Source organism: Chryseobacterium daecheongense, from assembly GCF_003729955.1.
Taxonomy (GTDB): domain Bacteria; phylum Bacteroidota; class Bacteroidia; order Flavobacteriales; family Weeksellaceae; genus Chryseobacterium; species Chryseobacterium daecheongense.
In genome coordinates this window covers 403,700-461,370 of sequence record NZ_RJTX01000004.1, presented here as the reverse complement: position 1 = coordinate 461,370, position 57,671 = coordinate 403,700, and the positions used below count along the sequence as shown (strand labels likewise).

The window sequence follows — 57,671 nt, the reverse complement described above, 5'->3', positions numbered from 1 at the left end:
TGAAGGTAGTGTATTTTCATTTATATTGGAATGCTTTTAAGCCTAATTCCATGATGGACCAAAGAGTAAGCAATCAAGGAAAGAACGGTGACTCAAGATTACAAAATGCAGGCGTTTCAAGATTGGCGTCCATTCCAAAAGATCAGGAAGGAGCCCAAAATATTCATTGGATCAAGCAAAATGGAAAGAATCTGAAGTATGAAATTCAGGAAACCATTATGAAGGTATATCTGAGCGAACCTATTAAACCTAATTCCAAAACAATCTTTACCCTGGAATGGGATGCGGTAATTCCTCAGCAGATCAGAAGAAGCGGAAGAAACAACAAGGAAGGCGTTGATATGACGATGACCCAATGGTATCCGAAAATTGCAGAATATGATTATGATGGTTGGGCGACTTTTGATTATGTGGGAAGAGAATTTCATGCACCCTTTTCTGATTTTGATGTAACTATTAAAATCAATAAAGATTATGTTGTGGGAGCCGGAGGAATTCTTCAAAATCCTACAGAGGTAAAAGGATATGATGCCAATGCTAAGATTAAAACCGAAAAAGACAAGAAGGCAGTTTGGAAATGGACCGCTAAAAATATACTCGATTTTGCCTGGAGCGCAGACAGAGATTATATCGTAAAAAGCTTTGATGTTCCTGAAGGCCCGAAAGTATTCTTAGTATATCAAAATAATGAAAAGACTAAAGTTTGGGAGCAGGCTCAACCTTATGTGACGAAGTATTTCCAGATCATGAATTCTCATTTCGGGAAATATGTTTATCCAACATATGCTTTTATACAAGGTGGAGATGGTGGAATGGAATACGGAATGTGTACCATGATCTTAGGAGAGGCTCAGGATATGGAAGGATTAATGGGGTTAATGGCTCATGAAGGGGCACATTCATGGTATCAGCAAATGTTGGCTACTAATGAAAGCATGCACCCATGGATGGATGAAGGCTTCACCAGTTATGCGGAAAACTATGTGATGAATCAGCTGTTCCCTCCGAAAGAACAGCTTCCGAATCCTTTTGCCAATAGCCTGAATGCTTACAGGAATTTTATTAAGAAAGGAATTGAAGAACCTGCAGTTTGGCTGGGAGATCACCATGACAACGGTTCTGCCTATACATATTCCACCTATGTGAAAGGAGAATTGTATTTGGTGCAGTTAGGATATATCATGGGTGAGCAAAATCTTGCTGAAACATTAAAACAATATTATGACCAGTGGAGTATGAAGCATCCTTCAGACAGAGATTTCCTTCATATTGCTCAACAGGTTTCCGGGATGGATCTGAAATGGTTCCATCATTACTGGATTAATACAACTAAAACGATTGATTACGGAATCAAGGATGTGAAATATGACACTAAATCTACAACGATTACTTTAGTGAATAACGGACAGGTTCCAATGCCGATCGATTTTAGTGTGATGACTGCGGATAAAAAAGTTATTACGTATCAGATCCCGTTGAATATGACGCATACCTGGAAGGAAAAAGATATCTATGGCGACTTTAAGACTGTAGAATATTGGCCATGGACGCAAAAAGAATATACTTTAACAATTCCGTACACAAAATCACAATTGGCGGTGTTAGGAATTGATTTTAGTCAGAGAATTGCCGATGTGAATTTGGAAAATAACTTTGTTGAAGTAAAGTAGATAAGATAAAAAAGGAGCTGAAAGGCTCCTTTTTTGTTTGAAAAATTCAATAGTTACCAAACTTCACCCGTGCCGCAATCCTCTGATGATCTAATACAATAAGGTACTGCTGTACATGGGTCAGGTGGACAGACAGTTCCAGGACATAAAGCCGGAGTTCCGCTTGGCATTGGGCAGGATACATATCCGCCTCTTATTGATTTTAGTCCATTTCTTGAAATTTTTTTTAAATTTTTCATAATGTTATAATTGTAAATTGGTTTGTTCTCTTGAATTTACCAAGATAGTAAAAAAGCGGATAGCAAGAATATATAGGTTTAACTCTTTTTAACAAGTGTTAAAAGAATCATCTTAAGTGATATTTGAAAATTTAGATCAGAATGATTTAAATAATCACCAATTTCTTCAAGTTTTTTGCTCCTAAAATTTTACTTTTACCATTATTTTTTTAGACACCCTTTTAGCTATTAAAAATCAATGAATTCAATCGTAATAAACGTAGGAAACAGTAATATCAGATTTGGCCTTTTTGATGATGATAATTGTGATATTTCTTGGGTAATTAATACAAAACCGTATAAAACGGCAGATGAATTATATGTTCAGATGCTGATGTTGTATCAAACCTACAAAATCGAACCAAAGCAAATCAATAAAGTGATCATAGGATCTGTGGTTCCCCAATTGACTAAAGTCATGAGCTCCGCCATTAAAAAGATCCACGGAATACTTCCTGTGATCGTAGACAGAACTACTCATTCCGGGGTGCAGGCCAAATCCAAGCAAATGGGAACGGATATTTATGCGAATCTTGTGGCTGCACATAATCTATATCCGGGCAGAAAAAAAATTATCTTAGATTTCGGAACGGCGCTTACGGCAAGCTGTGTTGCTGAAAACGGTGAAACATTAGGTGTTATCATTGCTCCCGGAATCGTTACCTCTCTGAACTCATTAATTAGCCATACAGCCCAGCTTCCGGAAATTGAATTGAAAAAACCGAAATCTGTTTTAGGACTGGATACCATAACTTGTATGCAAAGTGGAATGGTATATGGCTTTTTAGGAATGGTGGAAGGATTTATTGACAGGATCAATGAAGAAGTGAATGATGATTGCTTTGTAGTGGCAACAGGTGGTGTTTCTCATATTTACAAGCCTTTAACAGATAAAATTCATGTGATGGACAGGCTCCATACCTTGAAAGGTTTGTATTTCCTAGGAAAGAATTTATAATATATTAAATTATAAAACACCCTCTTCGATTAAATGAGAGGGTGCTTTTTATTGATGATTATACTATCTATTTTCAAAAAGATTATCGTTTTGATTTAAAAAACTCTTTCACAATGGAAGAGCATTCATTTTCCATAATTCCGGTAACGAGTTCGGTTTTAGGATGAAGGGTAAGGTGCTTGTTGATGAAACCTCGCTGCTCATCTCTAGCTCCTATAACAACTTTAGAGATCTGTGCCCACGAAAGTGCTCCGGAACACATAACGCAAGGCTCCAGTGTAACATATAGGGTACAGTTTTTTAAATATTTCCCGCCCAGAAAATTAGCGGCGGAAGTGATAGCCTGCATTTCCGCATGTGCTGTGACATCATTTAGTGTTTCCGTGAGATTATGGGCTCTTGCAATCACGCGATTATTGGAAACAACAACACACCCGATAGGAACCTCATCTTTTTCCAAGGCTATTTCGGCCTCCTGAAGGGCCATTTTCATGAAATATTCGTCGGTAAACATGTAATTATTCAATATTCATCGTTAAAGGAAGTTTAAAGCGGTATCTTACGGGATTGCCGTTTACAATAGCCGGGGAAAACTTTTCCGAAATACTATATAAAGCGATCTCCGCCTGTCTGTTAAAAGTGAAGTTGTCTCCTTGTGCATGAACATTGCTTACACTTCCGTCTTTTTCCACAATGAAGGAAACATTGGCTTTTACCGTTTTTACTTCGGTGTAAACACCTTCGGAATAAAACAGTTTGGCCACTTCTTCACGCAACGTATTCATTCCACCAGGGTAATCTGCAATCTTAACGATGCCGGAAGAGGTTTCATCAGAGCTTTCCAGTTTTTGAGATGGATTCTTTAATCTGTTGAGATCTTCAATATTCCTTACCTTTAATAAAGCTCCGATCATGGCTACATTTTCAATGCTGTCCATTTTCTTCATAAAAAATAAAAAATCACGCTTGATGGCGGCCTTGCCAAAAACATTGGTTTCGGCATCGAATTTTTTCTTAAACTCAGTGTTAAGCATAGTACGATGCTGATTATAAAAAGTCTTCACCTGTTTGAATTCTTCCTTCTGTTGTGCAAAACAGAAAGAAAATGAAAAGCAGATCAGGTAAAGAAGTAAAGATTTCAATGTAAATATATTTATGTAAATGTAATCAAAAAAATATAAATTTTGAGAATACTTATTCTTCAAGATAGTTGTTCAGGGACTCTCGCAAATGATTCCGGATATCATCAACTAAACCTTTCGGTTCTAAAACGGTGACCTCTTTCCCATAGGATAAGATTTCCTGCATAAAATCGTAGGTTGGATGAAGGAAAAATTCAAAATAGATCTCTTCCGGAGTTTCTTTAACGCTTTTTTGTGACTGATGAAGCGGAAAGCTTTTGATGTATTCTCCCTGGTGTCTGCTGCATTTTAAAATGATCTTCTGAGGATTTTGTTCTGCCAGATTCATAACTCCAAATGCGTTTTTAAAGTGCTCTCTGAAGTTATAGTTATATTTTTCCCTGAATTTATTTTTACTGACATCCAGATAATTAATCCGGTCCAAACCAAAAGATTTCAGCATTTTATCCTTGGTGTCAATGGCAATAAGATACCATCTGTCTTTAGATTCTTTTAAAGCAAGAGGATGAACCTTTCTCGAGGTCATGAGCTTGTTCTTATAATTGTAATGTTCAAAGCTCACTACTCTTTTGTTGCGGATGGCAAAGAAAAGGTCATAAAAATTTTCAATTCCCGTAGGTTTTCTGGATTCAAAAAAGATAAAATTGGAGAAATCCGGATGTAAATTCAAGGCATTGCTTACCTGGAATGATTCCAACAATTTCTGGTTGTATTCATCCACTTCCATAATAGGGCGGCTTTCAATATAATACCGGTTGTCGCCTTTTTTCTTATTATGAATGGAAAGATTAAAAAGATCCGAGATCTCACGGATATCTCTTTGTAAGGTCCGGATAGAATAGCTTTTGATTCCGGCATCCTGGAATTCAAAAGAATTTAAAAGATAGTCCTCCAGCTGGGAATAAGTAGCCGGAGAACTTTCTAATCTTTTAATGATTAAGGCATATCTTGTCAGGTAAAAATCTTTTTTCATTCGGAAATATTTATCTTGCAGCTTTGCTGCGTTTAATTTGGGCGAATGGAACGCAAGCGTTTCATGCTAAAGTTTCTAAGACAAATATATGCTCTTAATGCGACAAACTGTGTCGTGTTTTATTTTTGTGGATAAGTTTTGAGAGGAATAGAAATGAAAGATAGGACAACAGTCCTATCTTTTTTATTGAATAATTGTTTGTATTTTTGTGCCATTCTGCCAAATAGAGTGTCTGATCAGATTTCCATTTATATCCCACTCTTTGTAATATTTATCCAGTTTACCGAAATATTTATAGTATTCTTCTTTAATCTGTCCATTTTCATAGTATTCTCTTTGAACACCTCCAATATGGCCGTCAGTAAATTCTTCTTCACCAACCATAATATTTTTTGAATAATGCTGGATTATTCCAGTAAACGGTTTTCCTTCATAGTAATAGATTACTCCTCCGGCATTGTCTACGCCTTTAAATTCAAAGATATTATCTTCGTCTTCTGCATTGTATATTTTAATAATTTGAGACATATTATTATTTCATAAAAGTTACACCATAAGTTAAATAAAAACAATCTGCACAACAACCTTGTAAACCTTCTTTTCGAAGGAAACTGTTGTATCCCAATATTCTGCCAAAGGCGTTCTCTCCTAATTTTCCATCAGGATCTATCTTTTTTAGAAGATCATCTAATGCCCTGAACTCGGCATGTGCAATATCTACTTCATCCCAAGCGAATTTCATAACATCAGGATCAGCCAGGTTTAGTCCTTCGCCATTGACTCCCCTTTTTTGTAAGTGGATTTCTAATCTTTTTCTAAGAGTTGGATGTAGATCGTTTATAAAGTCTAAATGTAGACCTTTTTCGATTTCTTTATCAGTAAAATTAGAAAAAAGTTTCGAGATAGTTCCAGATTCTTTGTCTGCCATTCCAGATATTAGCACCAGTCTACCCCTTGAATTTCCTGTTGTATGAATGTTTCTTAAACGATTCCATTCATTTTCAACCGTACTGAACAGTTCTCCGCCGACTTTACCGAACTTTTTCTCAATTAAAATCTTGGCTATTTTAGGGAACAATCCAGGAGGTCTTATATACTGAGTTCTGTATACTTCCTGTAGAAGTAAATCATCCAAATATCTCCTTGCCGCAGTTTCTCCTTCCTCTTCTAATATTTTTACTATTTTCTTCGTTTCTTTTCTTAGTCCTGCTAGAGTTCCTTTATATAACAGCACGCCATTGTATTCTAAACAATATCCAAGTTTGTTTCTGATAAAATTAATTGTTGCTTCTGTAGCCCTTATAATAGCTTGGATTTTTAACATTGATGCATCAGGAATGAAACTGAACACTAGTGATTTTTTATTAATCAAGGGTTTTCTTCTCTGAGAGATGATGACCCCTTCAATTTCTTGGACATCTTGCGCCAGATCATCCAGTTTAGAGCCGTTTCGCATACCGGAAATAAGTTCGTCAAAGAATTTTGCTAATGCTTTGAAGCCAGTATTACACGCCTTAATAAACTTGGCTATAATTCTGCCCAGTAAAAGAAAAAGATCTGATAATCCTACAGTGACCACTGAAATCGTTTCTTTTAGAATCACCATCAATAAACTTTTAATCTTTTCAACATATGTTACCCCTTTAATGACGTTACCAGCTCCTTCTGTAAAAATTAAAAGAAGAATATTGATAATGATTTCAAATACTACACATCCCGCATAATAAGCCATTTTGTAAGTGGAAATACCAGTGAAAAAGTTTCCGATGGAAGCATACAGATCACTTATTCCATCTGTATCTCCTTTACTGAGGAGTGACGTAATGGCACCAAATACTTTAGCGGCATGCTCGTAAATAAAATCAAGTACATCCTCTATTTTCTCCTGAGAAGATCTTTTTTCAAGAAATTGCTTGTAAGAAAATGTTGTGATGGGGGAGCATATAAAGGCGAGAAGATACAGGATACATTGGACAAGGCTTACCAATCCACTCACTATACCGCAAACAAAAGCATTGATAATTTTAAGAGCTTCTAATCCAATATGTATAATGTTTTTAATGACTTCCTGCAAGTCAGATAAAAAAGTTTTGATCTGATTAACAATGTTTGATATTTTTTGTATTAAAGGCTTTAAAGCATCTGGTAAATGTTCTACTACAACATCCTTTACTTTACTCGCAGCGTTCTTTACCAATTCCCAAACTGTAGCGAATGCATTCTCTACACTTTGTACAAATGGGCTGTTTTCAAGGTTTTCAAAAAACTGGGCTGCCTTATTCATGTTGACGGGGACCAGAATTCCACCTATTGGTAGAGGAATAAGAGGAGAATAGTCCTCATGGGAAGGTTCGTAGTTTTTTTCATCGGGAACTAATTTTCCAACCTGATCTGCGCACCAATTAAGTGCATCCTGAGGAATACCTTCTATACTTCCAATCAACTCTTCAAACTGTGTGTTTCCACTTTTGTAGCCGTACTCTCTCATCAGAGCAAGTTGGATCTGAGTTGGGTCTAGCTTGTCTCCATTTGTTGAATAAGCTACCTGGTATAAGTATTCTGCTTCATCTTTTAAAGAAGTAAGGTTTTTATAAAGTGTTCCATTTATTTTTGCGGGTAATGGGTTGGGGTATTGGTCCACTAGTTTCACATGATAGTCTCCCATTTGAGCAATGTAAAAATCACCGAAAAAATTATTTTTATCTTTAATGCTTCTTTCATAGAATAAGTTCAATATGTGAGGCTGCTCAGCTGTACTTTTATATTTTTCATAAACCATTGAACCGCTTTCACAAGGAATAGTAGTTACCGTATATGAATATCCTTGTTCACCATTCTCATTTTTACCGGTTCCATGAAAAGCTGAAGTTTTTTCATGATCCATAAAAGATTCTCCCAAAGGAATATTCTTTTGATCAAAAAATTTACTTCTGTATTCTGGAGCTCCTTTTAGACTAATCTGATCTAGGATATTGGTTTTTCCTGCAAATCCTTTATTAACATCTTCAAATGACAGCGTTTTAAATTCTGATAAATCATCACTCCATTCATCATCAAATAATCCCATTTTCTTTGTTTTTTTCTGTTAAACATTCTAGTTCGTTAACCGGGAAAATTTCTTTGATCGTTTTATGTTGGCAAAAGTGATTGACTTTCTCTTCATCAAACACGGTAAGATCCAAATGATAATTTTTATCAACTAAAACCTGCGCATTTTTCAATTTACATCTTGCCTGTACTAAAATATCCCAGTCTTTTCCTTCTAATTCCTTCCATTGTTCTTCAGGAATTCTGCCTCTGCTACCAATAAGAATGATCTTTTCTACAGCAGTAATCTCACTAATCTTGTCTTTCAAAGTCGTGAGGATATAAGGCAGCACTTTATCGTGCTGCCAAATAGCCTCAGGTTTTACCCGACTCATGGTTAAGAGATTAAAAATTTAGACAATGGAGCTCGGTCTGTATACTCAGCTTGAGTAAGCGCCTGACCGTTTTTATCTCGAATTCTATCCGGAGTGTTATATTCTGTCGGACTATGAATTTTCACATAGGTTTCAGCATCTGTTGAAATTTTAAATAAATCGTACTCATCCATATCACCGGGCTTTCTAAAAGTAAATGTTTTTAGTTCGGAAATATTGATTCTGAAAGTAAGCCCGTTCTCTCCTGTTGGGAAAGCTTCAACCCCTTCAATAGAAGAAATTTCATCAGCAAGAGCTTTGTAGAAGGCTGTAGAAGATTGTACTCCAATCCATGATGCATCTCTGTCGACGGTTATGGTGTTTCCTAAGCATTCATAAACTCTTGGGAATAGGTGGAAACTATCCATCTCGGCAATTGTTTTATACATGTCCATACGATTAAATGAAATTTCAATCAATTTATCTGCGGACTGCCCGATCTGATTATTGTTCAACTCAAAATTGCTCATACACATTTCACCGAGATTATCATCAAACTTCACTCCTGGCTCACAATAGACAGGAAGAGCTTTTTCAACCTGAAGCCCGATAGAACCTGCCTGAAGAATGGTAAGAGAAGTAGGGATTTTCTCTCTCCAAGGTTCTCCTTCTTTGGTTCCTTTAGGATTCTTCATTTCGTCAACGATAGATAAGAACAATGGATCATCAATTACAGGAACTTCACCGCCATTCCAGATCTGACCTGTAGCAAGGAAGTGTCTTACTGCTTCTTCAAATCCAGGTCTTACGGTTACAATTACTCTTGCCATACCAGACTGCATGAAGGCTCTGAAAGTTGGATCATTGTCATCAAACTGATATAATTCATCCCAGTTAGTTCTGCTTCCCCAATAGTAAGGGTAGAAGTAGTAGCTCATGATTTCCCATTCGAAGGCTTGCTCCATGAATTTCACAAATGCTGCATATTTGTCTAAGGTTCCATCTACTTTAATTTCAGTATTAGTGAATGTTTCTGCGGCATTATCGGTCTGGTAATATTTATTTTTTCCAAAAGTAAGCTCAGCAGTAGGATTTTGATCCAGCATGTAAGAAATACAGTTTCTTCTTAAGATGGTATTTTCAATTTTTCTGTAGAATCCTGGGTTTGAACCTTTGATCTGTACTCCTAATGCTTTAGCATCATTTAACGCTTGCTGATATTTTTCCAGTTCTAGTTCATAGGCTTCAATAATTTTATTGAATGTTGTTTGCAGCCATTCATTTTTAGCTTCCGGAGTAAGCTGACATTTTACACTTGCATTCACGTCAACCGCGTGAGAGCCGATTACAGAGAATGATACAGGAACGGATTGATAAAAATTATTGATAGCAATCTCACTTCCATTCATGGCTTTTCCACCAATTCTCAGGAAGTTTCCATAAGTTCCTTCTCCTCCGGTTTGCATAACTCCGATAGCAGCAATAGTAACATAATTTTCAGGGATCTGTATTTCTGCACCACCTGCGATCGCCTCATCCCATTCAGCGTTTTCTTTTGAATCACCAACAGTGTTCGAGAAAGCCTTTCCGATATAAATGAATTCCTCTGGTCTCTTATCTGTGTCTACATTATATTTACTGATCCAGTATTTGAATTTGGTGTCATCAAGCAAGGAGGAGAAGTTTTCCAGTTTATGAACCGGGGATTCTCTTGGATCAACCGGTTTTATCAACTGATTTTCCAGATTTTTAGAAACCAGCATTCCCAAATTATGCAGCTTGGCAGGTTCAGGAATCATGAATTCGAACATCATACGTTTACCGTAATTGTAGATCTGGTTTTTCACTACTTTGTCTACCCATCTGTAAACACCAACCACATGATCGTTTCCTTTGGTATTGTCAAATCCGTGCTTATTATTTTCTTCGTACTCTTCCAGAATTTTATCAATACGCTCTTCTTTCACTTTGGTAACGATTCTGTCCAAAGCTCTTGCAGTAACATCTTTTGCACTGGTAACTGCCTGTCTGGTACTTTCTTCCTTAGAATTATGAGTGGCATAATTGGCTCCTACACTTAGACCATATTTTGCCCCTCCTTCTACTCCCCAACTAGCGTTAAAGCCAGCTTGTGCAGCAAAATCTTTAGATTCCTGAAGGATTTTGGCAACCTCGTTCTGCATCTCATATCTATCTGTAGAAGTGGTATCTGTAAGCTTTTCTTTTTCAGATTCGCTGGATTGTGTGGTTTGGGATTCACTTCTTTTTAATCTTCTGGTAGCTCTTTCTTTATATTCCCTTGCCATAATGTTCTCAATATGAGCGACATCTCCTTCTACATAAGCATACGTACTTTGTTCTACCTTACGGTAATCCGCAATTCCGATATTTTTCATACCGAATCCTGAAGGGATGAAAGTACCTTGTACAGGCTTCGGATTTCCTTCTGTAGGTTCTTCAGGCTTAACTTCTTTCAATGCAAAAGCTCCGCTTCCCTTGAAAATCCCTTGCTTGATTACACGATCAATTTGATATGGATCTCTTATCAGAGTAACATCCATTGTATACGTTTTACCATCAGACAAGACTACTTCTCCCTGAAGGATAAACCCATTTAAATTAATAGTCTGATCTCCCGGAATTCTTGGATTCACATCAAATAAAATATTGGTTCCGGTAGAAGAAAAGGTAACATTGCTTGATGAGATCTGAGTACCACCTGAAAGAGTTACTTTATAATTTCCGGAAATAATATTTTGAGTAAGATTATTGAGGGTCAGCATAATACTCCATTCCGATGCATTTCTGGAAAATGTCATTACACTGAAAGGGACCCAGGTTGAAGTATTGAATGAATTGGTAACAGGAACTACAACACCTCCTACTGAGGCTGAAACCTGTGGATTCAATACCGTATTATCTAAAACAGTTTGCTGTAAAGATTGATTGCTTTGTGCAATTATCTGATTGATCTCCTCATAAGTAGAAACCCCGTTCAATGCGGAAATAACATTTGTAGCGCCAAAGGCTCTGCTTAAAGCCTGCACACTTTCTTCGCTTAAGCTTTTAGATAAAGCATCTGCATCAATTTCTCTTCCATATTCAAAAGAGAATGCGGGATAATCAGGAACAGGAACTGTTGATTTTAATAATTCATCCTGTAATTTGGATATTTCTTCACGGATTCCTCCATCTTCAGGGGTTTTAAGGCTTAAATCGGTCAGATATTTTATCCTGTTTTCGAGGGTGGTTTTTCTATTCTCTTTGTCGGCCTGCTCATTCAAATATGCTTTCTGAATAGGTAAGACCTCAGACTGATATCTTTCAAAGGCAGATTTATATGCTTCCTGATAGCCTTTTTTATAATTGCTTTCCAGCTTTTCTAATTCTGAAAGCAATGTTTTGTTTGCCTCAAGGTGCAATTGTGCTTCCGCAAACTTCATGTTGGCTTTATTGAATATTACATTAGGAGCTTTGGAAGTTGTTGCTGTATTGGATGCACTTTGATCCACTTTGAATAATTCCTTGGGAAGAACCACTTTTGCTTTGATGACATCCTGATATACTTCTTCATTGGAACCATCATAATTTAATAAAATGTGATTTAAATGAAGGTATTGCATCAATGTTTCCTTTGCATAAAAATCTTTTTGAGTTACTACCTGATAAATCAGGTTATCCCAGATCTTTGAGTCAATTAAGATAACAGGATGTTGTAAGGCTTTATATTCATTGATTTTTTTATCAAACTCAGCTTTCGTAGCTGTCGCTTTGTTTCTGGCTACCCAAACAGCCAAATCGTAGAATGCAGGATCTTTATCTTTTAATGATTTTTCTGTTTCGATCACTAAGCCGCTGATCGTTTCACAGACTCTTTGTAAAGATTCTCCGGCTTGTACTCTTGGGTCAATGACTCCTTTTTGAGTAGCATAGTCTCTGAAAATAAATCTTCTTTCTTTGTTTTTAGGGTCGGTTAATTCAGCATTACGCATGGTAGCGAACCTGAAAAGTGTTTGTGATGTGTTGTTGTTTGTGTTCATACTATTTGTTGATTTGTAATTAATAATACCTCATCATGAAGGATTACTGATCGTATTTTATTTGGAAGCCTTATTTTTTTAGGTGGTTTCCGGCAGGGATATCCACCCTACTTTTTAATCAGAAGGTTCATTTGTCGTGATTTTATATATTGGATTTTTAAACACGGTTCTGGCCGTTCAGCATTTTGTGAATGGTGAATTCAAAGGCTTTGTAGAAGATTTAATGATTATTTTGTGTTCTTAACCGGCGTTCAAAGGTAATGGTGAGCGACGACAGAACCTGACGTGTTTAAAATTCTTTTTTATAAAATATCTTCTTCAAGAATATCATTTTCAAAATCGTCTCTGAAGAAACTTTCAATCTCATTGAGATAGTTTTCATAGTCTATCTCTGCATTTTCGATGTCGCTCCATTCAATAGTATAGAGCTCTTCATCAAAAATAATATCTGAATGGTGATGCAGTGTTTCCATGTCTTTTTTCTTTAAATTTTGATACAATTTTGGCTGTTCAGCATTAATAAATGTTGAATTCAATGGTTGTTATAAAAGTTTTTAATGATTGATTTTTGTGCTTGATTTATATTTCAAAAGTAAGAGCCGAAAGCGACAAAACTTGACGTGTTTATAAAACTTTTGAAAAAATAAAATATAAGCTAATTACATTATATTTTACATTTATAAGCAGAATAACTTATATTTTATTTTTGATGAGCTTTTGCACAATCTGGTTAAGCATTTCCCTGTTATCATCAATATAGCTAAGTCCGGCCTGTATCAGATTTTCAATATTGGATCTTCTTACATTATCCATCGCGGGAGAAGCATTTTTCAATGATGGATTAATACGGTAATAGTTCTTCTGATTTCTCTGACCTAAAGTTTGGAACATCTGGCAAAGTTGATAATCAACGGTTTCTGCATTAGCGGACATTAAAATGTCAATGATAGGATTTACCCATCCTATTTTTCCGGCTTTCTCCAGTTTCCTGAAAGAATAGCTTCTGGATTCGAATCCAGTTCCGATAGAAACAATAATCATATCATTTACACCAGGATGATTGGGTTTTTGATGGTTTTTCAACACTTCGGCAAAAGGCGTTTTCCTTGCTTCCGCATAAGCGCAAAGAGCGGGATTGTTGGCGAACATTCCACCATCGATCAAACTGAAGATCTGTCCATACATAGACTTGATCTGTACCGGGCTGAAATAGGTAGGAGCGGCCGATGTCGCTCTGCATACGTCTTTTACATAGAAGTTGTCGTTACTCAAATGGGCTTTCCATGAGTTGAAAAGCTTGGCTCTTCTGTTTTCAATATCATAGCTTGTTATTAGGCAGGGTTTTATTAATTCTTTAAGTTCTAAATTTCCAAAAAAGTCATTCAAATTTTTTTCAAGTGCTTCCTGGGAGATCTTTTCATTCAGTAAACCGAATGGATTGATCAGTTTTTCCCAAAAAGACACCTGGAATATGTCGCCACCTTTTTCAGCATATAATTCTAAGCCTTTCTGAATAGAATATTTTGCTTTCTGGTGTCCATCAGGACATAGAATAATAGATGCAATCAGTCCTCCTGTACTGCTTCCGGCTACAAGATCAAAATAATCTCCGAGTTTGGCGCCCGGCTTATCATGATATTGCAGTTGCTCTTCTATGTAGCGCAGAATAATGCAGGTAATGATTCCTCTTATTCCGCCTCCGTCCAAAGAAAGAATGGTTGTCTTTTTCATGATGCTTTTAATTGTTTAAGAAAAACAGACCAGACAGCTTTAGATAAATAAACCAACAGTTTTTTCTCAAAAACTATTGGCTTTTTTACATGTATTTGTACTGTTTTTTGGTGTTTTTCTGTAAAGCAAATGTAGGTGGAGGAAGCGACAGAACTTGACGTGTTAAAATAAATTTTCAAATACAAGAGAATTAAAGGATTACATATCCATCCTTATCTCTGGCTATTTTAGAAAGGTTTCTCCAGCTGGTTTTGATTGTTTTTTTCTTGGTGGGAATGCTCTTCCTTTCAAAGTGGGGAAGGTCTTTGAAGGTCTTCCAGTTTCCGCCCCAATCCCAACCATGTTTGGCAAAAATTTTCACGCATTCATACCAGTCTGCTACCTGGTCATTATCCCAGTCTTTTGCAGTGTCCCAATTCGCCACTTTTCCATCAATTATCATGCATATATCTACAGCAAATCCGTAGTTATGAATGCTCTGCCCTGCTTTGGCGTTGGTTACCTTTTTTCCTGTTGTGATTCTGCCGATAGCATATAATTTTTCCTGTTCCTCAAAAGACCTTAATCCTTGAGTAATTCTTACTTTAGCTCTGCCAGTAAGAGCTTCATCACATTCTTTAATAATGTTCTTTACCTCCTCTCTTACCAAAGGATGCAGCTTTTCAATTCGTTGTAAAGATATCTTGTCCATAATTTTATTTTACTCATATTTTTAGAAAACAAAAGTAGAAACGGGATGCGACAGAATATGACGTATTTCAAATAATTTCATATTTTAATTATGATAAAATAACTGCTGTTATGAAATAATAATATTTAACATAAATAAAATATTAAAATTTAATAGAATTGATAAATGGAATGAAATTTTTCTTACTTTTGTGAAATAAACTAATGAAATCATGACATGTACTTCAAATTTAGACTTCCTTAAATCAAGGCGTTACAACAACAGTAATGAAAACATTTATTCTATTTTTAGTGAATAAGTAAATATTTTCAGATTATATCTTTGGAGAATCTTTTTAGATTTCTCGATCTATTGTTAACAAATCCATATTTTATGCATAAAATCTCCTACAGGAGAATTTTCACGATGGCTCTATTATCGTGCTCTTTCTCCGCCTATTCCCAGCTGGTCGGCTCTGATGCGCAACTATGGGAAAAAGCTAATCCTACTTCGAGGGAAGCAACCCGATGTAAGGATGAAAATTTATTAAATTTTCATTGTGGTATCAAAGACAAGCTTCTCAAAAAATATATCAAATACAGTAAAAACAAAAGCCATACACTTAGTTTGGTTCATACTTCAAAAGAAGATGAGCTGATCTGGAAGAATACAGATAAAAATGTTTCCTTGAGCAATATGGCATATGATAACGGGAAAGAAAAGAAAGAGATCAGAAAAAGACCAAGTATCTTTTCTTTTGCCGGCACTGCCGATATAAAAGAAAAATCCGATAGTTTGAAGATCAAATTTGAAGATCAAAATCTTTATGAGATTATTTTCTTTCCGAGAAAAGCAAAGGCAATGGATTTAAATAAAATTCATTCGTATTTGTCAATAAAATATGGGATTTCTTTGGAGAAAGGGAAATACTATGGAAGTGATGGGAAGGTAATATGGGATCCGGAAAAACATAAAGATTACAAATATAGGCCAACAGGTTTGGGAAGGGATGACGGAAATGAGCTTTACCAGAAACAATCCTCAAATCAGGCAGATCCGTTTTTAGCAATCGGCATGAATGATATCAAAAGGACCAATGTAGAAAATCCTACGGCTATTGATAATAATAATTTTGTGATATGGTCTGATGATAATAAGGAAATGTCTCTAAAAACCGAAAAGGATTTAGATATACTTGAAAGAAACTGGGAGATCAATTTTATAGGGAACAAAATTCCTAAAAGTGATTATAGTGTAAGGATAACAAAAGAAATAGTTAATCCGCGTGCGCTTCCACTTTCTTATTGGATGATCATTAAAAAAGATAACGGAGAAGCCAAAAAGATTTCCGGAGTTGAAAATGAAAAGTATATTACATTTAGTAATGTTGAATTCTTGGACGCTTTTGATTCCGGTGATAAAAGCCACTTTACCTTTGCGGTGAGTCCTAAAGATAAAACAGGAAACGGAACCAATCCACGCTCAGATTCTAATCTGATAACTCAAAATGAAAAAGACATCTCATTGGATATAAGCAAGATAGTTCTTTATCCAAATCCTGTAAAAAAAGATCAGAATTTTACTATCGTCTTTCCTAAGATGGAGAATTTGGTGATTTCAATTTATGATGCAGGGGGAAGACTTGTGAAGCTGGAAAAAATCAGTGAAAATGCAGGATCTTATGTGAACCACCTTCCTATTCAGAGTTCTTATCTAATCAATCTTACGCAGAACGGAAAATTGATCAAGACATTTAAATTAATTGTTGACTAAGCTAAATCATGAGAATAAATATTAAACAATCTTTTACAAAAAGATCAGTACTATTCGTATGTTTTTTTGCAAGTATGTTCTTATTTGCAAGTTTTACGAAAGAAGACCGCCAGAAGGTCCGGGCTTTTAAGCTTCGAATGATGGATAAATACGTCTATAATTCAGACACTGAGGATAATACAGGTTCAGCAGAAAATACAGGAAAACAAAATCCCGGTCATACTGTTTCGAAATCCTTTAAAAATGTGAATGAAAAGGATAATGCATTAGGGAATGCTTCAATATTTTCCGCTTTCGAAAATAAAGACTCGGATCATATCTTTAATTCCGAGGAAAAGCAGGGGATGATCGGAGAATTTTCTGATGATGAATCGGACAATCCATCAGATAACTTCTTTACTATTACAATTCCTGAAATAAAACCGAATATTAAAGCATATCTGGTTTACGATTTATTCGGATTAGAGACTTATCATTCAGTTTCGCGATCCATTAATAAAAATATTGCTTTTGGAGGTAATATTATTGTTCCAAGCAGCAAATGGAGCACCCAAAAAGAAGAAATTGCGCTGAGTTCATTAGAGAAAGGAAAAAACACGATTCTTTTTACTTCTTCCATTGATGGTATAAAGTATAAAGTAAAAAATGTAAGAATTGTTTTTGAGAATGGCTTTGCACCTTCAACGGATATTTCATCTTTATTATCAGGAAATAATCTATATATAAAAGGTATTGAAAGCGGAACCTTAAATGCAATACATGTTAAGGATCAGACGATTTTAGCTGTAAAAGGGGAGTACGAAACTTTGATTAAGCTTTCAGAAGAAGATAAGGCAAAAGGCTTTGTGAGCATTACAAATTCAACAGGAACAAAAGAGTATAAAATTCCGGAAAACAAACCTTCATTTAAAACACTGAATGAAGAAAAGTTTATTCCGCTTATCATCAATATCTCCAAGGACTCTGAACAAACAAAAGCTTATGAAAACTCCACTGTTTTCATTGAGAAAAATTCTGTATCCGATAATGCTCAGATACAGGTTGTAAAGCTTAGAAAAAAAGACTATCCGGCTATTTCAAGAGAGATTAAAAATCTGACAGTAAATTCCAATGCGTATCGTTTAGAAAAACGATCCGGAGAATTAACGAAGAATATAGTTTTTTCTTTCCCATATGATGAAAAGAAACTTGGAGCAAGATCAGCGAAAGAAATAAAGGCTTTTTACTTTGATTATGCTTCCAAAAAATGGAGAGTAGACCCAACCAGTAAAGTAGATACAGAGAAAAAAGTGGTTACTGTAGAAACTAAGGGAGATACAGACTACATCAATGGAGTTATTTCGGTTCCTGAATCTTCACAATTAGAGGCGTTTGCTCCAACAAGCATCAGTGGACTGAAAGCGGCTGATCCTACAGCGGGTTTGCAGCTTATGGATATTCCTTCAGCAACACAGAAAGGAGATGCCAATGCTGATTATCCGATCCGTGTTCCAAAAGGTATTGGAGGGGTTGAACCATCACTATCAATAGGATATAACAGTGGGGGAGGAAATGGCTGGATGGGAGATGGCTGGAATATTAACGGCTTATCTTCAATCACAACTGATTCCAGATGGGGTGTCCCTGCATTTGATGGTAGTAAAGAAACAGAGCTTTATACTTTAGATGGAGAGATGCTGGTTTATCCCAATGGTTATTTGCCTCACAGACATAATGATGTAAGTGAAAACAATACGGCTATTACCACCGAAAAACAGTTGAGGTCTTCATTTACAAATAATTCCGTAAAGCAATTTTACCTGAGAAAAAACCATGACTTCAGCCTGATCGAAAGAATAGGGACCAGTCCCGGGAATTATACATGGAAAGTGACCTCTACTGATGGTACCAAAAGATATTATGGAGGTTCCTCTGATTCTGTACTCTATGGTGAGGGAGGAATTGCCCACTGGGGACTTCGTTTAGTAGAAGATGTACACGGCAATACCATGGAATTTACCTATTATAATGAATCTGCAGGAGGAGGAAAATTTTTCCAGATCAAAAAAGTGGCTTATGGGAAAAACAAAGATTATACGGTAAACTTTAATAAAGAAACAAGCATTACCAGAAAAGATATTATCAGTAATGCAAAGCAGGGTTTTAAAAGAGTAGAGCCGTTTTTGTTAAAGGATATTGAGGTTAAGTATAAAACGGAGTTAGTCAGAACCTATAAAATGGATTATATAGAAGGAGAGTTCTATAAAACTCTTTTGAAAAGAATATATATTGTTCCCAATAATCCATGTTCAACCACACTGGCGAGTAAAAACAGTGGAGAAAGCGGTACAGAAAGGAATGGAAAAACCAGTGTGGCAAACAAAGCAGAAAGGGATATAGATGACGGAACTGGAGGCGGCGGCGGGACCAATGGAGGTATTGAGCCAACCTGTAATGAAATTTCAGACAGTTATACTTTTGAGTATTATAATGATGTAAAAGACGGTCAGGGTAATGTCAGATTATTTGGTCCGGATACTTCTGTTAATCTTCAGAATGATAAAGAAGCTTATTCAGGATTCATAAGAAGTTTAATAAGGCCATCTAAAATTAATGGAAACATCAGTTCAGAAAAGGGAATAAATATAAGACCTGCAGCAGGATTGAATTTTTATTATCCGTCCAGTGATGCTTATGGGCATTTGATGTTTGGTTTTCCATTTGGAAGTTCCGATGCCAAAGCCAGAAATGCACAACAGCTTGTAGATTTCAATGGAGATGGAATACAGGATATGATCTACAGAGTTCCTGATGAAGGACTGTTTTTGCGAACCGGAAAATTAGACGAACTTGGAAATTTAAGTTTTAATGGATCTCAGCTTATTGAAAATTATGATGGTGGAGACTTTTCTTTTACAGAAACTCACACCAGCAATTGGGGATGGGATATGGGAGCTATTGTTTATAGCCGTTCTCAGATAAGCTCTAATTCCAGAGGTTCAACAAAAACGTATCTGATTGATGCCAACTCGGATGGCTTAATGGATATTGTCAATAATGGCTCAGTGTGGTTTAACCGATTTGACACCGGCTCGGGGAAATCTGAAATGACCAAACATTCTGAATATACCGAGAACATGGTTGTAAAAGCAAAAGCGATACAGACCCCAATAAAATATTGTGGTGATATAGGTGCTGAACCAGAACCATGTCCGGAGGATCTTGATGTTACACCTGATACCATTACTGATGTGGTAAAAGTATGGATAGCACCTAGGGATGGATATGTCAGATTTACAGACAATGTGGTAATAGCGCCGACATTTGGGCTTGATCCATCACAAAAGATGTATTATTCCGTTGAGATGCCTATTCCTGCTTCAATTGATGGGCCTTCAAACATCCTTTATGCCAATAATAGAATATATTTAAAGGAACTTCATGCCGGAGACTCTACACAAAATGTTATTATAAACAGGTATAATGATTATTATACTCAAATGCAGACTGTTCCTGTCGATACCAATTATGGTGCTCAGATTGGCACCAATGATTCTCGCAGATTATATGTGAAAAGTGGGGATAAAATTTATGTGAGATTACATAAAAATACAATAAAAGATGTGCCGGTTACTTCAAATCCGGGAATCACATATGTAGATCCAAATACAGGAAATGATATTCCGAATACTTTTGAACTTTCACAGGATAGGTTTCAGTTAAATAATGGCACTTATGCAAGCAACTTCTTTTTAAATAACCTTTCTGCACCTATTTTCCTTGATGCTCAGGGTACGGCGACAATTAATGTTGCGAGAGTTTACTTTCCTTATTCAACAGATAACTTTACTTTCAGAATTGTAACTGAAAATAATACTGGTGCAATTACTGATTTAATTACTCCGCAAACCTATTTGCAAAGTGATACAGGCTTTTATACAGATCCTCAATATTTAACCCTTAATGTTAATGCTTCTGAGCCTGTACATTTAAGATTTATTGTAGAATCTGATTCTCAAACCAATTTCTTCCAAGATAGCTGGAATGGTAAAATTACGGTTGATTATAGTGCTTCAACAAACTATAATCCTAATATAAATCTCAATTATATAGCCGTTCCGGAATATCCGTCTTTTGCAGTTACCCAATTAAAGCAAAAGTTAGATATTAATAATGTTTCGCATGGAAGCATTCTCAGCGGTACTCATGATTTTGGTATCCAGATTAACAAAAACGTTACTAATTTTTCCAATTTAGGAACAGGATCATTCTATTATATTATTAAGAAGGGGAATCAGGTTTTAGCCAAAAGAAGAGTGATTGTTTCTCATACAAACAACACTCTGATAGAAGAAGATATGACCTCAGGTCAGGCTATTAATGGTGTTTCTCCAATTGATTTTTATACGGGCTATGCTAATTTTATAAATACTGGTGATAACAGTTATTTGGTAACAGTTCAAGTGTATTGTAAAACAGGAGGAGATTATGCATTATTTAATAAATATTCTGAATATTTTTCAGGGAAGCCCTTCGATATTTACTATGATGATGTAAATATGTATGGCAGTACATCTGCTACAGCAGTTAATACAGCAATGTATAATACGAAATCATTTTTTTCTAGCAACTGGGGGCAATTCCTTTATAAACCAGGCGACTATTTTAATTATATTTATGGATCTCCAATCGATCCTAATGACTTTTTACCGCCGGTTGCTACACAAAATACCTATCAGGCATGTCAGAATATAACTAATGACAATGCGGCTTTGGCCGATTGTATTTTAAATGTAACCCCTAACCCTAACGCTGGAACGATTTCACAGAGAGTAGCACCAATGAAACCGAATATGGTCAGGAGAAAGCTAAACAGTTTTACAAGTAAGTGGGTGGGTGCCGGACCTGAACAATATTCGGCAACAACAAGTTTCAATACGGATGATACCGTAGACTATTTTACAGATCCGGTTCCTACTGTACCGGTTGTAGTACCAACCACCTATACTTCCGGACAGCTTTCTGTAGATACTACGATGAGGGCAATCAGTAAAGACCAGAAAAGCAGTTCCAGAAATACTACAAACGGGTTGAGTTTTGGAATGGGAAGCGGTGGAAATTCAGAAACAGTACTCACCGGAATTGGTAGTGTTGAAACACAAACCTTTTCTGATATGAATGGGGATGGATATCCGGATATGGTATATCCTCAGTCTGTCCAGTTTACCAATTCCACGGGAAGTTTAGAAGATATCCAGCTTGTTATTTATGGAGGGGATTATCCAACCAATTCTGCAAGCTATCAAAAAATGAACTCACTTGGATTTTCTTATAATGCGTTCTCTATAACCGGAAGAATCGGAGCACATGGACAAAACGGAACGACTACGCAGAATGACGGCGGATTGCCTTGGTCTGGAGGAGCATCCATAAATGCAGGGATCAATGATTATTATAATTCCTATGATTCGGGACAAGGATTTTGGATGGATATCAATGGTGATGGCCTTCCGGACAGAATAAGAAACGGAGGTACTCCATATATGACCTGTGCTTTGAATTTAGGTAAGAGTTTGAGTGGAGATGCACCTTATGAAAATATGATTACTTACCGTTCCCATCCTAAGGGCGGTGTGAGCTTTGGAATAGGTGGAGCTCTTGGAGCTTCAGCGAATTTGGGAGCATTGAGCAGTTTTGGTTTTGGGATAAGTGCCAGTGTAGGGGCTTCATCTTCTTCAGGATCAGCAGATGTAGTATATGAAGATGTAAATGGAGATGGATTGATTGACATCCTTGAAGTGGATAATTCCAATAATTCTACTACTGTTCGTTATAACTTAGGAAGCAAATTTAATTCTGCAGTTCCTTTGGTGAAGAGTGGAGGAAATATCGATTTTACAGATGAAACGAGATCATTCAATGGGTCATTTTCCTTCGGAGGAAATTATATGTTCAATATTGGGCCAATTACCCTTATTCCACCAATAGTCCTGCTGATTCTTTGGATTAAAGCCGGAGCCGGGGCTACAGCTAATATTGGTTTGAATGTATCTGAAACCAGAAAAGCATTTAAGGATATGAATGGGGACGGCTTTTCAGATTTAGTGCAGGATACAAGCAGCGGGTTTATTGTTAACTATTCATTGTTAGGTAGAACCAACAAGCTTAAGTCGATTACCAATAGTTTTTCAAAAGGAAAATATATGTTGGATTATCAGTTTGTAAGGGCCAATTATAATAATCCGCATGCTAAGTTAGTCGTGAAAAACATCAGTGTTGTAGAGCCGGATGTTTTCTCAACAAAATATACAACTGAGCTGGGAAATAAAATGCAAACCAATTACATTTTCCGTAACAGAAAGTATGACAGAAGAGAAAGAGAAGATTTTGGTTTTGATACGGTGATTAAGCAGGAAATGAACAATTCAGGTGTTGAAAGAACCTCCACCGATTTATATTTCAACAGTACCTATTTATTGAATGGATTAATCAGACAAAACACAGTACAAAATGGCAGCGGAAGTTATTTATCAGATGTGAAATATGAATATAAGCTTAGAAAGTTTATCACGAATAATTCACTGCTTCAAATAAATCTAAATTCAGATTTGCCTGTGGATTATGATAATGGTGGTAGCGAAGGACGAAAAATGGCAATCGCGCTACTGGATAAAAAAATAAAAACAACTTTTGAATCCGGAGGAAGCATTAAAACAACCGAACAATTTTCATATACCATTAATGGACTTATTTCGAGATATCAATATACAAGTCCTTCTACGTCATATAACACAAGTATTAAGTATCAATCTGCCAGTAATAATATTATCGGAATTCCTAATCTTGTTGAGGTATATGCAGGAAATACAGGCTCACAGTTGTTGAGGAGAAGAAGCGCCTATAATATTAATTCGTATAATGGCGATGTGGGAACTTATGCTGTTTTTGATGGTTCTAATGATATCGTTACAGATATAGAGTATAATGCAGCAGGAAATATTACAAAAGTAACCTATCCGCCAAATGACAACGGAGGACAAAGATATTCGCTTGAATATACTTATGATGATGCGGTAACAGGAAAGTATGTGGTAAAAGTGAAAGATATTTTCAATATTCAATCAACAGCCATATACAATCCGCTTTTTGATGTGGTAACAAGAAAAGTGGATACGGGAGGTAATGCAATGGTGTTTTACTATGACGGTTTCGGAAGAACGAAATCAATCATGGGACCGAATGAAATTGCAAGCGGTTCTACGGTTCCGACTGTTAAATACAAATATTGGCTGGATCATGCGGGAATACCTAATAATGATGCCACAGTGAAAATATATAGAGCGTCCACTTCCAATTTAGACCCTGAATATGCAGGAGCGGGTAATACCATCATGACGGATAGCTATTCCGATTTCCTTGGAAGAGTAGTGCAGGTGAAGAAGGATATTGAGATGAATGGTTCTGAAGTAAGATCGGTATCGGGGAGAACCATATACGATGTATTAGGAAGAGCAGTTCGCCAGTATCACCCAAAATATGAAATGCTTGGAAACCAAAATCTGAACTCTTATGGAGTATTTGAGCCTTTCACATCCAGTGTTTATGATAGCAAGAACAGAATTATTTCGCTTACGGATGAAGATGGTGTTGAGAAAAAGACATTCTACACTATTGAAAATGATATGTTTAAAACAACAGAAGAGATTTCAACGGAAAAAACGGAATCCTATACTAATGCTGAAGGAAAAATAGTGCAGAAGAACGATTATCTGTATACACAACCCATCACTACATTATTTGAATATAATACAATTGGTGAGTTGATAAGTTTGAAAGATCCGGAAGGAATTCCTACTCAATATTCCTATGATCTTGTGGGGAGACGTATACAACAGATCCACCCGGATAAAGGAACAACGACTTATGAATATGATCAGGCAGGAAATCTTGTGAGATTAGAAACGGATAACCTAATTAATGATCCTTCGATCAGTACTCATTTTATAGAATATAAATATGATTATAACAGACTTACGGGTATTATATTACCTGACCTGCCTTCTGGAGATCCTAACCCAAACAATGTCATGTATCAGTATGCTCCTTCTACAGCAGGAAACAATGCAGGTAAACTTCTGGTAAAAGAAGACGGATCGGGAAGTACCAAATATGCTTATGGAAGAATGGGGGAAGTGCTTTCAGAAATGAGAGTAGTACGTGGACATCATATCCCGGAAATGTATTTTAAAACCTATTTCAACTATGATAGCTGGAACCGTATCACTAAAATCAAGTATCCAGATGATGAGCTTGTTTCTTATCATTACGACAAGGGAGGAAATCTTAAATCTGTAAACAATAATCTTGGAGATACCTATATTCAGAATATTGTATATGATCAATACGAACAGCGTGTAGGAATTCAGTATGGTAACGGAACGTATCAAAATTATGGATATAACGGGCAGAACAGGAGATTGGATTATTATAGCTTGTCTAATGCAACAAACAATCTGATGCTGAACAACTCATACAAATATGATGAGTTTGCCAATATTACCGGAATTAAAAATGATGCTTATCCTTTAGGAAATGGTATGGGTGGGGCATTTGAGTTTGAACTCAGCTATGATACCCTGAACAGGCTAATCGGAACCGGAACAAGAGAAACCATTCTGGATGGGGAACAACAGCCTATACATAATTCTAATATGGCACACTCGACTTATAAGCTGGAAATGGAGTACAATAATGTAGGGGGAATTGTTCGAAAAACACAACATCATGAAAGAGACCAGATCATTGTACCAGAGAACACTTACAGCAATCAGTATGATTATGTTCCGGGTACCCATAAACTAGCATTGGCAACAGATACCCAAACAGGCAATGCGGATTCATTTGATTACGATTATAATGGAAATGCCTTAAATCATAATGATAATAACGGAACAAAAAAAATGTTCTGGGATGAGCAGGATCGTTTGAGAGCATTTTATAATGATAATACAGGAATTTATCAGTATTATACTTACGATGACAAAGGAGAAAGAGTGATTAAATATGGGCTTGACGCACCTGTACAGCTTTATCAGAATGGAGTACCTGTTATTGTTGATGAGTTGAAGCTGTTTGAGTATAAGCTTTACCCAAATCCTTATATTACTGTTAGTTCTACAGGACAATATACGAAACATTATCTTGAAGGATCGAAAAGGTTTGCCAGCAGACTTATGGATGGTGCTGTGAGATTTGAAGACCCTTCAGTACTGTACAGTAAAACCACTGATGAGAAAGCTCCTGAAAAAACAGCTGATGTAGAGGCTGATTTTAAGAAATACCTGGAAAAAACAGATCTTGGTAATAACGTTTCAGTGGAATTAAAAGAAGTATATCAACATCCGGATTTGTATTATCTGCATGGAGATCATCTGGGAACCGCAACATTTGTGACCAATTCTCAGTCTCAAGCAACACAGTTTTTCCTAAATTTACCATTCGGGGAAACGATGTTAGAACAGATGGATGGATCTTACAATAATCCGTTTAAGTTTAATGCAAAGGAACTCGATGAAGATACAGGGTTGTATTATTATGGAGCGCGATATTATAATCCGAGATTGAGTATTTGGTATGGGGTAGACCCATTAGCAATTTATAATCCTGTGATGGAGAATGAATTTTATGGAAATGGACAACACAATGGAGGAGTGTATAATTGGGGTAATTTAAATCCTTATATTTATACTTATCAGAATCCCATTGTTTATATTGATCCTGATGGAAAACAAGTTCGTTTCTCACAGGCTCCTAAATTTAAATATGATTCCGGCTTTTCTAAATTTCCAAAAGAAAAACCGACTGGAGCAGATCGAGCAAATTTTACGATATGGACAGCAAAAGCGACGCTAGCACAATCAGTACTTCCTAATGGAACATCCGCTTATTTTCACTATTTAGGCAATACGGGAAAAGATTTCACTTTCAATCTTTCGAGCTACTTAAATGAAGACAAAAGTGGGAAAATTTTGCTTACTAACATAACTAACATAGCGAAAAGTAATGCAGAAAAAGTACTTACAGGACCGGGTAAAGTAAGTTATTATAGCCAAGGGTTTTCTGCAAATGGGAATAGTGCTGAATTTCCCTATCCAGCATCTGAAGATTGGCAAAAAGCAATAGGAGCATTTAATTTTTACTATAAAGCAGATCTGTCTTCTCAATCGGTAAAAGGTGGATTGAAATATACATTGAACCTTACCATATATGGTGAAGATAAATATAACTTTAATCCTGGTCAATATGATATAGCAACAGGTACTTCTGATAATGTGAATGGCAGATTTGAAATTGTTGGATGGGCAAAAGAATATATGCAAAGAGGAGCTGCCAAGGTTAAAACTATTGAATGGACAGTGAAACAACCAAACAAACCGTAATTAAATGAAACATTTATTATTTTCAATTATATGTTTATGTCTTTTTATTTCTTGTAAAAAGAATACAGAACAGATTAGTACAGACATACATGCTTTAGAAAAATATATAACATTGCCAAAAGTGCCCAAAAAAGTAAAATATCAGCTTATAGAAACTCCTATAAGAGCTGGGGGGCAAGACTGTACCACAGGACTTTCTATCTATGCTGTTTTAGAATTTTCTCAAGAGGATTTTAATAGCATTGTTAATATGTCTACAGAAAAGTACACATTTCCACTTCAAGTAACTAGTGAGTCATTTAAAGAATGGTATCCGGATTTGGTAAAAAAAAAGTTTATTAAAAAAGATAATGATTTCGTAATGTTGTCACCACCAATATTTGACGGGGTTATTTTTTCCAAGAAAAATACTAATGCACAACCATTGTTTTTCACAACAGAGAATAATGAAATATTTATAATATATAAAATGTGTAAAAATTAAACAATGAAATTAGAAAGGGGTTCATGAAATAAGGGATGAGTCTTTTTACTAATAAATTGATAATTAGGGCTATCTTTTAAAATAGTTTTATTCCTCTCTAATAGGAAAAATGTAAAAAGCGTATTGTTTTCAATACGCTTTTTGCGTTTTATTTATCTATCAAGCAATAAATAGTGCTTCTCAGAATACGGAGAAGCACTGATGTAGATATTCTTAACTATAATTCTAATTTTTTAATCTGGATAAAAGTGAAAAAATAAAAACAATATACGACAAAACTTGACGTGTTTTTAAATATTTAAAACATTGTTTTTCAATTGATTCAATGTATTGTTAAATTTTAAACAACTTCATTATTTCTCATTCAAAAGTTATAATTTTGCTTAAAATATCCTCATCATGTACGCGTTGGTAGACTGCAATAATTTTTTTGTTTCCTGTGAAAGAACGTTGGATTCTTCACTGGAAAACAAGCCTGTTGTGGTCCTTTCCAATAATGATGGCTGTGTGGTTTCCAGAAGCAGGGAAGCCCAGGATCTTGGGATTCCTATGGGAGCTCCGGCGTTTAAGTACAGAGATCTTTTCAAAGAGCACGATGTGAAAAGCTTTTCTGCCAAATTCGAGTACTATAATTATAAAAGCCAGCAGGTTATCAAAATTGCTACTTCGTATGTGGATAGGCTTGATTATGAAGTGTACAGTATTGATGAGCTTTTCCTCGACTTAACCAGTTTCAAGTATGTAAATATTTACGATTACTGCCTCGAAATCCGGAACAGGATTAAAGCTGAAGTAGATATTCCTGTAAGTATAGGAATTGCACCCACCAAAACATTGTGCAAGGTTGCCAATAGAATTGTAAAGAAATATCCTGAAAAATTTAATGGAGTATATATTTTAGATACTCCGGATAAAATTGAAAAAGCATTGAAATGGCTTCCTATAGAAGATGTTTGGGGAATCGGATGGAAATTGGGAGTGAAAATGCGTGATAATGGAGTAAATAAAGCCTGGGATTTGCTTCAGAAACCTGAAATATGGATCCGCAAGATCATGGGAATTCATGGAGTAAGGATGATGAATGAACTCAAAGGAATCCGGCAACTGGAATTATCAGCGGTTTCTCCTAAAAAATCCATTGCCGTAACCCGCAGCTTTATGGAAATGCTTACCACCAAAGAGGAAGTAAGAGAACGGGTGGAAACTTTCGGGATGTATTGTTCCGAAAGACTGAGAAAGCAAAATACGTGTTGTAAAATGATCACGGTTTTTGTGCAAACCAATCGTTTCAGAAAAGATCTCCCTGAATATAAAAAAGCAATCACTCAAATTCTTCCCAATCCCACTAATTCTTCCATTCTTATTGGAAGGGTAGTGAACGAATTGTTTGAAGCAATATACAAAGAAGGATTTCACTATAAAAGAGCCGGCGTTATAGTGAATGATTTTGTTCCGGAAAATGAAAGACTGATCAGTCTCTTTGAAAAGGATACCCAAAATCAGCATTTGCCTGTCATGAGAGCAATGGATGCCTTGAATAAAAAATACGGAAAAGATAAAGTCCGCCTCGGAAGCATGAGCGGAAAAAATACCTTCGGCCGCGCCAAGCTCTCTCCGGAATATGAAGCCTTTTTAAAAAATAATACATTACCTGAAGCTAACTTCAGATTTCACTAGAACTACTAAAAGCGATATTTATTGTAGCTGAAAACAGATTTTTTATTGGAATAATGAGCTGGCTTTTCATGCTTTTTATTAAAATTCCGAATTTTATTATTGTAAAAAATAATATAAAACGCAGTATATCAGTTGCTTGTAATTTACTGTTCTTTGGATGCTTGTAGCCGGAGACTTTTTGGTTTTATCTTTGCCGCAGAATTTTACGATTTCAAAAAACACAACATTACATGAAAAATTATATCACCTTGCTAAAAGGGGTGTTGATTTCGGGCTGCCTTTTTCTGAATTACGTAAAGGCTCAAGTAGGAATTAACACTTCCAATCCTCAGGCAACTTTTCATATCGATGGTGCTAAAGACAATCCAACTACCGGATCTCCAACTTCTACTCAAATTGCCAACGATGTTGCATTTACTTCTTCAGGAGAAATAGGTATAGGAACATTGACTCCGGCTACTAAATTGGATGTTCGTTCAGTGAATAATACGGATAATTCCATTGGTATTGGAGAAACCACACAAACAGCGACAGCTGCAGAAGCGGGAGCGATGAGGTATAATCCTTTAAGCGGTGGAAAAATGCAATATTCGGATGGTATTGTTTGGCAGGATCTTATTTCTACTCCAACGAAAGCCGTAGTGGTTGCCAATATTCAGGCAGCTAATTTTGCCATCAAAATACCATATCAGGTTTCTACAGGGATTACGGGATGGAGCGAAATTTCTGATCCTACCACTAATTTCAATAATACAACCGGAGTTTTCACAGCTCCCCGAACAGGTGTTTACCTGGTGTCATTTACCTATGATTTTGTAAGAATTCCTATAGTTTCAGGATATTTTTCCGAAGCCCGGTATGTGGTAAACGGAAGTACAGTGGTGAAAAAATGTGTCAAATCTTTTTCCAATACCTCAAAACAGGCACAGGTTGCCGGATCATGTGTTGCCGGAGTTCAGCTGAATAAAGGGGATACTTTTCAACCTCAAATTTATCAATCCGTATATAATGGAAACCTGAGCTTGAGAACAGATCTTACTCCTGCCAGTAATGATTATGGATTTATCAATCTCTCAATAGTAGAACAATAACACAATGGATATGAAAAAAAGTTTAGTATTGATGTGTCTGATCTCTTTTAGCGGCCTTATCAATGCGCAGATTGGGATTAATATGACTTCTCCGGAAGGAATACTTCATGTAGACGGACAGAAAAACACTTCCACAGCATCCCCTTCTACTTATTATGATGATGTAGTGATAACTTCGTCCGGAAAAGCAGGAGTAGGAACAAAAGCACCGAAAACAAGACTGGATATACGATCAGATGAGCACTTGAATGCTATCGGGATTGGTGATACGTCACAAACAGCTTCGGCGGCAAAAGCAGGAGCATTGAGATATAATACAGGAACTCAGGATTTGAGTTACTCTAACGGAACCACTTGGGTACCTTTAGCTCATAAAGCCCCGAATGATTTTGTTGATGCTGAAAATTCTTCAATGCAGAATTTCAGTAGTGGTGTGCAGGCTGCCATTACGAATTGGACCGAAAGGACTGATGTTAATGGCAGTTTTAATTCTTCAACCGGAGTTTTCACGGCTTCAAAAACAGGGATATATATTGTTTCCTTTACATTTTCCCTTGCTTCAGGGGCCATTGCCAATGATTCCCGTTTTGAAAGCTTAATTCAAACCAACTCAACATCTTCTACCACGAATAAAGTGTTCAAATGCGTTGGAAGCTATCCGGGAAATAATACCATATCTAACAGAGTTGCGGGAAACTGCTCGGGAATTTTTAACCTGAACCAGGGAGATAATATTACAGTAAGCCTTACCCAAAGTCTGGGAAGCACTAAAACATTGGATAGCGATGGAACCCTTACATCAGTAAGTATTTTCGGATTATAAAACACAAATGATGAGAAAGAATATTTTTTTAATGATCGTATTATTAAGCTTTACCCATATGTTTTCTCAAATCGGGATACAGACTCCTAACCCAATAGGAATTTTGCATATTGACGGGCAAAAAGATAATCCGGTAACGGGAACTACGTTTACTCCTGCACAGCAAAGTAATGATGTTATTATAACCAACACAGGAAGAGTAGGAGCGGGAACGCTTTCTCCTGCTGTAAAAATGGATGTAAGAAACTCGGGGAACGGAGCTATCGGCTTCGGAACCTCTACCTTAACTGCAGCAGCAGCAGATGAAGGAGCGGTGCGGTATAACAATGGGGTAGAATATTCCAATGGAAATGAATGGCTTCCTTTGCTTACTGCACAGCCGGCAACGAACAAAGTGATTGTTATTGCTTCGAAAACTAACAATAATGTTAAATTGATTACTCCGGCGGCGGTTACAACAACAACGGGTTTGCAAAACCGACAGAGTAATTATCTGGTAAGCTGGACCAAAGCTTTTGAAAGCAATTCCGGGACTAGTTTCAATGCAACAACGGGTGTTTTTACAGCACCTCATAACGGAGTATATGTTGCCTCTTTTACAACGGATTTATCTTCACTGGCTATTAATTATACTGTGGATGCATTAAACCCGATTCAGATTGAAGCGATCTGGCAATTGTATGATAATACGGCAGGTTTAACCACAGCAAATATTGTGAACACAGTAAAATGTGTCAATACCATGTCTTCCAACAGTATCGGAAATATTGATGCAGGAAGTAACTGTACCGCTTCTTTCTATATGACGGCCGGACAAAGATTGATGCCTTATATCTGGTTCAATTTAAATAATTCCGATGTGGCTAATTTTTCTTTGAACAATACAGGCGGCTATAACAACCTTACCATTGCAGAACAGTAATCAGGAAATATCTTCTAATGCTTTTATAAAGGCAGAAGGATGCATTCCTATGATCTTTTTGAATTCAAGCGAAAATGCACTGTGTGAAGAATATCCTGTGATTTCTGCAAGATGATTGATCTTATACTTCCTGTATTGAGGGTCATTTTTAAGGTGATCAACAATGTAGTTGATGCGTAAATGATTAATGTACTGGTTGAAGTTAAAATTCTTATGCTTTTTGATAACTGCAGAAAGATATTTCGTATTTACGTTCAGATCATTAGCCAAATTATAACGTGAAATATTTTTATTATTAAAATGAAGTTTTTCTTCGAAATTTTTCAATCCTTTTAGAATATTTTCCTCTGCTTCAGGGGAAATTTTTATATCTGAAACCGAAGTGTTTTCATCATTTTTGTTGTCTTCTGTAGATTCTTGAGGATCTTCTTCATAGGAAGCCGGAGTAATTCCTTTCTGATAAATTTCAGCAACGATTTTTTTATGTTTTTTCCGGAGTTGCAGACTATTGAAAACTACTATCCCTAAACTAATAACTAAAGCTATACAGGCAATGATCAGACCCTTGGAAATCGTGTAGCTTTCCGTCAGTTTTTCATCAAAATGTTGCTCTTTGGAAGATAAAGTTTGGTTCACCGCCATTTTCTGATTATAGGCTACACTGTCTTTCAGCTCAAGATTTTGTAATCTGTATTTTTGAGAATTATCTTTATCATTTAATTTTCCGTAGGCTTTTTCTAAGTTTTTGGTAATTTCTATTTTTTTCTCGTTAAAATCATACACATCGGCAATTTTTAACGCTTTTTGAAAATAGGAAACCGCACTATCCGGCTTGTTTTGTTCGAAAAATGAAAAACCAATATCATGAAGAATATTGCATTTCAGATAATAATTCTCATTCCCTACTAGAGCAAGGGCTTTTTTAAAAAAAACTTTAGATTGGTCAAACTTTTTAATTTCTGACAAATTATACCCCATATTGGTATAGGCCGAAACAAGCAGTTCATTTCGTCTGGTTATATTGGATATTTTCTGAAATTCCCAGATAGCATTTTTAGAATAATATTCTTTTTTGCCGTATTCGTTCTGATTGAGAAGAATTAAAAAGGAATTATAGATCATTCCCTTTAGCTCATGTCCTTCATCCGTATTGTCATTTTTTACTTCGGAGATCGCATTGTTAAGACTTTGAGAAGATTCTTTCAAGAGGCCTAGCTTTGCATACTGTGTTCCCTGCATTCTGTACGCAAGAGCCTTTCCAATGGCATAATCATTCTGTTCAGAGATGCTCAGTGCTTTCTCTGCAAAGTCCAGGCTGCTTTTTGCATCCGACTTTAGATAGCTGTTGTATGACTTTAAATAATAGGCTTTCGCCAGATACTGTAGTTGATTTTCCTTTTGAGCCGCATCAATAATCTGGTTCAGGACAATTTCCGAGCTATCCGGGTTTTTGGATGAAAGAATTCTCGCATATTTGTATTCTCCCTCAAAATTGTAAGATTGAGAGAAAAAATAGATCGAAATAAAGGAGAAGAAAACGAATAAAACTTTTTTCTTCATTTGTGCTATGTGTTTTTTATTTTTTTTCGTATTTCCAGTTCCGGCCTTTGCCTTCGGCAATCCATTCCAAAGATTGTTCCATTCTTTTATTTCGGGTAGCTTCGGTTTTAGCCTCTGTGATCCACATGATATATTCCTTTCTGAACGAAGGCGATTTGCTTTCAAAAATGGCTAAAGCTTTTTTATTCTGCTGTAACGCTTCCTTAAAATAATCAGGAATTTCAGTTTCCGTTTTTGTGGGTGGAGCTTTCTTCATGGTCACTCCCATATCCGTTAATTCCATTGCCTCAAGAATGGCTTTTTTCAGATGGGATTTTGAAGGAAGGTCTTCCATTTTAGCAATCTTACCTAAACTGAACATCGAGCTTTTCTCAGCATTTGTTTCCAATTCTGTTATAGTTTTCATTTCCCCGTGCAGCCAGAATCCAAGACTGCAGTATTGTTTAAAGGAGGTGATGGAACAAAGGATTTTTCCTTTATACATAAAGGTGGGGAATTTCCACTTGATAGCTTCTTCAACTTCAGGACATACTTCATGAATCGTTTCACGAAGATAATGTAAAATAGGCTTTGCAAAATCCGGAGATTTCTCAATATATTCATCAACTTTTGTGCTGTATTTTTCCATGATTTCCTTAACTAAATAATTGTACAGTTTCATTCACGAGGAATTTTACCTGATCTGGTCTTCCTCTGTCGGTTTTGGGCAGATTATTATAACTACCTGTTCTCACAATCACCATTTTATGTTCAGGAACCATAATAATATATTGTCCCTGAAGCCCCAGAAAATAATAATGTTTAATAGGATTATCGTTATTGACCCAGAACCCCATTCCGTAAATTTCTTCCGATTTTTGAGTAGGAGTTTTCATCTGTTGAATGAAGCTGAGGTTTAAGACTTGCTGGCCATCCACTTTTCCGTCATCTAAAAATAATTGTCCGAGCTTGGCAAAATCTCTGCTGTTAGAATGGATGCAGCAATAGGTTTTTTCCATTCCGTTTTCATCGGTGCTCCATTCGGCATTCTGTTCCATACCTAACGGAATCCAGAATTTTTCAGATAAGTAGCTGGCTAACGATTGTCCTACCGCTTTTTTGACTGCAAAACCCAGTAATTGTGTAGAACCACTTTGGTATTCAAACTTGGTTCCCGGCTCTTCTTTGAATTTGCGTGAAAAGGTAGCTTTCATCAGATCTCTTCCGTAGTAGGCTTTGGCGTTAGGAAGAAACGGGTTCTTATAATCTTCATCCCAGTCTAAACCGGCTTCCATTTGTGCCAGATTTTTCAATGTTAAGCTTTTTCCGAATTCTTTATGCGTAAATTCTTCATAAAAGTCAGAAAAATTTTCATCAATACTCTTTATTTTTCCTTCTTCTAAAGCTTTCCCCAGTAACATTACAGTAACGGCTTTTGCCATAGAAAAGGAATTGGTTTTAGAAAGCTTATGGTAGCCTTTCCAGTATTGTTCATGAACTAATTCTCCATTTTTAATAACCAAAAAAGAGGCTGTATTGGAGCGAATTAGATCTTCAACTAAATTTTTCGGTAGTTCTGTTTTGTTGTAGTCGGGCGATTCCTTCCATGGCTTAGGTATTTTAGTCGGAATACTGTTATTGGAAAAGTATTTTCCATCATCAATATTAGCGCTTAATTTTCCTTTTAGGTATGTTTTTGAAATCCCATTAAAAAGATAGCTATACCCGAAAATGTAGGCGAGGATAACAACAATGATGATGATAATAAGAAAGCTTTGTAAAACTAATAGCCACATGGGTTTCAGGGTTAAATAGATCCAAACAAATCTATTCAAAAAAAGTATATAAAAAAAGCCTTGATTTCTCAAGGCCTTATGCTATATTTTTGAAAGTATATTTCTGAAATTGGTTTTCTCATCAATGATCCTTCTCAGCTCTGAAACCGGAACTCTTTCCTGTTGCATTGTATCTCTGTCCCTAATGGTAACAGTATGATCTATAAGAGAATCATGATCTATTGTAATACAATATGGAGTACCAATTGCATCCTGTCTTCTGTAACGTTTTCCAATCGCATCCTTTTCTTCATAGAATAAATTGAAATCATACTTCAGATCATTGAAAATCTTCTCTGCATATTCAGCTAAACCATCTTTCTTCATTAAAGGAAGAATAGCAGCCTTCACAGGAGCTAAAGCAGGTGGAAGAGATAAGACTGTTCTTTCTGAACCGTCTTCTAATACTTCATCTCTTAGACAATGGGAGAATAATGCTAAAAATAATCTGTCTAAACCTACCGATGTTTCCACAACATAAGGAACATAGTTTTCATTTCTTTCAGGATCAAAATACTGCAGCTTTCTTCCTGAGTATTTTTCGTGAGCTTTTAAGTCAAAGTCTGTTCTGGAGTGGATACCTTCCAATTCTTTGAATCCGAAAGGGAAGTTGAATTCAATATCAGCGGCAGCATTAGCATAATGTGCTAATTTCTCATGATCATGGAATCTGTAGTTCTCATCACCCAAGCCAAGAGCAAGGTGCCATTTTAAACGCGTCTGTTTCCATTTTTCATAGAATTCAAGTTCCGTACCCGGAGCTACGAAAAACTGCATTTCCATTTGTTCGAATTCACGCATTCTGAAAATAAATTGTCTCGCAACAATCTCATTTCTGAAGGCCTTTCCGATTTGTGCAATACCGAAAGGAAGTTTATGACGGGAAGTTTTCTGAACATTCAGGAAATTCACGAAGATGCCTTGAGCCGTTTCAGGTCTTAAATAAAGATCCATAGCGCTGTCTGCAGAAGCCCCTAATTTAGTCCCGAACATCAGGTTGAATTGTCTTACGTCCGTCCAGTTCTTGGAACCTGTATCCGGATCGGCAATTTCAAGCTCTTCAATTAAGGCTTTTACATCAGCAAGATCCTCATTTTCTAAAGACTTGGCCAGCCTTGAAAGAATGGCTTCTCTTCTGGCTCTGTATTCCAACACTTTTGGATTCGTGGCAACAAATTGATCTTTATCAAAAGCATCACCGAATCTTTTGGCTGCTTTCTCGATTTCTTTATTCTCTTTATCTTCAATTTTGGCACAATAATCTTCTACCAGAACGTCGGCTCTGAAACGTTTTTTAGAATCTTTATTGTCAATAAGAGGGTCATTGAAAGCGTCTACGTGGCCTGATGCTTTCCAGGTAGTGGGATGCATAAGGATTGCTGAATCAATACCCACAATATTTTCGTTAAGCTGTACCATCGCTTTCCACCAATATTGTTTGATATTATTTTTAAGTTCAGCACCGTTTTGCCCATAATCATAAACAGCGGATAAACCATCGTAGATCTCACTCGAAGGGAAAATAAAACCATATTCTTTAGCGTGAGAAATCACTTTCTTGAAAACATCTTCTTGCTTTGCCATAATTTTTTTGCGTCTGAATTTGCAAAAATAGGAAATTGGATTTCAAATTCATGAGATTCAACAAAAAAAGCACTAAATAAAAGCTCAAATATTTACATTTTAATTTTAGGAGTCGGGAACCTGCTTTCGCTGCTTGCTTTTCCGGGTTTGAGTTGCGGCGGCTCAGCCGCCGCAACTCAAACCCGGAAAAGCGTTCAAACATGCTGCTTAATCAGAGCCAATCAGTCTAAAATTTCTACTTTTGTTCCATGTTAGAAATTCTTTATCGGGACGAGTATCTTATTGCCATTAACAAACCTAGCGGATTATTGGTCCATAAGTCATTTTATACGGGAGAAGCAAGTGAATATGCGATTCAGAAGCTTAGGGATCAAATTGGGCTAAAAGTGTATCCTGTTCATCGTTTGGACCGAAAAACTTCGGGTGTTTTGCTGTTCACTTTAGATAAAGATACATTGAAGATCATGAGCGATCAGTTTGTAGCAAGAGAGGTTGAAAAAAAGTATATTGCCATTCTAAGAGGCTGGACAAAAGAAGAAGAAACCATCGATTATGATTTAGTGAATGAAAACGAAGTCAGACAAAATGCAATCACTTATTATCGTCGTTTACAGACATCGGAAATAGATTTACCTTTTTTAAAACATCAGACTTCCAGATATTGTCTGGTTGAAGCTATTCCGGAAACAGGACGGTTTCATCAGTTGAGAAAACATTTTAAACACATTTTGCATCCAATTTTAGGTTGCCGAAAACATGGTTGCAATAAACAAAATAAGTTGTGGCTTCAAACATTTGGCATTAACAAAATGACGCTTCACGCCCATCAATTAGTTTTTAATCATCCCGTTACTCGTGAAAAAATGATCCTTAATGCCTCCATTGATGATGAATTCAAAAGAGTTGCGGATATTTTAGGCTTCGATGTAAGTTCTTATGGCAATGAATCTGATTATTCTTAGTCAGGTGGTTGGGTTTACACTCTCAATTAAAATAATTATCTTTGTACTCCAAAAAAAGGCATGTACAAAAACCTGATTCGCCCCATTCTTTTCAAATTTGATCCGGAAAAAGTTCACTATTTTACTTTTTCAATGCTTAAAAATTTCTCTTTTTTCACGAAGCTTTTTCTTCCGAAACCTATTGAAGACAAAAGACTGGAAAGAGTGGTATTCGGGTTGAAATTTAAAAATCCGGTAGGCTTAGCAGCAGGTTTTGATAAAAATGCAATGCTGTATAATGAACTGTCTGATCTTGGTTTCGGATTCATAGAAATCGGGACATTAACTCCAAAAGCACAACCCGGAAATGATAAAACAAGGCTTTTCCGTTTAAAGGAAGATGCTGCGATTATCAATAGAATGGGTTTCAATAATGATGGAGTAGATGCCGCAGTAGAACGCCTTAAAAAGAATAAAAATGTATTGATAGGCGGAAATATCGGGAAAAACAAAGTGACCCCGAATGAAGAAGCGGTCAATGATTATAAAATCTGTTTTGAAAAGCTTTTCCCTTACGTAGATTATTTCGTGGTGAATGTAAGCTCGCCAAATACTCCCAATCTTCGGGAGCTTCAGGATAAAGAGCCTTTGACTCAGCTTTTGGGAACTTTACAGCAGATGAATGTTGAAAAAGCCAATCCCAAACCGATTCTTCTGAAAATTGCTCCGGATTTATCGGATGATCAGCTTTTGGATATCATCGATATTGTGAAGGAAACTAAAATTGCAGGGGTTATTGCTACTAACACAACCCTTTCGCGTGAGGGATTGATTTCTGAAAATAAATCTGAGATGGGAGGACTTTCCGGGAAACCTTTGACGAAAAGATCTACGGAAGTGATCCGTTTCCTTTCTGAAAAAAGTAACAGAGCATTTCCTATTATCGGAGTAGGAGGAATTCACTCTGCTAAGGATGCTATTGAAAAACTGGATGCGGGAGCAAGCTTAGTCCAGTTGTATACAGGATTTATCTATGAAGGACCTGAGTTGATCAATGAAATCAACAAAGAGCTTTTAAAAAGAGCCAGCCGATTACCGAGATAATTAAAGATATTGGAAGAGGGTCAATTTGATTCTCTTTTTTTATTTCGATTTTACTACGGAAGCATTTTTCATATCTACAGTGAGTGTTGTATAAGCAGGAGAAGTCGTAGTTTTTTTAATATTGAATTTTATTACTTTCGGATCTTTGGTTTTTGTTTCCGTAGTATCATAAATATTGGTCAGGCAGCTTTCCGTAAGAAATTCTTCATATCTTTTATAATTCCAGTCTTTGGTAAAATAAAGCACTCTATAGCCTTTTTCACCATCACTGGCGCCGCACATCCCGCAATAGTTGAAATTAGATGCTCTTTCAAAATATAAAAGGATCCTGTTTCCGTTGTTATCTGATTTATATGATATTAATTCATTGCCCCCATATCGGTCAATGATATCGTAGGTGTTGATTTTCTTATTATTGGGAAGGATAAGATAATTATTATACCGGTAAATCATATTGTTCTTGGTAAATAATTTGGAAGGATGTACTTTGTTTTTCATATAAAAGTGGCCTGCAACTTCAACACTCTCATTGTTGCTTGTAAAATCCAGGATTTCTTTAGGTTTAAAGGTTTTTGCAATACTGTCCACTTTTTCAATGGAACGGGGTGAGGTAATTTTATCCTGGAAAGCCTTAAAAACCTGTTTCTGTTTTCCTCCGAAATGATAGAGATATAAATTTCCGTAATCGTAAATGCCGGACAAGGGAATCTTTTTCTGATACTTGTCATAATAGTACCATCCGTCCACAAAATGCTGATATTGGCTGCAATCCACAATCCCGGTGTAGTTTAATTGCATGGTAACGGGCATCCCGGCTATTTCTCCTCTAAAAATTTGTGAAGAATCAGTAACACTTTTAAGCTCAATTTTCTGACAGAGGAAAAACGCAGAATAGAATGAAACAAGTACAATAAAGATTTTTTTCATGGTTTGGTGGTTAGTTTTAAATAAAAAAATGGGCAATCGTATAGATAATCAATCCGACTAATCCACCGACTAAAGTTCCATTTACCCGAATAAACTGGAGGTCTTTTCCCACTTCCAGTTCCAGTTTCTCACTCAGTTCTTTACCTTTCCAGTTTCCTACCGTTGAGCTGATGAGGTTTCCAAACTGATGGGTGTTTTTCAGGATATATTTGTAAGCGGTAACACGTACCCAATGGTCAATTTTATTCTGTAGATTTTCATCTGTTTTCAGGTTTTGTGAAAACTCATTCAGGTTTTTGGAAATATAGTTTTTCAGAGCAGATTGTTCTTCCTGAAGTTCTTTCATCAATGTTTTTTTAATAGAAATCCAGATGTCGTTGGAATATTCATCCAGTTTTTCGCTTTTCAGAAGACCGTTTTTGATGTTTTTAAATTCATCATTCCATTTCGGGTCTTCTTTCAGGTCAATAGAAAATTCGTGGATTTTTTTAGTGATCAAAGCTCTGATCTCATGTTCCGGATCTTCTTCAATCTCTTTAAAAAAGTCGGATAAACCGGAAGCAATTTTTTCGGCAATTTTATTATCTACAAATTTGGGAATGAAGGTATAGCTTCCTTCACTTACTCTGTTTTTGATCATTTCATCATTTTCAAGAACGTAATCTTTAATTTGCCTTGAAAGATTGGTGATAATCCTTTGATGATCATTTTTTTCCAGAAGATAATTGATTCCGTTTCCAATAATCTTATTGAGTTGAATATCATCTGTCATTTCCGAAACCTTTTTACTGATAAAATGGCTTACGGTAGAATCATCCAGTTTATTGAGAATATCAAGGACAATATCCGAAAGGTTTTGAATTAAAATCTCTTGATTTTTTTCTTTGGCGAGCCACTCTCCCACAAAGTTAGACACTTTCAGCTTTTGAATGTAAGGACGGATATTTTGAGGCGAAAGAAAATTATTTACTACAAAACTTCCCAGGTTATCACCCAGTCTGTGTTTGCTGTTTTCAATGAGATTGGTGTGTGGAATAGGCAGTCCTAACGGATGACGGAATAATGCTGTAACGGCAAACCAGTCTGCCAAAGCACCCACCATTGCGGCCTCGGAAAAAGCACGGACATAACCTATCCAATGAGAATCATTTGTTTTCTGGAGGATCGTCATGACGATAAAAATGATTGCCATCAACACAAATAATCCTGTGGCGAAAGCTTTATATTTTCTTAGCTGTATTCTTTTAGCTTCATCATTCATATTCTCAAATTTAGTAAATTTGGTTATGAAATTTTTGATTTCAATAGTATTATTCACATTTCTGCAAACGTGTGCACAGCAGCCCATCTATCAAAATCTCATCTATGGAAAATAAAGATGCAAAAAACAATCCATACTATTCCAGAACAGATACAACTCCACTCAATGTTTCTAACGAAGAATGGAAAAAGATACTTCCTTCCGATTTATATGCTGTAGCAAGAGAAGCGGCTACCGAAAGAGCTTTTACCGGAAAATACAACGAGTTTGATGAAACCGGAGAATATTATTGTGCCGTTTGCGGCAACCATTTGTTCCGTTCCACTTCAAAATTTGCCAGCAGCTGCGGTTGGCCGAGCTTTTTTGAAGCTGATAAAGAAGGCGTATATTATAAAAGAGATCTGACCTACGGAATGGATAGGGTAGAAGTACTTTGTAAAAGATGCGATTCTCATTTGGGACATGTTTTTGATGACGGTCCGAAGCCTACAGGATTAAGGTATTGCATGAATTCCATAAGCCTGGAATTTGTCCCGGATGCACAAAAATAATGCTCTTTAATTCACAAAATCAGGAAGTTAAAGTTTCTTAAATTGAGTTAAACTTTGTAGACTTATTGGCCTTCATTATCATGTAATTTATAAATTTGCTCCGCTTATTTGAATTTAACATAATAGTGAATGAAGGGATTATATAGTTTATTAGGTGTTGTATACATGGTCACAACGTCGTTTTACCTTTCTCCAAAAAAGGAATTAACGGCGAAAGAAAATATCAACACCACAAAGATTGAAAAATTAGTAGCAGACACGAAATCTGAGAAGACAGCTCATTCAGCATCTTCTGCAGAAGATTTATACCACTCGATTGCATTTGAGCCTAACCACGAACTGAATTACGAGGTTTTCTCAAAAGCATTAACGGGATTTGAAAATTTAAAAAAGGCAGGATTGCTGAACCAGGAATCGCACTTATTAACCATTTGCGATTTTTCTATGTCTTCGAATACCAAGAGACTTTGGGTAATAGATATCAATGAGAAAAAAGTTCTTTTTAATTCATTGGTGGCTCACGGAAAAAATACGGGCGAAGAATTTGCGACGAATTTTTCAAACACGGAAAGTTCGTTGCAGAGCAGCTTAGGATTTTATATCACGGATGCCACGTATAATGGAGATAACGGGTTTTCTTTAAGGTTATTGGGGATGGATAAAGGATTTAATGATGCGGCCTACAGAAGAGCCATCGTAATGCACGGAGCGGATTATGTAAGTGATGAGTTTGCGGCGGTACATAAGAGAATAGGGAGAAGCTGGGGATGTCCTGCTGTGCCGAGAGATCTTACACAGCCAATCATTAATACGATCAAAGGAAGAAATCTTCTTTTCATCTATTACCCGGATCAGAATTATCTCTCCAAATCGGAGTGGCTAAAAGCTTAAAAATTAAAGCAGTCCAATCGGACTGCTTTTTTATTTAGGATTATTCTTTTTTATTATTCTGACGAAATCTTTTAACCTTTTAATTAAACACAAACATCTGCGTCATCTGCTCAATCAGCGGGAAATTTATTCAAACTTCTTAAAAATCAAAGACGCATTATGTCCTCCAAACCCGAAAGCATTACTCAGTGCAAAATTGATCTCCTTCTCTTTCGCTTCTCCAAAAACAATATTCACTTCTTTCGGAACATTTTCATCAATATGTTCCACATTGATCGTTGGCGGAATAATCCCGGTTTGGATTGCTTTTATCGATAAAATCGCTTCTGCTGCACCTGCTGCCCCTAATAAATGTCCCGTCATGGATTTGGTGGCACTGATGTCTAGATTTTTACTTCCTTTGAATACATTGTTAATTGCCTTCAATTCAATCAGATCTCCGATCGGAGTTGAGGTTGCATGAGGATTAAGATAATCAATATCTTCCGCATTGATTCCTGCCTCTTTCAAAGCTAATTGCATGGCTTTAATAGCTCCGACTCCATCCGGATGTGGCGCTGTCATGTGATAGGCATCAGCGGTCATTGCTGCCCCCACCAACTCTGCATAAATTTTGGCACCTCTTGCTTTTGCATGTTCATATTCTTCTAGGACCAAAGCTCCTGCACCTTCCCCCATTACAAACCCATCTCTATGGGCATCGTAAGGACGGCTGGCTGTTTTAAAGTCATCATTTCTTGTAGACATGGCTTTCATGATGGAAAAACCACCCACTGAGGCTGGAGTAATAGCCGCTTCGGATCCTCCGCTAATGATTACTTTTGCTTTTCCAAGACGGATATAATTGAAAGCATCCATTAAAGCCGTATTTCCAGTAGCACAGGCAGAAACAGTGGTATAATTGATTCCCCGAAGCCCATATTTCATGGAGATCATTCCTGAAGCCATATTGGCGATGAACTTTGGAACAAAGAACGGATTGAAACGAGGCGTTCCGTCGCCATTTGCAAAATCCATGACCTCATTTTCAAAAGTCTGCATTCCACCCTGCCCTGTTCCCCAGATCACACCGGTATCAAAAGGATCCATATTTTCCAGATTTAACCCTGAATCCTGGATGGCTTCCGCGGCTGTATACATGGCATATTGGGTGAAAAGATCACTTCTTTTGATTTCATTATGATTTAAATGGATTTTCGGATCAAAGTCTTTGACTTCACAGGCAAAGTGAACTTTGAATTTCTCTGTATCAAAATGTTTGATCAGGTTGGCTCCGCTTACTCCATTAATACTGTTTTGCCAATAATCTTCTACGTTGTTTCCCAAAGGTGTTACGGCTCCAAGTCCCGTTATGACAACTCTTTTCATACTTAGCTATTAATTTTAAATAAATTAGAGGTTCCTCTTGCGATCAGTCTGGTTTTGTCTGTATTCCAGATTTCGCAGTGGGCATTTACAAATTGCTTTCCTCTTTTAATAATTTTAGTTTCGGCTACAATAATATCATTTTCTTTTGCAGTTGAAAAATAATCGATCACATTATTGATGGTGGTGATGAATGAATTTTCATTCAAGGAAAACATGGTGGCTCCGATGACATCATCAATAATAGCAGCAGTTACACCTCCATGAAGATTGCCGATCGGGTTCAGCCATTCCGGCCTTACAGTATATTGAAATTCCAAATGTCCTTCTTCTGCGAAAACAATAATAGGATTCAGCCATTTCATGAAAGGGGAAGGGGATTGATCAAATTCCTTTCCGATAAATTGCTGTAATTGTGCTAATCTGTCCATATTTTCAATTTTTATTTTTCTAAAATCATCGTTACACCCTGTCCTCTTGCAGCACAAATGGAAATAAATCCTTTTCCGCTCCCTTTCTCATTGAGCAATTTGGATAGAGTTCCAATGATTCTTCCTCCCGTTGCGGCAAAAGGGTGGGCCGCAGCAAGACTTCCTCCTTTTACATTTAATTTATCCCTGTCAATTTTTCCCAAAGCTTTTTCAAGTCCGAATTTTTTAGCCAGGTCATCGTTTTCCCAAATTTTTATGGTTGCCAATACCTGTGCTGCAAAAGCTTCATGAATTTCGTAGTAATCAAAATCTTCAAGGCTCATTCCCGCCTTTTTCAACATTCTATCTGCTGCAAAAACCGGAGCTAGAAGTAAATTGTGTTTATTTTCCACATATTCAATCCCTGCAACCTCTGAAAAAGTAATATAGGCTAAAATGGGTAAATTATTAGCTTTTGCCCACTCTTCACTGGCCAATAACACCGCAGAAGCGCCATCTGTAAACGGAGTGGAATTTCCGGCAGTCAATGTCCCGTTTTGTTTATCAAAAGCAGGTTTTAATGAAGCCAATTTTTCCAGGCTTGTATCACGGCGCAGATTATTGTCTGTATCTAAGCCAAAAGCCGGAGAGATCATATCATCAAAGAAACCTTCATCGTATGCTTTTGCCATATTCTGATGGCTCTTTAAAGCTAGCTGATCCTGTTCTTCACGGGAAATCTGGTAATATTTGGCCGTAATTTCTGTATGCTCTCCCATAACCAGCCCTGTTTTCGGTTCCTGGCCTTTGTAAGGAATCGGCATCCAGTCTTTCAGCTTCGGACTTAACAATTGTTTTAATTTTCCAAAAGCTGATTTTTCTTTATTGGCTTTTAATAATGCCTTTCTTAATCTTGGGGAAGATTCAAAAGGGATATTGCTCATCGCTTCAACACCACAGGCAATTCCGCTTTCAATTTGCCCTAAGGCTATTTTATTTCCGATATAAACAGCTGCTTCAATTCCTGTGTCACACGCTTGCTGAAGATCACAAGCCGGAGTCGCGGGGTCCAGTGAAGTGTTCATCACTGATTCTCTGATGAGGTTGCTTTCGGAAATATGTTTGATTACAGCACCACCTGCAACTTCTCCAAGAAGTTTTCCTTTCAGATGATAACGATCGATAAGGCCGTTTAATGCAGCAATCAATAATTCCTGGTTTCCCTGGTCTGCATAAGCGGTGTTGATTCTGGCAAACGGAATTCTGTTGTATCCTACGATGGCCACTTTTTTTGTTTCCATAGATTAAAATTTATGATGGAATAATAGTGAGTTCATGATCAATAATGATAAGTATCCGGTCTAAAGCAAGTTGCAGATACTTTTCGTCTCCTGTGGTTTTGGAAAGTAAAATGCCTCCTTCAATAAGCATAATAAAAAGTGCGGCGTATTCGTCCGCATTAAGTTTCGGATTGAGCTCTTTGTTTTTTTGACCTGCTGAAATAACGGCTGCAATTTTTGATGTCCATTCCTCAAACGATTTCTTAACCTGGTCTTTAAGAGTAGGAAAATTATCATCAGCTTCAGTGGCGGCGTTCATTAATGGACATCCTCCATTAAGAAAAACTGCTTTCCAGTTTTTTCTATAAAATGCCACAAAAGCATGTAGCTTGTCCAATGTTGTTGGAAATTCATCCCCGAATGAGCGGGCCATATTTTTACCCAATACCCCAGAATTATACTTGTAAACTTCAACGGCTACTTCATCTTTGTTTTCAAAGTTCCCGTAGATGCTTCCTTTGGTTAAACCTGTTGCTTGTGTAATATCTGAAAGCGACGTGGCGAGATAACCTTTGGTATTAAACAAAGAGGCGGTTTTCTCAATGATGAGCTGCTTGGTTTTTTCTGCTTTTGACATTTTCAATGAAAATATAATGCAAATATACAAATAAAATATACCGATCGGTATATTTTGGGTTAAAATAAATCTGAGCTGATACATTCAGCTCAGATTATTTATGAATATTATTAAGCTAAAGTAGCATTTAAAGTGATTTCAAAATTGAAAGCGGCACTTACCGGACATCCTTCCTCAGCAATTTTAGCATACTTCTGAAATTCTTCTTCAGTAATTCCGGGAACTTTCGCAGTTAAAGTCAATTCCGATTTTGTGATCTTTCCAATACTTGGGTCCAAAGTGATCACTGATGTTGTTTTTAATTCTTCAGGAGTGAAACCTGCTTGTGAAAGCTCTGCACTTAACTTCATGGTGAAGCATCCTGCGTGAGCGGCAGCCAATAATTCTTCGGGATTGGTTCCTACTCCGTCCGCAAAACGGCTGTTGAAAGAATATTGTGTTTCGTTTAAAGTAGTACTTTGAGTAGTTAAATGTCCTTTTCCTTCTTTAATGGTACCGTTCCAAACGGCAGTAGCGTTACGTCTCATAATGTTTTGTTTTTTTGTTGTTAATATCTATTGTTTTTGATGGTACAAAGTTATATCAGTTTTTGGTCAAAATAAATAGAGAAAAAGACTTAAATATTGTACTTTTTTCCCGAGTTGTAATTTTTCTTAAAAGTGGCAGGTGTGCTTCCTGTTTTGTTGGTAAAAAGCCTGTTGAAATAAGCAGGGTCTTCATATCCCAGATCATAAGCAATTTCTTTGATGGGTTTATCCGTATAAAATAAGAGTCTTTTGGCTTCCAGCAAAATCCTGTTGATAATAAGCTGATTGGGAGACTCAAGATTTAGGTTTTTAAACTTATGGGTTAACGTTTTTGGGGCTACATGAAGCAGATCGGCATATTCTGAAACATGATGCTTTTCTTTAAAATGAATTTCAAGATATCTGCTAAAATCCCGGAAAATATCCAGTTCACTGCCCGGAATTTTGATATGTTCAGTATCAATATTCTGTTTTTTCCATTTTCGTGTGGCGCGGATGATCAGCTGTTTCACATAGGTTCTTATCATTTCCTCGGCAGAAGAATCTTTCCATTCCAGCTCATTTTTTATATGTTGAAACAGCTCTTTGATAATAGATGCTTCTTCGTCCTCCAGTTCCACAAAAGGAATTTCAAAAATATTATGAAAAAGAAGCCCGTCGCAGGCCACTTCTTTATCATGAATCTGGATACAGTAAAAATCACGGTTATAATATAATAGAATGGCGCCTTCCTTTCCCTTTTCAATGGTAAAGTTTTGATTGGTTAAGAAAAATAAAGATGTTCTTTTGGGAGCATATTGTTTGAAGTCTACAGTAAGTTCATAGCCGGCGGGAATCAGAAGTATTTTGATATACGGACGAAATTGTCCGCTATTGATGATTTCAAGGTTTTTATTAGAAAAAACTTCAAATCCTAATTTCTTGTAATGATCTTCAAAAATAAGCGGTTGCGACATACATTTACTTTCGCTTAAAGATACAAAAAAGCATGATTTAATTTAGGTTGAGATAATGCAAAAAGAAGAGTACAACAAACCATAAAAATTCATATATTACCGAACAATATTTTTCCCTTTTTAAAAGCCTTGTATTTGATTTATAATTTAATTTTCTTCACAAAATAATGAGCAAGCTAGAAAATATTTTGAGAGAAATAACCCCGTTATCTCCCGAGGACAGTTTTCTTGTATTTGACCGGATAAAGGCATCATTTGATTTTCCGTATCATTACCATCCGGAAATTGAGATCAACTTTGTCTATAAAGGAAAGGGATACCGAAGAATGATCGGTGATCATACCGGGGAAATCGGAAATTTAGAACTGGTGTTGGTAGGGCCTAATTTACCACACTGCTGGGCGAATCACAAGTGTAAGAACAGGAAAACACATGAGATTACGGTTCAGTTCAATCAGGATTTTTTTAACCAGTCGGTAATGGAGAAGAATATCCTGAAACCTATTCATAATCTGATAAAGGAATCTATCCGGGGAATTTTATTTTCCCAGGAAACTGCTGAAAAGCTCAAGGATTCTTTTCTCAATTTATCCAAAATGAGCAGCTTTGAATCCTTTATTGAGATCATGAAAATTCTTAATGAATTGGCGATAGCTGAAAATAAAACGCTTTTATCTTCCTACAGTATAGAGCTTGAAACATTTGTGGATAATGATAAAATGAAAACCGTTCATGACTTTGTCCATAAGAATTTTGAAAATAAAATTACATTGGATGATGCGGCCGCTCTTGTAAATATGAGCAGTGTGACTTTCAATAGGTTTATTAAAAAAAGAACAGGAAAGACTTTTGTAAATTATCTCAACGAAATAAGAATAAGTTATGCGGCCCGATGGTTGATGGAAAAGAACCTTACCGTCTCTGAAACCGCGTTTGAAGCAGGGTTTAATAATATTGCAAATTTCAATAAGGTTTTTAAATCTATCAAAAAGACAACGCCGACAGAATTTAAAGAACTTTTTAAAGGAGTGAAAAAAATAGAGTAGTGTTTCGTTTTTATTTGTGAAAATATACTTTTAAATAAAACAGTCCGGATTTTAGAGATCCGGATTTGTTTTTTTATAACATCAAATACATCCTAATTATCAAAAAATGATATAAAAAGTTAAATAATTCTTAAAAAAATGGTCAAAATTTAGATGAATTTTATATTGTAGAGTTTTGTGTAAGTGATTGTTTATCAGGTACTAATTAGTGTTTTTTAAAAATAGCTGAAAAAATAATATCGTTTTATGATAAAATAACATTATATCTGGCTGGTTACAAAATTTAGATTTGTTAATGTGAATTAAATCTTAAGAAAACTTTAATTATTTGATGCATTTGAAACATTATGTTGATGGAAATGAGAGAATTGTTTTAAATGCATAAAAACATTTAAAGAAATATTAATGAATTATCACATAACCCTTAACTAATCTAATATTTATGAGAAAAATAGTTGTACCGGTTGTATTGGCCTTTTCTGTGTCTGGATATGCACAGGAAACAAAGGCTTCCGACACTGCTAAAACAACCAATATCCAAGAGGTTGTTGTCACATCTTTAGGGATAAAAAGGCAGGCTCGTTCACTTACCTACTCCAGCCAGCAGATCGGCGGAGATGATCTGACAGAAGTAAAAACTCCCAATCTTTTAAACTCTATCAACGGAAAGGTTTCCAACGTGCAGATCAACAAGACCAATGGTGGCGTCGGAGGATCTGTGAGAGTAGTGATGAGAGGGGATAAATCTACAAGAAACAGTCAGCCATTATATGTGATTGACGGTATTCCGATTATTAACAATACGGGAGTTACCGGAACAGGAGGCCCGAATGTTGACTATTTTAACTCAATGCCTGATACCGGAGACGTACTGAGTACTATCAACCCGGAAGATATCGAAAGCATTAACTTTCTTAAGGGAGCATCAGCTGCCGCTTTATATGGAGCTCAGGGAAGTAACGGGGCGATCCTTATTACCACTAAAAAAGGATCTGCCGGGAGAAGCAACCTTTCATACAGTTCAAGTTTGACATTTGACAGGGTGTATGATCTGCCGGAACTTCAGCACAGCTATCTTCAAACCACCCCTTATGATCCGGCCAATGGAAATACGGGATCATATGACAGTTGGGGAGCAAAGGGTTCTTCAAAAGATTATACAAAAGATTTTTTCCAAACCGGGGTTACCTGGATCAATAGTGTGAGCTTTCAGGCAGGTAATGAAAAATCAACCAGCTTTTTCTCATTAGGAAATACAACGAATAAAGGAATTATTCCTACTTCTAATTTAGATCAATACAACATCAATTACAGAACAACGAGTAAATTCCTGAATGATAAACTTGTTTTGGACGCGAATGTAATGGCGTCTTTACAAACTTCAAAAAACAGATTGTCTCCGGGGTCATATTTCTCCCCGATTACCAATCTGTATTGGTTACCAAGAGGAATAGACTTTGATCATTTTGCACAAAATTATTATTATTTTGATCAAACCAGATACCTGGATGCACAAAACTGGTGGGCTATAAAACCCAACGGTGAATTTGCAGATAATGAAACCCAAAACCCATACTGGATACTCAATAAGAACCCTGTAATTACTAAAAATAAAAATATATACGGTTCCGCAGCATTAAGCTATACCATTAATAACTGGTTAACTGCAAAAGTGAGAGGGAATTATAATTACTTTAACTCAGACTCTCAAAGAAATGTAGCTGCTTTTTCTCAGCCAACTGTTTTAGGAAGTAAGGATAGTAATGGGAAAATCTATAAAAACACTTTAGAGAAAACTACCATTTATGGAGATGCCTTGTTAATAGGTAATCCTAAAATCAATGATGATATTAGTTTAGACTTCACTTTAGGGGCAAGTATTTCCGATCTTAAATATAACATTACAACGATCGAAAATAATAAGCTTTTTGTAGCAAACCTTTTTGCTCTTAATAACTTAGATTGGGGTAATGAACAAGGTCAAGGAGTTTTTGGTAACGGAAGAAGCTACATTATCACCCATCCTCAGAGACAGGATCAGTCCGTGTTTGCAAGTGCGAGTCTTGGATATAAGAGCAAAGTCTATTTGGATCTGACTTTCAGAAATGACTGGTCATCTACATTAGCAGGAACAGGAAATAATGGAATTGACTATGAGTCAATAGGTGCGAACGGAATTTTATCTGAAATTTTCGATCTTCCACAGGCGATTTCTTTCTGGAAAGTAAGAGCTTCTTACGCTACCGTAGGGAATGCTTTGGATCCGACTTCAACTATTCCGCAGCCGGAATTCAATGCCGGAGTGATTACGGGATCTTATTCTTCAGCGCCAGCAGATGATGTAAGATTTCGTGATTTGTTCCCAAAACCTGAATTCAACAAGACTTTTGAAGCGGGTACAGAACTAAGAATGTTCAAAAACAGATTATCTTTTGATTTTACATTCTATAAATCGGTCGTTAGCAATCAATTTTTAAAAGGTGTTGATGCGGCAACCAACTTTGGAATGCAATCAGGTAAGGTTGATATTAATGCGGGTAAAATTGAAAACATCGGTTTTGAATCCAGCTTGTCTTACAAAGTGTTTAATAATGGAAAATTCAGCTGGATCACCACGCTTAATGCATCATCTAATAAAAATACCATCAAAGAACTTTTACCGTTGAAATATTATTCTGATCCCGAAAAACTTTTTGTTTTGACCGGAGGAGGTTTCAATATGCTGAAAGTAGGAGGTTCATTTGGAGATCTTTATGGAACAGCGTTTAAAAGAGACACACAGGGAAGAATCGTAGTAGATGCTAACGGAGTTCCGATTAAAGATAGTAATGAAAAGCAATATCTTGGAAATCCTAATCCTAAGTTTATGCTTGGATTGAATAACAACTTCAATATTGGGAACTTCAATGTAAGTTTCCTTGTAGACGGAAGATTCGGAGGCCAGGTTTTAGGATTCACTCAGTCGGTTAATGATGGATTAGGAGTGAGTCAGACGTCTGCCGATTCCAGAGATGCAGGAGGTGTTTCCATTCCGAACGCAGTCTATGAAAATGGAACTCCTTACACGGGATTAACAGATGCTGAACATTATTATAAAGTTGTTGGAGGAAGAGGGGGCATCAATGAAGCTTATATTTACAAGGCTACTGCTGTTAGATTAAGACAAGCTTCCATTGCCTATACTTTTAAAACTAACTCGAAAGTGTTTAGAGATGCTACATTAAGTATTATCGGAACGAATCTGTTCTTCTTCTACAAAGATGCTCCGTTTGATCCGGAACAGGTTTCCGGAGTGAATCCTGGTGGCGTAGGTGTCGATATGTTCGGAATGCCAATTACCCGTTCTTTAGGTTTCTCTTTAAAAGCTAACTTCTAATTACCTGAGATATGAAAAAAATAAATTCTAAGATTATTATTTTGAGTCTGGTGGCTGCATTATTTTCAGGCAGTTGCACTGATGATTTTGAAAATATCAACTCACAATATAGTGGTGTTACCAACGAACAATTACTTGCGGATTTTGTGGTTCTTACCAATCCGCTAAAACAAATGCAGAAAAATCTGCAGAGTCCTACCAACTGGATCTATCAGTTGCAAACCAACTTAAACGCAGATATGTACAGCGGTTTGTTCAGTACAGCTACTCCATACAATGGAGGTAAGAACAATACCACCTACTTTATTATGGATGGCTGGAATGAAAGAATCATGATGAATCAGCTGGAAGATGTCAATCAGCAGTATAAAAACTTCTTCAGAGAATCTGCGGAAAAATATCCGGGGGTAGACTTTTCTCAATCCAAAGCTATCCTGATGATTTTAAGAGTGATCGCTGCCCAAAAAGTGTCTGATGCTCATGGACCGGTGATCTATAGTAAATTTGAATCTCCCAATGCTAACGGAATTACCGATTTTGACTCACAGCAGGATGCTTACAACTATTTTGTTACAGATCTTAATAAAGCGATTCAGGCTTTGGCCGGAACTCCAAGTATTGAAGATAAAACAGTAATTCAAAAATCCGATGTAGTATTTTCCGGAAATACAGCTAACTGGGCGAAATTAGCCAATTCACTTAAATTGAGGCTTGCGATGAGATTAAGCTATGCAGATCCGGTAAAATCCAAACAATATGCAGAAGAAGCTTTATCTTCTTCAGTAGGTTTAATTGATGATAACTCTGAAAATGCACTAGTAAGCTATGGCGGAGCTTCTCCGTTGAATGATATCATTTATTCATGGGGGGACTGTAAAATCGGAGCACCTTTAATGGCATTTATGAACGGATTCCACGATCCTAGGATTTCTGCCTATGCTAAACCAGCTACAGATCCTGCGGCTTCTGGTCAGTACATCGGGGTAAGGCTGGGAGTGGATCTTGGGGGAAGTAAAGACCGTTATGGAGACTTTTCACAACCTATCGCAGCAGCGGCAACAGGAGATTATTTTTCAGCAAGCAATGGTAAAAATAAGATCTTTACCGCAGCAGAAGCATGGTTCCTAAAAGCAGAAGCAGCCATCAGAGGCTATGCCGGCGCAGGAGATGCAGAAGTCAATTACAACAAAGGGATAGAAATGTCATTTGGAGAATGGGGGAAAAGTTCAGGATATGCGACTTATGTTGCAGATGCTACTTCCACAGAAGCTCCTTATATAGATCCTAAAAATGCGTCCAATAATATCTTGGCAGGAAATCCAATGCTAAGTACAATTACCATCAAATGGAATGCTGGAGATACTTTCGAAAGAAAATTAGAAAGAATCATAACTCAAAAATGGATTGCTATTTATCCGGATGGAGCCGAGGCATGGGCAGAACAAAGAAGAACAGGATATCCTGTTATTTTCAAGAATATTCTGAATGACAGCCAGGGAACTATAAGTACGGATGTAATGATCAGAAGAATACCAATTCCGACCAAGTATAGAAATAATACGCTTAATTATCCTCAAGCCGTACAGCTCCTGGGCGGGCCGGATAACGGAGGTACTAAACTATGGTGGGATAAAAAAATATAATTCAAACCACTATATCAGATAAACTAGAAAGATGGAGGTTGTCTCAGATGCTCAATCACGGCATTTCATATAGTTTCTTTTTTTTGAGACTTCCTCTTTCTTTTATCTTTGTATTGACATGGGAAAAAAAAGCTTTGCAACGAATCGTATACAACCAATTTTGTGGATTTCAACATTGTATTTTGCAATGGGGATGCCTTTTGTTACTGTGAATGCAGTTTCAGGGATCATGTATAAAGATATGGGGATATCGGATTCGAAGATTGCTTTCTGGACGGCGCTTATTTTATTTTCCTGGACACTGAAGCCTCTTTGGAGTCCTTTTCTGGAAATTTATAAAACAAAAAAGTTCTTTGTCGTTTTTACCCAGTTTGCCATAGGAATTCTGTTTGCTTTGATTGCATTAAGTCTTCCTTTACCTGGATTTTTTAAGTACAGTATTGCCCTTTTTGCAGTTATCGCATTTTGCGGAGCAACCCATGATATTGCTGCGGATGGTACATACATCTACTTTTTGACTAATAAAGAACAAGCCCAATACATTGGTTGGCAAGGCGCTTTCTATAACCTGGCGAAGATTATCAGTAGTGGAATTCTGGTATATTTCGCCGGTGTTTTAGAAAAGACAAAAGGAATTACCCACGCATGGATGATCATCATGGGAGTATATGCACTCTTGTTTTTTGCATTAGCTGTTTATCATTATTTCCTTTTACCGAAAGAAAATAAGTCTGTGCAGGAAAAATTCGAGAAAACAGCAGGAAATGTTCGTCAAGAATTATGGGATGTGATTACCTCTTTCTTTACCAAACGGAATATTATAGGGTCTTTATTATTCATCGTTCTCTACCGTTTTGCAGAAGGATTTGCCATTAAGATCGCTCCATTATTCTTCAAAGCTCCAAGATCTTCAGGCGGATTGGGATTATCCACATCGGATATTGGGCTTATTTATGGAACGTATGGTTCTGGTGCATTTATTTTAGGATCTGTATTAGCGGGGTACTTTATTTCTGCCCGCGGATTAAAAAAATCATTGATATGGCTTTGTGCGGCATTCAATATTCCTTTTATAGTGTATGCTTTGCTGGCTTACTATCAGCCGGCCAATCTGTTACCTGTAAGTATAGCCGTTATAGTAGAATATTTTGGCTATGGATTTGGCTTTGTAGGATTGATTCTTTATATGATGCAGCAGATTGCTCCCGGAAAGCATAAAACAGCACATTATGCATTTGCTACGGGGATTATGAATCTGGGAGTAATGATTCCCGGAATGTTTAGCGGAATGATCAGCGATTGGGTGGGATATAAACTATTCTTCATCTGGGTTCTGGTGGCTACTATTCCCGCATTTATTATAACATGGTTGGTTCCTTTTCCATATCCCGAACAACAAAAAGAACAAGCTTAATCACAAATAACTTAAATAAAAAGTAAAAATACTTTATGACATCTCAATCAGTAATGATCCCTTGGCAGGATCGTCCGAAAGATTGCCGCGACGTGATGTGGCGATTCTCTGAAAACCCGATCATAGACAGGTACGCAATACCTACTTCCAACAGTATTTTCAATAGTGCAGTAGTGCCTTTTGAAGATGGATTTGCAGGAGTGTTCCGTTGTGATAATAAAGCGGTACAGATGAATATTTATGCGGGCTTCAGCAAGGATGGTATCAATTGGAAGATCAATCATGATCCTATAGAAATGCAGGCCGGGAATACCGAAATGATCGAGTCTGATTACAAATATGATCCCCGTGTTACTTTTATAGAAGACCGTTATTGGATTACCTGGTGTAACGGCTACAATGGTCCTACCATAGGTATTGGATACACCTTTGATTTCAAAGAGTTCTTTCAATGTGAGAATGCTTTTTTACCATATAATAGAAACGGAGTTTTGTTTCCGGAAAAAATTGATGGTAAATATGCCATGTTGAGCAGACCAAGTGATAACGGACATACACCTTTCGGAGATATCTATATCAGCTATAGCCCGGATATGAAATATTGGGGTGAACACCGTTGTGTAATGAAAGTAACACCATTTGAAGACAGCGCATGGCAATGCACAAAAATCGGGGCAGGACCTGTTCCTATAAAAACAGAGGAAGGGTGGCTTCTTTTTTATCATGGAGTAATCAATACCTGCAGAGGATTCAGATACTCTATGGGGGCTGCATTGCTTGATCTTGAAGACCCCTCAAAAGTATTGTACCGTACAAGACCTTATCTGTTGGCTCCGGCAGAAATGTATGAGCTTACAGGAGATATTCCCAATGTGATTTTCCCATGTGCGGCCATTACGGAAGGAGATAAAGTAACGGTATATTACGGAGCAGCGGATACAGTTGTTTCTATTGCCTTTGGATATATTTCAGAGATAATAGATTTTATGAAAAAGAATTCAATTTAAAACTGATGTAAAACGGTATGAAAATCATTGTGAATTTTGTTTTACTCCTATTTAAAATCATCATGATGGTTTTCATACTTTTAAGTAAACTCCTATCTTGAGGAACATTTTTGAGAGATCCTTATTATGAAAAAAGAACTGCTTATATTTTTATTTATTCTTCTGATTTCCAATGCTTCTGCCCAACAGCGAAAAGATGATGTTCTTTCCTGGGTAGATCCGTTCATAGGAACCGGAGGACATGGCCATACCTTTCCGGGTGCTACTACACCATTCGGGATGATACAGCTCAGTCCGGATCAGAATACCAAAAGCGGAGATTGGGACTGGTGTTCAGGATATCATTACAGCAGTAAAACCATAATGGGATTCAGTCACAACCATCTTAGTGGAACAGGTTGGGCAGATCTTGGAGATATTTTGATAATGCCTACAACGGGAGAAGTAAAAATGGTTCCCGGTTCAGAAGAGAAACCGGAAACCGGATATCGTTCCAAGTTCAGCCATGAAAGAGAAAGCGCTTCGCCGGGATATTATTCTGTGATGCTTGACAGCTATGGAATCAAAGCCGAGCTGACAGCTTCTCCAAGAGTAGGATTTCATAAATATACCTTCCCTAAAAGTGAAGAATCCAATATCATTATTGATCCCACCAACAAGATATTTGGAAATGTGTATCATACCCTTGTAAGTATTGAAGGGAATAATAAAATCAAAGGATATTGTTACAGCACCGGATGGGGCGGGAAAAGGTTCGCTTATTTTGTGATGGAATTTTCAAAACCTTTTAAATCCTATGGAGTTTATGCAGAAGGAAAAATAAAAAATAATGAAAGATTTGCCTTGGCCAAAGATGCCAAAGCGTTTGTGCGATTCTCTACCCAACAGAATGAAAGTGTTGAGGTGAAAGTCTCCTTATCTCCGGTAAGTATGGAAGGAGCACAGGAAAATTTTGATATCGAAGCGAAAAGCGTAGATTTTGCCAAAGCTAAAGAAACAGCACAGAATACATGGAGAGATCTTATCGGAAGATTCCAGGTAACAGGAGGAACGGATAATCAAAGAAAAATTTTCTATACAGGAGTATATCATATGTTCATTGCCCCTAATCTGTATATGGATGTGAATGGTGATTATGTAGCAGCACAAGAAAATATGAATACCAAATGGTTTACGAATTACAGTACTTATTCATATTGGGATGGGTTCCGTGCAACCCATCCGTTACTTACCATTATGGATCAGAAACATACGAAAGAGTTTGCTAATTCTCTGATTAGCAGATATACGGATAGAAAGGACCACATGCCGATTTGGGAATTATGT

The 57,671-nt window shown here is 36.7% G+C and carries 42 protein-coding genes (2 of these 42 running past the window's edge); 19 read left to right on the top strand and 23 right to left on the bottom strand.

Annotated elements, in window-relative coordinates:
- On the top strand, positions 1-1,670 hold the 3' portion of the coding sequence (locus EGI05_RS15410; protein WP_123263917.1) for a M1 family metallopeptidase. Its footprint begins 175 nt before the window's first position; 1,670 of the gene's 1,845 nt are visible here — the last part of the coding sequence; the start codon falls outside the window, past its left edge; the stop codon is at positions 1,668-1,670.
- A gap of 53 nt (positions 1,671-1,723) precedes the next feature.
- Here the strand turns inward: EGI05_RS15410 and EGI05_RS18260 are convergent, their stop codons facing one another.
- Positions 1,724-1,909, bottom strand: coding sequence for a bacteriocin-like protein (locus EGI05_RS18260; RefSeq protein ID WP_449506042.1), 186 nt, complete (start codon positions 1,907-1,909; stop codon positions 1,724-1,726).
- 238 nt (positions 1,910-2,147) lie between these two features.
- Here EGI05_RS18260 and EGI05_RS15405 point away from each other — a divergent pair, with 238 nt between their 5' ends.
- The gene (locus tag EGI05_RS15405) at positions 2,148-2,906 is read left to right on the top strand and encodes a type III pantothenate kinase (RefSeq protein WP_123263916.1); all 759 of its coding nucleotides are present in this window, start codon (positions 2,148-2,150) and stop codon (positions 2,904-2,906) included.
- Between the two features lie 82 nt (positions 2,907-2,988).
- On the opposite strand, the gene EGI05_RS15400 is transcribed toward EGI05_RS15405, so the two are convergent.
- The 10 genes from EGI05_RS15400 to EGI05_RS15355 all read right to left on the bottom strand — a co-directional run bounded on the left by EGI05_RS15400 (position 2,989) and on the right by EGI05_RS15355 (position 14,884).
- On the bottom strand, positions 2,989-3,420 hold the full coding sequence (locus EGI05_RS15400; RefSeq protein WP_123263915.1) for a nucleoside deaminase: 432 nt from the start codon (positions 3,418-3,420) through the stop codon (positions 2,989-2,991).
- A 4-nt stretch (positions 3,421-3,424) separates the two neighbouring features.
- Positions 3,425-4,048 (bottom strand): energy transducer TonB, encoded by a 624-nt coding sequence (locus tag EGI05_RS15395; protein ID WP_228428628.1) that lies wholly within the window; start codon positions 4,046-4,048, stop codon positions 3,425-3,427.
- Between the two features lie 52 nt (positions 4,049-4,100).
- Positions 4,101-5,021: a helix-turn-helix transcriptional regulator gene (locus EGI05_RS15390; RefSeq protein WP_123263914.1), complete on the bottom strand. Its 921-nt coding sequence runs from the start codon at positions 5,019-5,021 to the stop codon at positions 4,101-4,103.
- 183 nt (positions 5,022-5,204) lie between these two features.
- Positions 5,205-5,549 (bottom strand): toxin-antitoxin system YwqK family antitoxin, encoded by a 345-nt coding sequence (locus EGI05_RS15385; protein WP_123263913.1) that lies wholly within the window; start codon positions 5,547-5,549, stop codon positions 5,205-5,207.
- 4 nt (positions 5,550-5,553) lie between these two features.
- Positions 5,554-8,088: a phage tail protein gene (locus tag EGI05_RS15380; RefSeq protein WP_123263912.1), complete on the bottom strand. Its 2,535-nt coding sequence runs from the start codon at positions 8,086-8,088 to the stop codon at positions 5,554-5,556.
- On the bottom strand, positions 8,075-8,443 hold the full coding sequence (locus EGI05_RS15375) for a hypothetical protein (RefSeq protein WP_123263911.1): 369 nt from the start codon (positions 8,441-8,443) through the stop codon (positions 8,075-8,077). The genes EGI05_RS15380 and EGI05_RS15375 overlap by 14 nt, the downstream gene beginning before the upstream one ends.
- Before the next feature lie 2 nt (positions 8,444-8,445).
- Positions 8,446-12,462, bottom strand: a complete 4,017-nt coding sequence (locus tag EGI05_RS15370; RefSeq protein WP_134197457.1) for a hypothetical protein — start codon at positions 12,460-12,462, stop codon at positions 8,446-8,448.
- A 302-nt stretch (positions 12,463-12,764) separates the two neighbouring features.
- On the bottom strand, positions 12,765-12,935 hold the full coding sequence (locus EGI05_RS18040; protein ID WP_166668359.1) for a hypothetical protein: 171 nt from the start codon (positions 12,933-12,935) through the stop codon (positions 12,765-12,767).
- A gap of 220 nt (positions 12,936-13,155) precedes the next feature.
- Positions 13,156-14,193 (bottom strand): patatin-like phospholipase family protein, encoded by a 1,038-nt coding sequence (locus EGI05_RS15360; protein WP_123263908.1) that lies wholly within the window; start codon positions 14,191-14,193, stop codon positions 13,156-13,158.
- Positions 14,194-14,383: 190 nt separating this feature from the next.
- Positions 14,384-14,884 carry a M15 family metallopeptidase gene (locus EGI05_RS15355; RefSeq protein WP_123263907.1) on the bottom strand — a complete coding sequence of 167 codons (501 nt, stop codon included), beginning with the start codon at positions 14,882-14,884 and terminating at the stop codon, positions 14,384-14,386.
- A 372-nt stretch (positions 14,885-15,256) separates the two neighbouring features.
- Here EGI05_RS15355 and EGI05_RS15350 point away from each other — a divergent pair, with 372 nt between their 5' ends.
- From EGI05_RS15350 to EGI05_RS15320, 7 genes are all read left to right on the top strand, one after another.
- Positions 15,257-16,636 carry a T9SS type A sorting domain-containing protein gene (locus EGI05_RS15350; protein ID WP_123263906.1) on the top strand — a complete coding sequence of 460 codons (1,380 nt, stop codon included), beginning with the start codon at positions 15,257-15,259 and terminating at the stop codon, positions 16,634-16,636.
- Positions 16,637-16,644: 8 nt separating this feature from the next.
- Entirely contained in the window at positions 16,645-27,054 is a 10,410-nt protein-coding gene (locus tag EGI05_RS15345) for a SpvB/TcaC N-terminal domain-containing protein (RefSeq protein WP_123263905.1), read from the top strand.
- A 4-nt stretch (positions 27,055-27,058) separates the two neighbouring features.
- Positions 27,059-27,538 carry a hypothetical protein gene (locus EGI05_RS15340; protein ID WP_123263904.1) on the top strand — a complete coding sequence of 160 codons (480 nt, stop codon included), beginning with the start codon at positions 27,059-27,061 and terminating at the stop codon, positions 27,536-27,538.
- Between the two features lie 399 nt (positions 27,539-27,937).
- Positions 27,938-29,215, top strand: coding sequence for a Y-family DNA polymerase (locus tag EGI05_RS15335; RefSeq protein ID WP_123263903.1), 1,278 nt, complete (start codon positions 27,938-27,940; stop codon positions 29,213-29,215).
- Positions 29,216-29,445: 230 nt separating this feature from the next.
- The gene (locus EGI05_RS15330) at positions 29,446-30,306 is read left to right on the top strand and encodes a complement C1q domain-containing protein (protein WP_123263902.1); all 861 of its coding nucleotides are present in this window, start codon (positions 29,446-29,448) and stop codon (positions 30,304-30,306) included.
- A 10-nt stretch (positions 30,307-30,316) separates the two neighbouring features.
- A complete protein-coding gene (locus tag EGI05_RS15325) occupies positions 30,317-31,129 on the top strand; it encodes a hypothetical protein (RefSeq protein WP_134197459.1) in 813 nt (270 codons plus the stop codon).
- Positions 31,130-31,139: 10 nt separating this feature from the next.
- Positions 31,140-32,051 (top strand): hypothetical protein, encoded by a 912-nt coding sequence (locus EGI05_RS15320; protein ID WP_123263900.1) that lies wholly within the window; start codon positions 31,140-31,142, stop codon positions 32,049-32,051.
- On the opposite strand, the gene EGI05_RS15315 is transcribed toward EGI05_RS15320, so the two are convergent.
- The 4 genes from EGI05_RS15315 to EGI05_RS15300 form a co-directional block, all read right to left on the bottom strand.
- Complete coding sequence (locus EGI05_RS15315; RefSeq protein WP_134197461.1) at positions 32,052-33,611, bottom strand: helix-turn-helix domain-containing protein; 1,560 nt, start codon at positions 33,609-33,611, stop codon at positions 32,052-32,054.
- A 16-nt stretch (positions 33,612-33,627) separates the two neighbouring features.
- A complete protein-coding gene (locus EGI05_RS15310; RefSeq protein ID WP_228428627.1) occupies positions 33,628-34,272 on the bottom strand; it encodes a YdeI/OmpD-associated family protein in 645 nt (214 codons plus the stop codon).
- Positions 34,247-35,386: a serine hydrolase domain-containing protein gene (locus tag EGI05_RS15305; RefSeq protein ID WP_123263898.1), complete on the bottom strand. Its 1,140-nt coding sequence runs from the start codon at positions 35,384-35,386 to the stop codon at positions 34,247-34,249. The genes EGI05_RS15310 and EGI05_RS15305 overlap by 26 nt, the downstream gene beginning before the upstream one ends.
- An 81-nt stretch (positions 35,387-35,467) precedes the next feature.
- On the bottom strand, positions 35,468-37,009 hold the full coding sequence (locus EGI05_RS15300; RefSeq protein ID WP_123263897.1) for a glycine--tRNA ligase: 1,542 nt from the start codon (positions 37,007-37,009) through the stop codon (positions 35,468-35,470).
- A gap of 248 nt (positions 37,010-37,257) precedes the next feature.
- Between EGI05_RS15300 and EGI05_RS15295 the strand changes: the two genes are divergently transcribed.
- Together EGI05_RS15295 and EGI05_RS15290 are read left to right on the top strand one after the other, a co-directional pair.
- Positions 37,258-37,971: a pseudouridine synthase gene (locus EGI05_RS15295; protein WP_123263896.1), complete on the top strand. Its 714-nt coding sequence runs from the start codon at positions 37,258-37,260 to the stop codon at positions 37,969-37,971.
- Between the two features lie 60 nt (positions 37,972-38,031).
- The gene (locus EGI05_RS15290) at positions 38,032-39,054 is read left to right on the top strand and encodes a quinone-dependent dihydroorotate dehydrogenase (RefSeq protein ID WP_123263895.1); all 1,023 of its coding nucleotides are present in this window, start codon (positions 38,032-38,034) and stop codon (positions 39,052-39,054) included.
- A 39-nt stretch (positions 39,055-39,093) separates the two neighbouring features.
- Here the strand turns inward: EGI05_RS15290 and EGI05_RS15285 are convergent, their stop codons facing one another.
- Together EGI05_RS15285 and EGI05_RS15280 are read right to left on the bottom strand one after the other, a co-directional pair.
- Entirely contained in the window at positions 39,094-39,981 is an 888-nt protein-coding gene (locus EGI05_RS15285; protein WP_123263894.1) for a hypothetical protein, read from the bottom strand.
- Between the two features lie 16 nt (positions 39,982-39,997).
- Positions 39,998-41,242 carry a DUF445 domain-containing protein gene (locus EGI05_RS15280; protein ID WP_123264385.1) on the bottom strand — a complete coding sequence of 415 codons (1,245 nt, stop codon included), beginning with the start codon at positions 41,240-41,242 and terminating at the stop codon, positions 39,998-40,000.
- A gap of 104 nt (positions 41,243-41,346) precedes the next feature.
- Between EGI05_RS15280 and msrB the strand changes: the two genes are divergently transcribed.
- Both msrB and EGI05_RS15270 read left to right on the top strand, forming a co-directional pair.
- Positions 41,347-41,793, top strand: coding sequence for a peptide-methionine (R)-S-oxide reductase MsrB (msrB, locus tag EGI05_RS15275; protein WP_166668360.1), 447 nt, complete (start codon positions 41,347-41,349; stop codon positions 41,791-41,793).
- A 129-nt stretch (positions 41,794-41,922) separates the two neighbouring features.
- Positions 41,923-42,684: a murein L,D-transpeptidase catalytic domain family protein gene (locus tag EGI05_RS15270; RefSeq protein ID WP_123263893.1), complete on the top strand. Its 762-nt coding sequence runs from the start codon at positions 41,923-41,925 to the stop codon at positions 42,682-42,684.
- Positions 42,685-42,810: 126 nt separating this feature from the next.
- Here the strand turns inward: EGI05_RS15270 and fabF are convergent, their stop codons facing one another.
- From fabF to EGI05_RS15240, 6 genes are all read right to left on the bottom strand, one after another.
- Positions 42,811-44,052, bottom strand: a complete 1,242-nt coding sequence (gene fabF, locus EGI05_RS15265; RefSeq protein WP_123263892.1) for a beta-ketoacyl-ACP synthase II — start codon at positions 44,050-44,052, stop codon at positions 42,811-42,813.
- A 2-nt stretch (positions 44,053-44,054) separates the two neighbouring features.
- On the bottom strand, positions 44,055-44,480 hold the full coding sequence (locus EGI05_RS15260) for a PaaI family thioesterase (RefSeq protein WP_123263891.1): 426 nt from the start codon (positions 44,478-44,480) through the stop codon (positions 44,055-44,057).
- 11 nt (positions 44,481-44,491) lie between these two features.
- A complete protein-coding gene (locus tag EGI05_RS15255) occupies positions 44,492-45,760 on the bottom strand; it encodes an acetyl-CoA C-acetyltransferase (protein ID WP_123263890.1) in 1,269 nt (422 codons plus the stop codon).
- Between the two features lie 10 nt (positions 45,761-45,770).
- Positions 45,771-46,376, bottom strand: a complete 606-nt coding sequence (locus EGI05_RS15250) for a TetR/AcrR family transcriptional regulator (RefSeq protein WP_123263889.1) — start codon at positions 46,374-46,376, stop codon at positions 45,771-45,773.
- Positions 46,377-46,486: 110 nt separating this feature from the next.
- Complete coding sequence (locus EGI05_RS15245) at positions 46,487-46,903, bottom strand: OsmC family protein (protein WP_123263888.1); 417 nt, start codon at positions 46,901-46,903, stop codon at positions 46,487-46,489.
- An 89-nt stretch (positions 46,904-46,992) separates the two neighbouring features.
- Entirely contained in the window at positions 46,993-47,859 is an 867-nt protein-coding gene (locus tag EGI05_RS15240; protein WP_123263887.1) for a helix-turn-helix domain-containing protein, read from the bottom strand.
- A 167-nt stretch (positions 47,860-48,026) separates the two neighbouring features.
- Here EGI05_RS15240 and EGI05_RS15235 point away from each other — a divergent pair, with 167 nt between their 5' ends.
- From EGI05_RS15235 to EGI05_RS15210, 6 genes are all read left to right on the top strand, one after another.
- Positions 48,027-48,905 carry an AraC family transcriptional regulator gene (locus EGI05_RS15235; protein WP_123263886.1) on the top strand — a complete coding sequence of 293 codons (879 nt, stop codon included), beginning with the start codon at positions 48,027-48,029 and terminating at the stop codon, positions 48,903-48,905.
- A gap of 442 nt (positions 48,906-49,347) precedes the next feature.
- The gene (locus EGI05_RS15230) at positions 49,348-52,281 is read left to right on the top strand and encodes a SusC/RagA family TonB-linked outer membrane protein (protein ID WP_123263885.1); all 2,934 of its coding nucleotides are present in this window, start codon (positions 49,348-49,350) and stop codon (positions 52,279-52,281) included.
- Positions 52,282-52,292: 11 nt separating this feature from the next.
- On the top strand, positions 52,293-53,924 hold the full coding sequence (locus EGI05_RS15225; RefSeq protein WP_123263884.1) for a SusD/RagB family nutrient-binding outer membrane lipoprotein: 1,632 nt from the start codon (positions 52,293-52,295) through the stop codon (positions 53,922-53,924).
- A gap of 118 nt (positions 53,925-54,042) precedes the next feature.
- On the top strand, positions 54,043-55,338 hold the full coding sequence (locus tag EGI05_RS15220; protein WP_123263883.1) for an MFS transporter: 1,296 nt from the start codon (positions 54,043-54,045) through the stop codon (positions 55,336-55,338).
- A gap of 35 nt (positions 55,339-55,373) precedes the next feature.
- Positions 55,374-56,345, top strand: a complete 972-nt coding sequence (locus EGI05_RS15215; RefSeq protein ID WP_123263882.1) for a glycoside hydrolase family 130 protein — start codon at positions 55,374-55,376, stop codon at positions 56,343-56,345.
- Between the two features lie 126 nt (positions 56,346-56,471).
- On the top strand, positions 56,472-57,671 hold the 5' portion of the coding sequence (locus EGI05_RS15210; protein ID WP_228428626.1) for a GH92 family glycosyl hydrolase. The gene runs 1,032 nt beyond the window's last position; the window shows 1,200 of its 2,232 coding nt (coding positions 1-1,200); its start codon is at positions 56,472-56,474; its stop codon lies off the right edge, out of view.

Bases quoted from the DNA above. Each gene is read 5' to 3' on its own strand.
- EGI05_RS15295 (WP_123263896.1), top strand. From the start codon at position 37,258: ATGTTAGAAATTCTTTATCGGGACGAGTATCTTATTGCCATTAACAAA.
- EGI05_RS15390 (WP_123263914.1), bottom strand. From the start codon at position 5,021: ATGAAAAAAGATTTTTACCTGACAAGATATGCCTTAATCATTAAAAGA.
- EGI05_RS18260 (WP_449506042.1), bottom strand. From the start codon at position 1,909: ATGAAAAATTTAAAAAAAATTTCAAGAAATGGACTAAAATCAATAAGA.
- EGI05_RS15220 (WP_123263883.1), top strand. From the start codon at position 54,043: ATGGGAAAAAAAAGCTTTGCAACGAATCGTATACAACCAATTTTGTGG.
- EGI05_RS15330 (WP_123263902.1), top strand. From the start codon at position 29,446: ATGAAAAATTATATCACCTTGCTAAAAGGGGTGTTGATTTCGGGCTGC.
- EGI05_RS15215 (WP_123263882.1), top strand. From the start codon at position 55,374: ATGACATCTCAATCAGTAATGATCCCTTGGCAGGATCGTCCGAAAGAT.
- EGI05_RS15325 (WP_134197459.1), top strand. From the start codon at position 30,317: ATGAAAAAAAGTTTAGTATTGATGTGTCTGATCTCTTTTAGCGGCCTT.
- EGI05_RS15310 (WP_228428627.1), bottom strand. From the start codon at position 34,272: ATGAAACTGTACAATTATTTAGTTAAGGAAATCATGGAAAAATACAGC.
- EGI05_RS15260 (WP_123263891.1), bottom strand. From the start codon at position 44,480: ATGGACAGATTAGCACAATTACAGCAATTTATCGGAAAGGAATTTGAT.
- EGI05_RS15280 (WP_123264385.1), bottom strand. From the start codon at position 41,242: ATGAATGATGAAGCTAAAAGAATACAGCTAAGAAAATATAAAGCTTTC.
- EGI05_RS15225 (WP_123263884.1), top strand. From the start codon at position 52,293: ATGAAAAAAATAAATTCTAAGATTATTATTTTGAGTCTGGTGGCTGCA.
- EGI05_RS15405 (WP_123263916.1), top strand. From the start codon at position 2,148: ATGAATTCAATCGTAATAAACGTAGGAAACAGTAATATCAGATTTGGC.
- EGI05_RS15370 (WP_134197457.1), bottom strand. From the start codon at position 12,462: ATGAACACAAACAACAACACATCACAAACACTTTTCAGGTTCGCTACC.
- EGI05_RS15270 (WP_123263893.1), top strand. From the start codon at position 41,923: ATGAAGGGATTATATAGTTTATTAGGTGTTGTATACATGGTCACAACG.
- EGI05_RS15375 (WP_123263911.1), bottom strand. From the start codon at position 8,443: ATGAGTCGGGTAAAACCTGAGGCTATTTGGCAGCACGATAAAGTGCTG.
- EGI05_RS15335 (WP_123263903.1), top strand. From the start codon at position 27,938: ATGTACGCGTTGGTAGACTGCAATAATTTTTTTGTTTCCTGTGAAAGA.
- EGI05_RS15355 (WP_123263907.1), bottom strand. From the start codon at position 14,884: ATGGACAAGATATCTTTACAACGAATTGAAAAGCTGCATCCTTTGGTA.
- EGI05_RS15230 (WP_123263885.1), top strand. From the start codon at position 49,348: ATGAGAAAAATAGTTGTACCGGTTGTATTGGCCTTTTCTGTGTCTGGA.
- EGI05_RS15360 (WP_123263908.1), bottom strand. From the start codon at position 14,193: ATGAAAAAGACAACCATTCTTTCTTTGGACGGAGGCGGAATAAGAGGA.
- EGI05_RS15385 (WP_123263913.1), bottom strand. From the start codon at position 5,549: ATGTCTCAAATTATTAAAATATACAATGCAGAAGACGAAGATAATATC.
- EGI05_RS15340 (WP_123263904.1), top strand. From the start codon at position 27,059: ATGAAACATTTATTATTTTCAATTATATGTTTATGTCTTTTTATTTCT.
- EGI05_RS15245 (WP_123263888.1), bottom strand. From the start codon at position 46,903: ATGAGACGTAACGCTACTGCCGTTTGGAACGGTACCATTAAAGAAGGA.
- EGI05_RS15315 (WP_134197461.1), bottom strand. From the start codon at position 33,611: ATGAAGAAAAAAGTTTTATTCGTTTTCTTCTCCTTTATTTCGATCTAT.
- EGI05_RS15320 (WP_123263900.1), top strand. From the start codon at position 31,140: ATGAGAAAGAATATTTTTTTAATGATCGTATTATTAAGCTTTACCCAT.
- EGI05_RS15400 (WP_123263915.1), bottom strand. From the start codon at position 3,420: ATGTTTACCGACGAATATTTCATGAAAATGGCCCTTCAGGAGGCCGAA.
- EGI05_RS15305 (WP_123263898.1), bottom strand. From the start codon at position 35,386: ATGTGGCTATTAGTTTTACAAAGCTTTCTTATTATCATCATCATTGTT.
- EGI05_RS18040 (WP_166668359.1), bottom strand. From the start codon at position 12,935: ATGGAAACACTGCATCACCATTCAGATATTATTTTTGATGAAGAGCTC.
- EGI05_RS15235 (WP_123263886.1), top strand. From the start codon at position 48,027: ATGAGCAAGCTAGAAAATATTTTGAGAGAAATAACCCCGTTATCTCCC.
- msrB (WP_166668360.1), top strand. From the start codon at position 41,347: ATGGAAAATAAAGATGCAAAAAACAATCCATACTATTCCAGAACAGAT.
- EGI05_RS15250 (WP_123263889.1), bottom strand. From the start codon at position 46,376: ATGTCAAAAGCAGAAAAAACCAAGCAGCTCATCATTGAGAAAACCGCC.
- fabF (WP_123263892.1), bottom strand. From the start codon at position 44,052: ATGAAAAGAGTTGTCATAACGGGACTTGGAGCCGTAACACCTTTGGGA.
- EGI05_RS15240 (WP_123263887.1), bottom strand. From the start codon at position 47,859: ATGTCGCAACCGCTTATTTTTGAAGATCATTACAAGAAATTAGGATTT.
- EGI05_RS15345 (WP_123263905.1), top strand. From the start codon at position 16,645: ATGAGAATAAATATTAAACAATCTTTTACAAAAAGATCAGTACTATTC.
- EGI05_RS15350 (WP_123263906.1), top strand. From the start codon at position 15,257: ATGCATAAAATCTCCTACAGGAGAATTTTCACGATGGCTCTATTATCG.
- EGI05_RS15290 (WP_123263895.1), top strand. From the start codon at position 38,032: ATGTACAAAAACCTGATTCGCCCCATTCTTTTCAAATTTGATCCGGAA.
- EGI05_RS15285 (WP_123263894.1), bottom strand. From the start codon at position 39,981: ATGAAAAAAATCTTTATTGTACTTGTTTCATTCTATTCTGCGTTTTTC.
- EGI05_RS15380 (WP_123263912.1), bottom strand. From the start codon at position 8,088: ATGGGATTATTTGATGATGAATGGAGTGATGATTTATCAGAATTTAAA.
- EGI05_RS15255 (WP_123263890.1), bottom strand. From the start codon at position 45,760: ATGGAAACAAAAAAAGTGGCCATCGTAGGATACAACAGAATTCCGTTT.
- EGI05_RS15300 (WP_123263897.1), bottom strand. From the start codon at position 37,009: ATGGCAAAGCAAGAAGATGTTTTCAAGAAAGTGATTTCTCACGCTAAA.